The sequence below is a fragment of the Pseudomonas fluorescens genome (assembly GCF_000730425.1).
In the GTDB taxonomy this organism is placed as follows: Bacteria; Pseudomonadota; Gammaproteobacteria; order Pseudomonadales; family Pseudomonadaceae; genus Aquipseudomonas; species Aquipseudomonas fluorescens_X.
On the sequence record NZ_CP008896.1, the window covers coordinates 5,440,986 to 5,495,987 of the forward strand.

The window sequence follows — 55,002 nt, forward strand, 5'->3', positions numbered from 1 at the left end:
AGGGCACCGCAGACCGACGCGCCGATGGCCGTTTCCGGAGCGGCCAGGCCGCGCATGTCGCCTTGGCCGAACTTGCCGCTGCTGCCCGCGATACGTTTCTCGGTCATGTAGGCCACGGCCGATGCCATGGTCGCGCCGGCACCTGGCAAGACACCGATGATGAAGCCCGATATGCCGCAACGGATGTTCACGGTCAACACCGACAAGGCTTCCTTGACGTTGAACATCATGCGCCCGGTGGCTTTCACCGCTTCCTGGCCACGGTGGGTTTTTTCCAGGAGCAGCAGGATTTCACTGATGGAGAACAGGCCCAGGACCAGGACCACGAACTGGATGCCGTCGGTCAGGTGGATGTTGTCGCCAGTAAAGCGGTACACGCCACTGTTGGCATCGATGCCCACCGCTGACAGAAACAGGCCAATCAATGCGGCGACAAAGGTTTTCAGTGGTTTATCACCGGCCATACCGCCCAGACAGACAATCGCAAACACCATCAGGACGAAGTATTCCGCGGGGCCGAAGGCAATCGCCCATTTGGCCAGCATCGGTGCAAACAGCACCATGCCGCAGGTGGCGATAAACGCGCCGATGAACGAGCTCCAGGCCGACAGTGACAATGCCACGCCAGCCAGGCCTTTACGGGCCATCGGATAACCGTCGAGGGTGGTCATCACGGTGGAGGCTTCGCCCGGGATGTTCAGCAGGATCGAGCTGATCCGCCCGCCATATTCGCAGCCCAGGTACACGGCGGCGAGCAGGATCAGCGCCGACTCCGGCGGCAGTCCCAGGGCGAAGGCGATGGGGATCAACAGCGCCACGCCGTTGATCGGGCCCAGGCCCGGCAACAGGCCGACCACGGTGCCGATCAGGGTGCCGCACAGTGCGGTCACCAGGTTATAGGGACTCAGCGCGACGCCGAAACCCTGGCCCAAATAGCCAAAAGTATCCATATCAGTTCTCCAGAACGTCGAGCAGACCGAGGGGCAACGGTACGTCCATGGTTTTATCGAACAGCAGATAAAGACCGACGCTCATCAAGGTGATGATCACCGCGCTAGGCAACCAGCGGCCGCCATACAGCCGTGCCATCGGAATGCCGATCAGCATGCTGCTGAGAATGAAACCCAGGGATTCGAAAGTGCCGGCAAACACCAGCAGCAAGGCTACGCAGAGACCGATCTTGATCAGGGTAGGGCGGTCCAGCGCCGGTTCATCGTCCGTATGCTTGGTAGGCTGCGGGCGAATCAGCATGTAGACCAGCGCCAGGCCCATTAGCCCGAGCAACAGCAGCGGGAAAGCCCGAGGCCCTACAGGCTCGTAGGAAAATGCCGCGTGATACGGCCAAGCCATCAGCGCCAGGCCGATACAGGCCAGCAACAGCACGGCTGCGAAAATGCGTTGTAAGAGCATTGCAAACTCCTGGGCCACGCCTGTTGCAAGCAAAGGCGTGGCCGCGCGACAGAGGGGCAGTTACTGGATCAGGCCGAACTCTTTGGCCAGCACTTTGTAGTCAGCCACCTGTTTCTTCACGTAGGTGTCCAGCTCCTGGCCAGTCATGGCGAACGGGAACAGTTCGCGCTGGTCACGCAGCTTGGCGAAGTCCTCGGAGGCCAGCAGCTTGTCGAAGGCGGCTTTCCACCAGGCGTAGTCTTCATCGCTGACCTTTGGCCCGAGGTAGAAGCCGCGCACCACTGGCCAGACGATGTCGTAGCCTTGCTCTCTGGCGGTCGGAATACCTTTCATTTCCGGCTCGTCCAGGCGGTTTTCGGCGAACACGGCCAACAGGCGCATGTCGCCGCTCTGGATGTGTGGCATGGAGTCGGAGATGTCGGTACTGCCTACCTGAATATGACCCCCCAGCAGGGCCGTGGCGATTTCGCCGCCACCTTCGAGCGCCACGTAACGCAGGTCACGGGGGTTGATCCCGGCGGCCTTGGCGATCAGTGCGGTTTGCATCCAGTCCTGGCTGCCGACGGTGCCACCGGAACCAATCACCACTTTGCTCGGATCTTTCTTCAGTGCCTGGACCAGATCATCGAGGGTTTTGTAGGGCGAGTCGGTTTTCACGGCAATGGCCCCGTAGCTGGTGCCGACTGCGGCCAACCAGCGCACGTTGGTCTCATCAAAACGCCCGAACTTGCCCTGGGCCAGGTTCAACAGCGAACCACTGGACCAGGCCACCAGCGTACCGGCATCGGCTGGGCGCTGGGCCACGACTGCGTTATAGGCCACCGCACCCACGCCGCCTGGCATATAGGTCACGCGCATCGGTTTGCTCAGCAGTTTCTCGTTGACCAGTGCGCTTTGCACCAGCTTGCAGGTCAGGTCAAAACCGCCGCCGGGCGAGGCTGGGGCGATGCATTCCGGGCGCTTGGGTTCGTCGGCAGCCAACAGTTGGCCGGCAAACAGCATGCAGCCGGCGGCCAGGGCAAATTTACGCAGGGGTGAGGACATGGGGAACTCCGTCATTGTTGTTATTGGGGATATGACTTTCAGGGTTACCACAGCGCGACGCTGTAACTGACCAGCACGCGCACTTCATCTGCGTCCCGGGCCGAGTAGTTGGAGCGGTAGGTGGCGTTACGCACGCGCACGGCCACGTCCTTGAACGTGCCGCTCTGCACCACGTACTTGATTTCGGTGTTGCGTTCCCATTCTTTGCCCGTGTCGCCGTTCTTGAGCTGGATATTGTCACCGGACAGGTAGCGGCTCATGAAGCTCAGGCCGGGAATCCCCAGCTTGGCAAAGTCGTAGTCGTAGCGGGCCTGCCAGGAGCGTTCTTCGGCACCGGCAAAGTCGTTGATCTGCACAAAGTTGACCAGGTAGGGGTCGCTGCCATCCACATACGGGAATGCGCTGTCGCCAGACATGTGCTGGTAGCCGGCGCTCAGTTTATGGCCATTGAGGGCGTAGCTGAAAATGCCGTTGAGGGATTTGTTATCAATTTTGCCGCCGCGCGCGCTGCCGGTGTCATCACTGATGGCCAGGCGCAGGTCGGTGGCAAAGGTGCCGGGCCCCATCGGGCGCGAGGCAACCAGGCCGAGGAAGTGTTGGCGGTATACGTCGTCGAGTTGGGCGAAGTGGTAGCTGCCGGTGACCTTCTCGGCGAACTTATAGTCAACGCCGCCGAAGTTGAAGTGCTTGCCGGTGGCCCCGCTGAGGAAGCGACTGTTCTTGTTGTTGAGGGCGATGTCCTCGTAGTTGCTGTCGTCGCGATCCTTGGCCTTGTCCAGGCGCCCGCCGGTGAACGTCAGGTTCTTGAATTCCTTGGAGGTCAGCAGGCCGCCGTTGAAGGTCTGCGGCAGGATACGCCCGTCGTTGGGCTTGAGGATGGGCAATTCAGGGATCAGCGCACCGATTTTCAACTCGGTGGCAGAGATTTTCACTTTGCCGGTCAGGCCCAGCTTGGAGTATTCGTCAGCGGCGCGGCCGTCATCGTGGGTCGGCAACAGGCCGCTGCCGGTGCGGTCGGGGCTGGAGTCGAGCTTGACCCCGAGCATGCCCAGCGCATCCACGCCAAAGCCGACGGTGCCGTCGGTGTAGCCTGATTGCAGGTTGAGCATGAAGCCCTGGGCCCACTCATCGCGCTTGGATTGCTGCGCGCTGGTGCCGTCGCGAAAGTCGCGGTTGAAGTACATGTTGCGGGTTTCCAGGGTCGCGCTACTGTCTTCGAAGAAGGCAGCCTGGCTGAGCGGCGAAAAGCCGGCAAGGGCAGCGGCACTGGCGAGGGCGGTCTGGGTCAGGCGAGAAAAACGAACAGGCGGGCAGGCCTGGGGCTGTGTCGACAGCATCGTGATGCACTCCGTTATTGTTCTTATGGGGCGAAAACGCTTCGAGGCGTTTTTCGGGCGCTATGGGTCAAATAGCTCGGAAGGTGTAACCGTCCGTTTCTGGATGCTAATGGGCGAACCTTTCACTAACCTTTCAACGCCCTTTCAATGTTTTCGGGCTTCACAGCACAGGTGGCGGCTGTAAACTGCGCCGCGGGTTGGTAAACACAGGGCGGCATCGGCTTCCCATTAACGAGGTAAAAATCCATGCGTGTCCTGCTCGTCGAAGACCATCTGCAACTGGCCGAGAGTGTTGCCCAGGCGCTCAAGAGCACGGGGTTGACGGTGGATGTCTTGCACGATGGCGTGGCGGCGGACCTGGCCTTGAGCAGCGAGGAGTACGCGGTGGCGATCCTTGATGTGGGGTTGCCGCGTATGGATGGTTTCGAGGTGCTGGCGCGCTTGCGGGCCCGTGGGAAAAACCTGCCGGTGTTGATGCTCACCGCCCGCAGCGATGTAAAGGACCGGGTCCATGGCCTTAACCTGGGCGCCGATGACTATCTGGCCAAACCCTTTGAACTGACTGAGCTGGAGGCCAGGGTCAAGGCCCTGTTGCGCCGCAGCGTACTGGGTGGTGAACGGCAGCAGACCTGTGGCGTGCTGGTGTATGACGTGGAAACCCGGCGTTTCACTCTCGGCAATGAGTTGCTGACACTGACTTCCCGCGAACAGGCAGTGCTCGAAGCGCTGATCGCCCGCCCTGGCCGGGTCATGAGCAAGGAGCAGTTGGCGTCCCAGGTGTTTGGCTTGGATGAAGAGGCCAGCCCCGATGCCATCGAAATTTATGTGCACCGCTTGCGCAAGAAGCTCGATGGCCAGCCGGTCGCCATTGTCACCTTCCGCGGCCTTGGCTACCTGCTGGAAGCCCGCGATGCGTAAGCACAGCAGCCTGCGCTGGCGCCTGCTGTGGAACCTGGCGTTGTTGCTGGTGGTGCTGATGCTGGCCAGCGGCTTGAGCGCCTATTGGAACGGTCGCGAGGCAGCAGACACCGCCTACGACCGCACCTTGCTGGCCTCGGCGCGGACCATCGCCGCCGGCCTGTCCCAGCGCGATGGCACTCTCAGCGCCGATGTGCCCTATGTGGCATTGGATACCTTCGCCTATGACAGTGCCGGGCGGATCTACTACCAGGTCAATGACATTCACCAGAAGCTGATCTCCGGCTACGAACACCTGCCGGGCCCGCCGCCCGGCACGCCGCGCACTGACGATTACCCGGCCCTGGCGCGTTTTTATAATGCCAATTACCAGGGCCAGAATGTGCGGGTGGTGAGCCTGCTCAAGGCGGTGTCGGAGCCGAACATGAATGGCATGGCAGAAATCCGCGTCGCAGAAACCGACGAAGCCCGCGTCAGCATGGCTCGCAGCCTGATGGCCGACACCCTGCTGCGCCTGGGAATGCTGGCGATTGGTGCTTTGCTGCTGGTGTGGTTTGCGGTGAGCGCGGCGCTGCGCCCACTGGAGCGTTTGCGCACCGCGGTGGAAGAGCGCCAGCCGGATGATCTGCGGCCGCTGCCGCTGGTTGAAGTGCAGCACGAATTCGGGCCGCTGGTACGGGCGTTAAACCACTTTACCGAACGCTTGCGTGGGCAGTTCGAGCGCCAGGCCCAGTTTATTGCCGACGCTTCCCACGAACTGCGCACCCCGCTGGCCGCACTCAAGGCTCGACTGGAGTTGGGCCTGCGCGCCGAAGAGCCGGCGATCTGGCGCAGTACCCTGGAAACGGCGGCGCAAGGCACGGATCGCTTGACGCACCTGGCCAATCAATTGCTGTCCCTGGCGCGCATCGAAAACGGCGCACGAGCGATTGCCGAAGGTGGCGCGCAGTTGCTGGACCTTAGTCAGTTGGCCCGCGAGTTGGGCATGGCCATGGCGCCTTTGGCGCATGCGCGGGGCGTGGCGCTGGCATTGGAGGCGGATGAGCCGGTGTGGTTGCGGGGCGAACCGACGTTGCTGAACGAGCTGTTGAGCAACCTGGTGGATAACGCCCTGGCACACACGCCGTCGGGCGGCAATGTGATCCTGCGGGTCACGGCGCCGGCGGTGTTGGAAGTGGAAGATGATGGCCCGGGCATTCCCCAGGACGAGCGGGACCGGGTGTTCGAGCGCTTCTATCGGCGCAACCAGCAGGGTGCGGGTTCAGGCCTTGGCTTGGCGATTGTCGGCGAAATCTGCCGCGCACACCTGGCCCAGATCAGCCTGCACGACGGCGAGTTGAGAGGGCTCAAGGTGCGGGTGAGCTTTATCGCCGGCTAAATGTGGGCGCTGGCTTGCCAGCGATGGCGGCCTGGCTGGCCTTGCGTCGGTAGCTGAGCTTGCTATCGCCCGCAAGCGGGCTCCTACAAGAGGCGTTAATAGAACATCGAGCGTGCTTCGTCCAGCTCGGTGCGCACTGCTTCATTGAGCTCGTCGAGACGCAGCTTTTTGAACGCCGGCAAGTTCGACAGCGCAGCGTTGGCCAGCGGATGGCGGGTGTTCTTGTGGCAGTACAACACGGCTATTTGCACCAGGTCGACGTAGTCCAGGCTGGCCGAATGGCGCTCAAGATTCTGGTAATGCGCCGGTACATTCACCAGCATTTCCGGGAAGTCCCAGCCCCGCAGCAGTTTGTCCCCCAGCAACGGGTGGATGCTATCGATCACGTGGTTGAGGCTGACCGGATCGGAGAGCAGTTCATAGTGATCCTCGGCATAGGTCAGGATTGGCAGCACGCCGATCTGATGGACCAGCCCGCCGAGCGCCGCCTGGTCGGGTTTGAGCTGACTGTGGTTGCGGCACAAGACATAGCAGACACCCGCGACTTCAAGGCTGCGGCGCCAGACTTCGCGCATTTTTTGTTCGACGACATCGGAGCGGGCGTGGAATATCTGCTCCATCACCAGGCCAATCGCCAGGTTGCTGCTGTAGTTGGTGCCCAGGCGGGTGATGGCGGTGTGCAGGTCAGTCACTTCCTGGGATGCCCGCAACAGCGGGCTGTTGACGACCTTGATCAGCCGCGCCGTCAGGGCGGTGTCGCGACTGATGACTTTGCTCAAATGGCTGATACTGACTTCTGGGTCTTCGGCGGCCTGACGAATTTTCAGGGCCACTTCCGGTAACGTGGGCAGAACCAGGTCATCGTTGTCGATGGCCATCACCAACGCCTGTTGGACTTTCTCCGCCAGTTTGTTCATTCATGCTCTCTAGGGTGCTGCACAAGGGTGTGGCGATTAACGCTGGATCTCGCGATCACGATCCAGTTGGTAGGGCAGCTCCAGCAACTTGAGGCCTGGGCCTTCCAGCGTACCTAGATGTATATCGCCACTGTCGGCAGCTTCGGCTTGCAGTACCGCCAGAAGTTCAATCCCCTCGTCGGCCCGGGCGGCAATTACCACCTCACCGATGGCACTGTTGTGGCTGGGGGCAAACAGGGGGGTGCCAGGCTCGGGCAACTCAGTGCCCTCCAGGCTCAGGCGGTATAGGCGCCGCTTGAGTTTGCCCAGGTATTGCATGCGGGCGACGATTTCCTGGCCGGTGTAGCAGCCTTTCTTGAAGCTCACACCGCCGACCGCTTGCAGGTTGAGCATCTGCGGGATGAATAGCTCGCGAGTCTGGGCCATGACCTGGCCGATGCCAGCGCGGACCTGCCCGAGCAGCCAGTCATTGAGGTCGCCTTCAGCGAGTGTCGCAGTCAGTTGACTGCGCAGGCTGTCGGCTTGCGCGGCGGGCGCCCAGAGTTCGGCGCGGCCGGGGGAGACGCGAATGGCGATCAGTTCTTCATGGCGTGCCACGCTGTCGGTCTCGGCCGGCAGATCCAGGCCCAGGCTGGCGATTGCCTGATCGGCGCCAGCCAGGCCGAAGCGGGCCCAGGCGGGGCTTTCGTCAGTCAACTTGGACTTGGAAAACACGGCGTATTTCTTCAGGTCCGCCAGCTGTGGCTCCAGCAGTTCGCTGGCCATGGCCAGCAGCACGCCGTCACCTTGTAGCACGATGCGAAAGCTCGACTGCATGCGCCCCTTTTGGGTACAGCGCGCGCCGAGGCTGGCGTGGGTGTCGTTGAGGTAGTTGAGATTGCAGGTCAGTTGCCCCTGAAGGAACTTGGCCGCGTCAGCGCCGCGAACGGCCAGGATGCCTTCGTGGGACAGGGGGCAGAAGAAAGCAGAGTCAGCCATGGGTCATCGCAGTTGGAAAGTCGTGGGTGCATCATAGAGGGGCGCCCGGCAAATGGGTAGTTTCATAAGCCCGACCAAAGCCGACTGTTCCAAGGGGCGCGGGCCTGTATACTTGCGCCCTATTTGAGGAGCGCTCCATGGTCGAAGATGTAGAAATCAATCGCCTGTACTGGCACAGCCGTCGCGGCATGCTGGAGTTGGATGTGTTGCTGGTGCCGTTCACCAAGGAGGTGTACGCGACACTCAATAAGGTGGATCGCGACCTCTACGTCAGGCTGCTGACCTGCGAAGACCAGGACATGTTCGGCTGGTTCATGGAGCGTGCCGAGTCACAGGACCCAGAGCTGCAGCGCATGGTCCGGATGATCCTGGATCGTGTCCAGCCCAAGTAACAGCTTCGAATGCCGCTGGCAGGCCTGCGGGCTGTTGCTGGCGGCGTATCTCCTCGCCCTGGTGCTCGCCCTCGGGGCGCTATGCCTGCTGGCTGTACCTTTTTCGATGGCTGCACTCGCTATCCTGGTGTGCCTGGCCCATGCCCTGTGGACGCTGCCGCGCCATATTCGCTTGACTCACCCTTCGTCGGTTCGTGGCTTGCGGCGCAATGCCGATGGCTGGCAATTGTGGAGTGTGGCTCGGGGCTGGCACGCCGTACAGTTGCGTCCCGACAGCCTGGCATTGCCATTGATCGTAGTGCTGCGCTACCGGTTGCCGGGGGAGTGGTGGGTGCGATCAGTGTGCGTGCCGCGTGATTCGCAGGCTGCCGATATGCATCGGCGCCTGCGGGTGCGCTTGAAGTTCAGCCGCCGTAGGTGGCTGGCACCAATATAGTGTCGAGAGCCTCTGGCAGCATTTGCGGGTAGTCGAGGGTGTAATGCAAACCCCGGCTTTCCTTGCGTTCCATGGCCGAGCGGATCATCAACTCGGCAACCTGGGCCAGGTTGCGCAGCTCGATCAGATCGCGGCTAACCTTGTAGTTGCTGTAGAACTCATCGATTTCGTCGAGCAGCAATCGAACCCGGTGCTGTGCTCGCGCCAAGCGCTTGTTGGTACGCACGATCCCCACGTAGTCCCACATGAAGCGCCGTAGCTCGTCCCAGTTGTGGGCGATGATCACGTCTTCGTCCGAGTCGGTGACCTGGCTGGCATCCCAGCGGGGCAGGGCAGCGGGCACCGGGGTGCGCGGCAGTTGTTCCAGGATGTCGGCGGCGGCAGAGCGGGCGTAGACGAAACATTCGAGCAGCGAGTTGCTGGCCATGCGGTTGGCGCCGTGCAGGCCGGTGAAGCTGGTCTCGCCGATGGCATACAGGCCAGGTACGTCAGTGCGGCCATGCTGGTCGACCATCACCCCGCCACAGGTGTAATGCGCCGCCGGGACCACCGGGATCGGCCCTTTGGTGATATCGATATTGAAGGCCAGGCAGCGTTCGTAGACCGTCGGGAAGTGGGTCTTGATGAAGTCGGCGGGCTTGTGGCTGATGTCGAGGTAGACGCAATCGATGCCCAGGCGCTTCATTTCATGGTCGATGGCGCGGGCGACGATATCCCGTGGTGCCAGCTCGGCGCGCGGGTCGAAGCGCTGCATGAAGCGCTCGCCATTGGGCAGTTTCAGGTGCGCGCCTTCGCCCCGCAGCGCTTCAGTGATCAGGAAACTCTTGGCCTGGGGGTGATACAGGCAGGTGGGGTGGAACTGGTTGAACTCCAGGTTCGCCACCCGGCAACCCGAACGCCAGGCCATGGCGATCCCATCCCCGCAGGCGCCATCGGGGTTGCTGGTGTAGAGGTAGACTTTAGCGGCACCACCTGAGGCCAGGATGGTGAAGCGTGCGCCGTAGGTATCGACTTCGCCGCTGGTGCGGTTGAGGACATAAGCCCCCAGGCAACGCTCGCCGGCCAGGCCCAGGCGTTTTTCGGTGATCAGGTCGACGGCGACCCGTTGTTCCAGCAATTCGATATTTGGCCGTTGCCGGGCCTGTGCAAGCAGGGTCTTGAAGATTGCGGCGCCAGTCGCGTCGGCGGCATGAATGATACGTCGGTGGCTATGGCCGCCTTCGCGGGTCAGGTGGAACTCGAAGCCACCGTCATCACTGCCGGCATGTTCATCGCGGGTGAATGGCACGCCCTGGTCGATCAGCCACTGGATGGCTTCGCGGCTGTGTTCGACGGTGAAGCGCACCGCTTCTTCATTGCACAGGCCGCCGCCGGCGTTGAGGGTGTCTTCAACGTGGGATTGCACCGTGTCAGTGTCATCCAGTACGGCGGCAACTCCACCCTGGGCCCAGAACGTCGACCCGTTGGCCAGGTCGCCCTTGCTCAGTACGGCTATGCGCAGATGGCTCGGCAGGGTCAGTGCAAGGCTCAAGCCTGCGGCGCCGCTACCAATCACCAGGACATCGTGTTGAAACTGTTGGCTCATTTATGGGATTCCGCAACAAGCGATCCGAAGGAGTGGCGCAAACAGGACGCCTGGATCGGCGAATCAAAGGGGGCACACGGCCCACTAGTATATAGAGGGGGCTATCGGCACAATAGTCGGGCATTCGTGGCATTGTGAGACTACGGTGAACGAACTGCACGGCTTTGATGAGGCGCTCCGGTATCGAGATGGGAACTTTTGCATCACCCCCGACTCCATAACAGGATGCCCGAAAGCTGGGAAAGCGTTGGTTTTACTGATTGGCCTGGAGCATGGGAGCGTCAGAAAACCGGCGACAAGATTATTCACGCAGCCGGCTATGCCCGCGCTGCGTTTTTCGTGTGTGCCAAAACAGAGCCCACCGGAAACTTGCTTGAAGGGGGAGAACTTTTGCGAAAAGTCCTAGTCTATGTTTGCAAGCCTGATCGTTTAGTTATGCAAGCCTCCTTCAAGTACAACGAGGAGTGTTCATGCTAACCCAGGAAGAGGATCAGCAGCTGGTCGAGCGCGTTCAGCGCGGTGACAAGCGCGCATTTGATCTGCTAGTGCTGAAATACCAGCACAAAATTCTCGGGTTGATCGTGCGGTTTGTGCACGACACCCATGAAGCGCAGGACGTTGCACAGGAAGCCTTTATCAAGGCTTACCGTGCTCTCGGTAATTTTCGCGGTGACAGTGCGTTCTACACGTGGCTGTACCGGATCGCCATCAACACGGCGAAGAACTATCTGGTGTCTCGCGGGCGCCGCCCGCCAGATAGTGATGTGAGTTCGGAAGATGCAGAATTTTACGATGGTGATCACGGCCTCAAGGATCTCGAGTCGCCGGAGCGTGCATTGCTGCGCGACGAGATCGAAGGCACTGTTCACCGCACTATTCAGCAACTGCCAGAAGATTTGCGTACGGCGTTAACTTTACGTGAATTCGATGGTCTGAGTTACGAGGACATTGCCAGTGTCATGCAATGTCCGGTGGGGACCGTACGCTCCCGGATTTTCCGGGCTCGGGAAGCCATCGATAAAGCCCTGCAACCGTTGTTGCAGGAAAACTAAAGACAGCGGCGACAGCCAAGAGAGGAACCGCCATGAGTCGTGATGCCCTGCAGGAATCGCTGTCCGCAGTGATGGATAACGAAGCGGATGAACTGGAACTTCGTCGAGTGCTCAACGCATTTGATGACGCCGAAACCCGTGATACCTGGTCTCGTTACCAAGTCGCTCGGGCGGTGATGCACAAGGATCTACTAATCCCTCGTCTGGATATTGCTGCGGCCGTTTCTGCTGCGCTGGCCGATGAAGCCGTTCCGGCAAAAGCTGCGCGTGGCCCATGGCGCAGCCTGGGACGCCTGGCAGTGGCTGCCTCGGTGACTGTGGCGGTGTTGGCTGGTGTTCGCCTGTACAACCAGGACGAGATCGCCGGTGCTGAACTGGCTCAGCAGACCCAACAGCCGGTCATGGCCGGTCCGCAGGTCAAGGGCCCAGCCGTTCTGGCTGGCTATAAGGAAGGCTCCGACGCAACCGGTCCGATGGCCAATGGTGTGCTTCAAGGGCAATCTGGCTGGCAGGACCAGCGTCTGCCAGGTTATCTGCGCCAGCACGCTCAGGAGTCGGCGGTAAAAGGCACTGAAACTGCATTGCCTTACGCTCGTGCTGCAAACCTGGAAAACCGCTAAACCGCTAAGGAGCCTTATGCGTGCCATACCGCTCCTTACGCTTTTGCTCAGTGGCTGGTTTGTAGTTCCTGCCCAAGCCGATGAAGGCCAGGATTGGCTGAAACGTCTAGGGCGGGCAGAGCAGCAGAGCTACCAAGGCACGTTTATCTACGAGCGTAACGGTAGTTTTTCTACCCATGAAATCTGGCATAGGGTCCAGAATGGTCAGGTTCATGAGCGCTTGCTACAGCTCGATGGATCGGCCCAGGAATTTGTCCGTATCGATGGGCGCATCCAATGTGCCACCGGCAGCTTCGCGACCGGCGTCGATAACTCCCCAGGCGCTTCCGCCCCCAAATTCGACCCACAAAAACTCAATGCTTTTTACGAGATTGCCGTCAGCGGAAAATCGCTTGTGGCCGGTCGTAGTGCGGTGATTGTATCGTTGACCCCGCGAGACCAGTATCGCTACGGATTTGAGTTGCACCTGGACCGTGAAACCGCACTGCCGCTCAAGTCGCTGCTGATTAACGATAAGGGGCAATTGCTGGAGCGGTTCCAGTTCACTCAACTGAAGACCACAATCCCTGATGAGCGTGATCTGCAGCCGGGCAGCGACTGCAAGCCATTGGCACCGTCCAGCAACAAGACTTCAGAGGTGGCGGACCCGGTCCAGCCTTGGTACCCGCAATGGTTGCCGCCAGGGTTCGAGTTGACCCGCAGTGACGCGCGCAAGGATCCCAAGACCCGGGTGGTTGTAAACAGTTTGATGTATGAGGACGGGCTCGCACGCTTTTCACTGTTCCTTGAGCCTGTAACGGGCGAGGTTGCGCCCGAAAGCCGTGTTCAGCTTGGGCCTACGGTTGCGGTGTCGCGCCGCATGAGCACGCCTCAAGGCGATATTGTCGTGACGGTTGTCGGTGAGATTCCGATGGGCACCGCTGAGCGGATAGCCCTCTCTGTTCGCAGCGGTCCGGCGCCCGAAAAACCGTGAGTCGTTAATCCTATGCTCATCCAGATCGTTCACAGTGCTGCAGGAGACAGGCGATGACTGCCTTGTTCTTTTGTCGAGAACATGAAATGCCTGGAGAGTATTTTCACTTGCAAAATCTCCCTATGTTTTTTATAGGTCAGAACTCCTCGGCTCTGGCCTTGTGTTGTTTACGGAATATTGACGCCGGGAATAGTAGTCTTCGGCGTTTATTGAACCCTGTCGCCCAACCCTGCTCGTCGTAACGGGAGCTGTATGTCGATACCACGTTTGAAATCTTACCTATCCATAGTCGCCACGGTGCTGGTGCTGGGTCAGGCCGTTTCCGCGCAAGCGGCGGAGTTGCCTGACTTCACCCAACTGGTGGAGCAGGCTTCTCCTGCCGTGGTGAACATCAGTACCACCCAGAAGCTGCCGGATCGTAAAGTCTCGAACCAGCAGATGCCTGACCTTGAAGGCCTGCCGCCAATGCTGCGGGAGTTCTTCGAGCGTGGCATGCCCCAGCCACGTTCGCCCCGTGGCGGTGGCGGTCAGCGTGAAGCCCAATCCCTGGGCTCGGGCTTTATCATTTCGCCTGACGGCTACATCCTGACCAATAATCATGTGATCGCCGACGCCGACGAAATCCTCGTGCGCCTGGCTGATCGCAGTGAGCTCAAGGCCAAGCTGGTCGGCACCGATCCACGCTCTGACGTGGCCTTGCTGAAGATCGAAGGCAAGGATCTGCCCGTGTTGAAACTGGGCAAATCCCAGGACCTGAAGGCTGGGCAATGGGTGGTGGCTATCGGCTCGCCGTTTGGCTTCGACCATACCGTGACCCAAGGTATCGTCAGCGCCATCGGCCGCAGCCTGCCGAACGAGAACTACGTGCCGTTCATCCAGACCGACGTGCCGATCAACCCGGGTAACTCGGGCGGTCCGCTGTTCAACCTGGCGGGTGAGGTGGTGGGGATCAACTCGCAGATCTACACCCGTTCCGGTGGTTTCATGGGTGTCTCCTTCGCTATCCCGATTGATGTGGCCATGGATGTTTCCAACCAGTTGAAAGCAGGTGGCAAGGTCAGCCGTGGCTGGTTGGGCGTGGTGATTCAGGAAGTGAACAAAGACCTGGCCGAATCTTTTGGTCTCGACAAGCCAGCCGGTGCCCTGGTCGCGCAGATTCAGGATGACGGCCCGGCTGCCAAAGGCGGCCTGCAGGTTGGCGATGTGATCCTGAGCATGAACGGCCAGCCGATTGTCATGTCGGCCGATCTGCCGCACTTGGTCGGTGCGCTCAAGGCTGGCAGCAAGGCCAAGCTGGAAGTGATCCGCGAGGGCAAGCGCCAGAATGTCGAGTTGACCGTGGGTGCCATCCCAGAGGAAGGCCAGGAGCTGGGCGCGCTGGGTGGCAAGTCCGGTGCCGAGCGCAGCAGTAATCGCCTGGGCATCGCCGTGGTCGAGTTGACTGACGAGCAGAAGAAGAGCTTCGACCTCAAGAGCGGTGTGGTAATCAAGGAAGTCCAGGACGGTCCAGCTGCCCTGATCGGCCTGCAGCCGGGTGACGTGATTACCCACTTGAACAACCAGGCCATCAACTCCACCAAGGAATTCACCGACATCGCCAAGGCGCTGCCGAAGAATCGCTCGGTGTCGATGCGAGTCCTGCGTCAAGGGCGTGCCAGCTTCATCACCTTCAAGCTGGCTGAGTAAAACGTTAGCTGCGGGTCAATAAAAACCCCGCTCTCGATAATCGAGGGCGGGGTTTTTTGTGGGCGGCGGATTTAGCTCATCATGCCTTTGACGATGCGTTCCTGTTCGATCAACTCACGCTGGCGGGCATCGATGCGTGAAGACAGCGGGAAATTGCTGCCGGCCCGGCGCTTGGCAAAGTCCAATTGCTGGATGGCCTGCTGGAAGTCGCCGACCAGCGCGAAGTATTCTGCGCGGGCTTGATGCAGGCCGATAATATTGCCGGACAGACCGCGGGTCTCGGCCACCTGATACCACACATCCGGATCGTCGGAGCGCGACTTGAGCAAGCCTTCCAGGGCTTTTTCTGCGTCAGCGGTGCGGTTCTGCTTGAGTAGCAGGTCCACGCGCACCTGGTTCAACGGGTAGTTGCCGGGGTACTGGGTCAGCATGCGGTCGGTGCGTTGCTGTGCGTCGGGCATGCGGTTGTTGGTGATATCCAGTTCGATCTGCGCCAGGTTGTAGGTGATGTCGTTGGGGGCCTTGACCAGCAGCGGCTTGAGGGTTTCCCGCGCCTCATTGAGCTGGGTACCCTTGATCTGGGCGATGGCCAGGCCATAGCGTGCTACATCGCTTTTTGGGTTCTCATCCAACTGGGCACGGAAGCGCTTGGCGGCCAACCCGGGCGTGTCTTCGTAAAACAACTGGACCCGGGCGCGTATCAGTTGATAGCGAAGGCTGTCTTCTGTACCGCCAGTCTTGGCCTGTTCGGCGCGGTTGCGGGTGTCGGCGATCCGCGATTCGGTGACCGGGTGTGTCAGCAAGAACTCCGGTGGCTTGGCATCGAAGCGGTACTGGCGCATCAGGCGCTCGAACATGGTCGGCATGGAGCGCGGATCGTAGCCGGCCTTGACCATATTGAGGATGCCGATGCGGTCGGCCTCTTGCTCGTTTTGTCGGGAAAAGCGCCGCTGTTCCTGGATTGCAGCGGCCTGGCTGCCGGCAATCGCGGCAATCCCGGCATCCCCGGCGCCGGCGGCGGCGGCAATAATCCCGCCGAGCAGGGCGGCCATCATCGGGATCTGCATCCGTTGCTGGGCTTCCACACCACGGGCGAAGTGACGCTGGGACAAGTGCGCCAATTCGTGGGCCATGACCGAGGCATATTCGCCTTCGGTCTGAGCGTTGAGGAACAGGCCGCCGTTGACCCCGACAATCCCGCCCGGCGCGGCAAACGCGTTGAGTTGCGGGCTGTTGATCAGGATGAACTCCAGGCGCCGGTCATTGACCTGGCTGGTCTCTACCAGCTTGTAAACGCTGGTTTCGACGTAATCCTTGAGCTGCGGGTCGTTGAGGACCGACACCTGGCCGCGCAGGAATGCCAGCCAGGCCCGGCCCAGTTGATGTTCCTGCTGTGGCGAGACAATGGCAGAACTGGCGTCGCCAAGTGACGGCAGATCGTCAGCGAAGCCTGGAGAGGCAAGCAGGCAAGCCAGCGTCAGCAGGGTAGGGCGCAATAAAGTCATGCACAAAGCCTTTCGACAAAGACCTTACTGTAGCCGGACACTGAGCCTGGGACCAGATATTCTAAGCGCCCCCTGATGCCGCCTGGAGCAAAACCATGACCGATGCTGTAAACCACGACGCCGAGCTCGATGCCAGCGGCCTGAACTGCCCGTTGCCACTGCTCAAGGCCAAGATGGAACTCAATCGGCTGGCCAGCGGTGCGGTGCTCAAGGTGATCGCTACGGATGCGGGTTCCCAGCGGGACTTTCGCACGTTTGCCAGGTTGGCGGGGCACGTGCTGTTGCACGAGGAGGCCGATAACGGCGTCTATCGCTACTGGTTGCGTAAGGCCTGAGCTGCGAGGAGTACCCCCATCGCGGGCAAGCCCGCTCCCACATTGACCGGGTTGTCTTGCCGGGCACCGATCTGATGTAGGAGCTGGCTTGCCAGCGATAGCTATCTAACGGCCACCAGCCTCATCAAGCCTTGTCCAGCGCCTGCGCCGCAGCCAATACCGCATCCACATGCCCCGGCACCTTCACACCGCGCCATTCCTGGCGCAGCACACCCTTCTTGTCGATCAGGAAGGTGCTGCGATCCACCCCCATATATTCCTTGCCGTACAGTTTCTTCAGCTTGATCACATCAAACAGCTGGCAAACCGCTTCATCCTTGTCGCTGATCAGCTCGAAGGGGAAGGCCTGCTTGGCCTTGAAGTTCTCGTGGGACTTCACGCTGTCCCGGGACACCCCGAATACCTCGGTGTTCGCAGCCTGGAACGCGGCATGTTGATCGCGAAAACCCTGGCCTTCGGTGGTGCAGCCGGGCGTGCTGTCTTTAGGGTAGAAGTAGATCACCACTTGCTTGCCCTTGAGTCCCGCGAGGCTGAACGTCTGCCCGCTGGTCGCCTGGGCTTGGAAATCGGCGACCGGTTTGTCGATGACTACCGCCATGAAGAACTTCCTTACATTGGATTCTGTGGGCGCCACGGTTCGATCAGTGCATCCAGGTTCAGTGCATCGGCGAAATCCAGGAACTGGTCACGCAGCCAACTGATCTGCACACCGGCCGGCAAGGTCACGGTAAAGGTGGCGTTAAGCATCGTGCCACCAGTCTGCGGGGCCTGGTAGGTATCGCAGGTCAGGTTTTCCAGCTCGACGTTATGGTCGATAAAGAACTGGCACAGTTCATTGACGATGTCCGAACGGTAGGCCGAGCTGACGTAGGCCACATACGGCAATGCCTGGGGGCGGTTTTCCAGCGCCGCACTGCGCACCACGTTGACAGTGAAGTCGTGCTTCTTGGCCAGGGTCGGCAAGCCGGCCTCCAGGCGCGCCAGGGCATCCCAGCTCCCGGAAATCTGCAGGACCAGCGCACTGCACTCGCCATGGCGAGTCAGGCGTGAGGTCACGACGGCGCAGCGGTTCTCATGGCTGGCACGGCACAGGACGTTAGTCAGCTCCATGGGGTTGGCGCCAAGGGCACTGATAACAAGGAATTGTTCGCGGACTGTGGGGGTGGACATGCAGCATTCCTAAAGCGATGAGCGGTCGATACGAACGTGCGGTACCGATCAAAGGATCAAGGGTAGCGAAAAGTGCCGCCAAGGGCTAGGACGTGGCGTTTTCATTGCATATTCAATGGCCGTTGGCCGTGCTTTGGCCCAATGATGGCATTGCTCGCAACTAAGTTGATCCAGAACGCATCCTCGGAGGGTACTTCGCTTGTGCAAGCATCTTGGCGCCAGTACCATTACGGCTCTCTTTTTCCGGCAGGAGCGGTTGCATGATTGCGGGCAGTATGGTGGCACTGGTCACACCCATGGATGCACAAGGTAATCTCGACTGGGACAGCCTGGGCAAACTGGTGGACTTTCACCTGCAAGAAGGCACCAACGCCATTGTGGCCGTAGGCACCACGGGTGAGTCGGCCACGCTTGATGTGGAAGAGCACATCGAGGTGATCGAGTTTGTGGTCAAGCGCGTTGCAGGGCGTATCGCGGTGATCGCCGGGACGGGCGCCAACTCGACGCGCGAAGCGATCGAGCTGACCAAGAACGCCAAGAAAGCCGGCGCCGATGCCTGCCTGCTGGTGACGCCGTATTACAACAAGCCGACCCAGGAAGGCTTGTACCAGCACTTCAAGGCCATCGCCGAAGCCGTCGACATCCCGCAGATCCTCTACAACGTGCCGGGTCGCACGGCATGCGACATGCAGGCCGCGACTGTGATCCGCCTGTCTACCGTGCCGAATATCATCGGTATCAAGGAAGCCACGGGCGACCTGCAGCGCGCCAAGGACATCCTGGCCGGCGTGAGCAGCGACTTCCTGTTGTACTCCGGCGACGACGCCACGGCCGTGGAACTGATCCTGCTGGGTGGCAAAGGCAATATCTCGGTAACCGCCAATGTGGCCCCGCGCGCCATGAGCGAGCTGTGTGCCGCAGCCATCGCCGGTGATGCCGTCAAGGCCCGGGCGATCCATGAGCAACTGATGCCGCTCAACAAGACCTTGTTTATCGAATCCAATCCTATTCCCGTGAAATGGGCGCTGCATGAAATGGGCCTGATGCCGGACGGTATCCGTCTGCCGCTCACCCAACTCAGCCCAGCCTGTCACGAACCGCTGCGACAGGCCCTGCGCCAGTCCGGCGTCCTGGTTTAATTGAGGAAGCACTACGCATGAAGCGATTGGCCGGACTTTCCGCACTTGCCTTGATTATCTCCAGCACCAGTGGCTGCGGTTGGATCTGGGGCCCGGAAGGCTACTTCCGTGACCGCGGCAGCGATTACCTGGAAGCACAACAAACCGCACCGATGCAATTACCGCCGGACGTCAACGTCGCCAAGCGCCTTGACCCACTGCTGCCGATCCCGCGCAACGTGGCCGACGATACGGTCAAGGGCGAGTACGAGGTGCCCCGTCCACAGCCGATTTCGGCCACGGCCGATGCCAGCGACTACAGCCTGCAGAAAAGCGGCGACTCGCGCTGGATCATGGCCCAGCGCCCGCCTGCCGAAGTCTGGCCGGTGGCGGTGCAGTTCTTCCAGGACAATGGCTTTCGTATCGACGAGCAGCGTCCGCAGACCGGTGAATTCACCACGGCATGGCAGCAGCCGAGCGAGCTGTCGGCCAACATGGCCAAGCGCTTGCAGGCTGGTGGTGTCGCCGCTGATGGCGAAAGCCGCATCCGCGTGCGCATCGAGCCAGGCGTGCAACGCAATACCAGCGAAGTCTACGTAGTCAGCGCCGAGCGTCCTGCCGGCAGCACCTCCAACGTCGAATTCACCAATCGCTCGGTCAATAGCGGTGTTGATGCTGCGCTGGTCGACGAGATGCTTGCCAGCATGAGCCGCATCTCCGAGAAGGGCGGTTCCGTGTCCCTGCTCGCCGCGCGTGATTACGACACCCCTAGCCGTGTCAGCCTCACCGAAGATGGCAGCGGCAACGTCGTACTCAACCTGGGTGAAGACCTGGATCGTGCCTGGGCCAGCGTTGGCCGTGCCTTGGAGCAGGGGCCATGGCGTGTCGAGGACATCAACCGCAGCCTGGGCCTGTATTACATCAACGTGGCTGAAAAGGCCGAGAAGAAAGACGACGAGCGTGGTTTCTTCAGCAAGTTGTTCGGCAGCGAGCCGACCAAGGAAGAGATCGAGACCCGCGCCGAGCGTTATCAAGTGCGCTTGAGCAAGGTTGGCGACAACGTGCAAGTCACCGTCGAGAAAAACATCAATACTGTGGCGCCAGCAGAAACGGCGCGCAAAGTGTTGGGTGTGATTCAGGACAACCTGGGCTGATCCGATGCGTTTTGCTGTTCTCGGCAGCGGTAGCCAAGGGAACGGCACGCTTGTAGCCCATGACGACACGTACGTCCTGGTAGATTGTGGTTTCTCCTTGCGGGAAACCGAGCGCCGCCTGCTGCGCCTGGGGGTTCATCCAGCGCAGTTGAGCGCGATCCTAGTGACCCACGAGCATGCCGACCACGTGCATGGCGTGGGTTTGCTGTCTCGGCGCTACAATCTTCCGGTGTATTTGAGTCGCGGCACCTTGCGCGGGATGCGCAAACCCGTTGAGCCGGCAGGTTTCCTGGCCGATGGCGAGCAACTGCAGATCGGCGCCTTGAGCATCGATGTGATTGCCGTTGCCCACGATGCCCATGAGCCTACGCAATATGTATTCAGTGACGGCGAGCGCCGCTTCGGCCTGCTTACCGACCTGGGTTCCTACTGTGCCAAGGTGCTGGAAGGCTATCGGGACCTCGATGCGCTGATGATCGAGTCCAACCATTGCCGTGACCTGTTGGCGCGTGGTCATTACCCGTACTTTCTCAAACAGCGGGTCGGCGGTGAACTGGGACATTTGAACAACCACCAGGCGGCATACCTGGTGTACGAGTTGGGCTGGCAAGACCTGCAACACCTGGTCCTGGCCCACCTGAGCAGCAAGAACAACCTGCCGCAGCTTGCCCGGCAATGTTTTGTCGACACCCTTGGGTGCGACCCGGACTGGCTGCAACTGGCCGATCAAGATTCAGGGCTCGACTGGCGACATATCGCCTAGCCCATCTACTTACCAAGCGGAGCCCATCATGGAAAAACGTGAAGAACTCTACCGCGGCAAAGCCAAGTCGGTTTACAAGACCGACGACGCCAACCGCTTGATCCTGCTGTTTCGCAACGACACCTCGGCGTTCGACGGCAAGCGCATCGAACAGCTCGACCGCAAGGGCATGGTGAACAACAAGTTCAACGCCTTCATCATGCAGAAACTCGAAGCGGCCGGTATCCCGACCCAATTCGACAAGCTGCTGGGCGACAACGAATGCCTGGTAAAAAAACTCGACATGATTCCGGTGGAGTGCGTGGTGCGTAACTACGCCGCCGGCAGCCTGGTCAAGCGCCTGGGCGTGGAAGAGGGCCTCAAGCTCAACCCTTACACGTTCGAATTGTTTCTCAAGGACGACGCCAAGGGCGACCCGTTCATCAACGAATCTCACGTCGTGGCATTCGGTTGGGGCACTGCTGAGCAACTGGCGCGCATGAAGGAACTGTCGCTCAAGGTCAACGACGTCCTGAGTAAACTGTTCGACGACGCCGGCCTGCTGCTGGTGGACTTCAAACTGGAATTCGGTGTGTTCCACGACGGCTCCATCGTCCTGGGCGACGAGTTCAGCCCGGATGGTTGCCGGCTGTGGGACAAGGACACGCGCAAGAAGATGGACAAAGACCGCTTCCGCCAGGGCCTCGGTGACGTTATCGAAGCCTACGAAGAGGTCGCCAACCGCCTCGGCGTACCGCTGTAATCGACGCAAGCATCTGATAGCACGGAAAAAAATCCACTGAGAGCTTTGCTTCCCAGTAACAGGCTGTTATGATGCGCGCCGTTGGAGAGATGCCAGAGTGGCCGAATGGGACGGATTCGAAATCCGTTGTACCTTCACCGGTACCTAGGGTTCGAATCCCTATCTCTCCGCCATATCAGTACAAAAAGGCCCCGTTTACGGGGCCTTTTTGCATTCCGCGGTTTTATTCTCTTACTCCAATCTCTCGGCGGTGTTCATGCTGCCGCTTCCTGGGGCGCCGGGTCATGGCCAGCCGTGCGGCTGGGGAGAGGTCTTCTGCCTCGTCGATGCTGACCCGCGTGCCATAAGGCCCATCTCAATCTGCCCGTAGACGATCCAGTAGTTGACTTGACGCATCTTCTGGTCGCCCGGGCGCCCAGCAATTCGCGCAACTGAACTACGTTACCCTGGCGTTTGCGAACTCAGCGCCGCGGCATAGTCTGGAAAGTCATCCAGGCGAAGAAGCTTAACACCGCGCTCAGCCACTTCGGCGGGTACGTTTAGACCATAGTTATCAGCAGCAGAAACATTGCGAATTCCAAAGCGCTCCATGTCTTTGATCGACACGGTCCATTCCTGCGCGGCTTTGAGCTGTTGCCCCATGACGGTGATGCGATCATCTATGCCGATTTTCTTGAAAAGCGCGTTTTGCCTCACTTTGGCGTCTTCGACATAGCGAATCGCGTCGCCTCGCCAGCTCTCGAACAAGGCCATTTTGTCTGGCCCAGACAACGCCGCGCCGTCCTCGAATTTGATGTCTTCAAGGGTAGGACCTGCCATCAGGCTTTCCTGAATGGCTGATCCGTGCCAGATCACGACAGCGCCAGGGTTGATCTGTTTACGTTTGCCTGCCGGGAAAACGTAGTTGGCGCAAGAAGAGGCGCAGAGCCGTTTGACGATCACATCAAGTTCAGCGGCCAGGACGATCTCGGCGAGATCCATTCCGACGTTGACATCACCGCCACCGGAATCGATTACCAGCTTGGCGACGCTCCCGTTCGACGCTTTTACTTGGTCTGCCAGTTTGGCGACTGCATCGGCATTCAGGTCGCCGGTGTAATGAACGGAGTCACCGATAACGTCTACCGTCACCGGCAAGGCCTCAGCCAGTGCGGCTGGTGCTGTGGTGAGCAGGGATATTGCGAGCAGTGTTTTTCTCATTTTTTATAACTCACTGTGAGAGTTGACCGCAGAAAAACTACCACTTACTCGGCGCTGGTTGATGCACCCCTGGCGAGGGAGTTACTTCAAAATGCTTCTTCAGGGACGCCGGTTTTGTGCCGGACGACAGCCCACAACACGGCATTGGCCGCACCTATCACCCCAACCACGCTGCGATATTTTCAGGCACGGACGGTTCGCTTTGCAGTGAACGGGCGCCCGACCCGCGAGGTGTATGGGGCAGCAGCGTGCGCGATATGGCTTCTGGCATGCCCTAAGGCCGCCACGTTTGGCTGTCATGCCTTGGAAGTTTTGAGGGGGAGTTTTGCCTGGCGAAATTCACCTAGAAGGAGTGCGCTTATATTTATTTAAATAAATCAATAAAAAACAATGGCTTATTTATTTTTTGATTTTGTTTTCCCGTTGCCTATTTACTTAAAATTTGCCTAATGCTTATATTTTGTCGTTAATTCAAAATATAGTTCCGCACAGCGAAATATATTGAATTGTAAAAGCTGTAGCGTTCCTTCGTCATTGGCGAGGGGCGAGGGGCTTCACACATAACAACAAAAATAGGGCTGCATCATGGAGTGCCATTCCCGCGTCATTGCTACGTGTCTGCTGGTTTCCATTGGGCAGATAGGCCTGTGCGCCTCGGCGCAGGCGGACTTTTTCGTAGACAGCAAGGCCAGCGTCGAACTGCGCAACTTTTACATCAATCGCGACTACAGCCAGGCCAGCACCACCCAGTCCAAGCAGGAAGAATGGGCCCAGGGCTTTTTGCTGCGCTACGCATCTGGCTTTACTGCCGGCCCTGTGGGGTTTGGGCTGGATGCCATCGGCTTGGTTGGCTTGAAGCTCGACTCCAGCCTGGACCGTGCCGGTTCCGGTTTGTTGCCTCGCCGGCGAGATGGCCATGCGGTCGATGAAAGTGGCTCTCTTGGCCTGACTGCCAAGGTGCGGGCGTCCAAGAGCCTGCTTCGGATCGGGACCTTGCATCCGCGCCTGCCGGTGGTGCAGTTCAACGACACCCGCTTGCTGCCGCAGACGTTCGAGGGCGTGCATTTGAACGCCCAGGAGTTCGCCAACGTGACCCTTGATGCCGGGCAGATCCGCCAAGTGACCCAGCGCGACTCCACGAACCGTGAAGACCTGGCGCCCTCAGTGGCCAATGCCAAGGGCATTCGGGTCAGCAAGGGCGCCACCAGCGATGAGTTCAACTTTGCCGGTGTCGGTTACAAGTGGAGTAACCAGTTAAGTGGCAGCTACTTCTACGGCGAACTCGACCGGTTTTACCGCCAGCACAATTTCAGCCTGTTGCATGTGCTGCCGCTTGGGGAAGGGCAGTCGCTCAAGAGTGACCTGCGTTATGCCAGGTCCTACAACGAAGGCCAGAGCAATATCGATAACACTGCAGTGTCGGCGATGTTCACGTACAGCGTGGGCGGTCACGCCTTTGGCCTGGCCTACCAGAAGATGAGTGGCGACACTGGCTACGCCTATATCCATGGCGCCGATGCCTTCCTGCCCAACTTTATCTCCAACAATGACTTTGCCAACCGGGATGAAAAGTCCTGGCAGGCGCGTTACGACTTCAACTTCGCCGCTGTCGGTATTCCGGGCCTGAGCTTCATGACCCGCTATGTCTACGGCAGTGAGATCGAGTTGGGAGCCGGCAAGCCGACGGGCTCGGAATGGGAGCGCGATACGGACATTGCCTACGTGTTCCAGGAAGGGGCGTTGAAAAACCTGGGGGTGAAATGGCGTAACTCTTCTTTGCGCATGAACCACTTTGGCAGTGATCTGGACGATAACCGCCTGATCGTCAGTTACACCCTGCCACTGCTGTAGTCGAGTCGGTAACAGCCCGCCGGGCGGGTCTATAACAACAATGAGGTCGTAGCGGCTATGAAGAACGCACTTTACCCATCACGTGTACGCGCCTGGTTTACCGTCAGCATACTGATGCTGGCCTATGTCCTGTCCTTCGTTGACCGGCAGATTCTCAACCTTCTGGTGGGGCCGATCCGTCACGACATGGATATCAGCGACACGCAGATGAGCCTGTTGATGGGGCTGTCGTTCGCGATTTTCTACACGCTCTGTGGCATCCCGCTGGGGCGCATTGCCGACAGCAAGAGCCGACGTAACCTGTTGATGTGCGGGATCCTGGTGTGGAGCGGTATGACGGCTGCCTGCGGCATGGTCAAAGGCTACTGGCAGTTTCTTTTTTGCCGGATCGGCGTGGCGGCTGGCGAGGCCTCGCTGGCGCCTTGTGCGTATTCGATGATCTCCGACAGCTTCACCCCCGAGCGTCGCGGTACGGCCTTCAGCGTGTATTCGACGGCGATTTACCTGGGCTCGGGCGTTGCCCTGTTGCTGGGCGGAGTCGCAGTGCACTTTGCTACCAGTCAGGGCGATATGACATTGCCGCTGATTGGCACGGTGCGCCCGTGGCAAATGGTGTTCCTGATTCTCGGCGCTGTTGGCGTGGTCTTTTCCCTGTGCTTGCTGTTGTTGCGCGAGCCGGTGCGTCATGGCGTGGGGGCGGGGTTGGAACTGCCGTTTTCGGAGTTCGTCGATTACCTGCGTAAAAACCGGCGCACCATGCTTTGCCATAACCTGGGCTTTGCTTGCCTGACGTTTACGGCCTACGGCAGCAGTGCCTGGATCCCGACATTTTTTGTGCGTTCGTTCGACATGAGCGTACCTGAGGTCGGGGTGATCTACGGCAGCATGCTGGCGATCTGTGGCTCCCTTGGCTTGCTGGTGGGCGGCCGGTTGTGCGACTGGCTGATCAAGCGTGGTCACCGTGACGCGCCCTTGCGTATCGCAATCCTGGCCGCCGTGCTGACCCTGCCGTCGAACCTGGGCTATCTGGTCGATGATAAGAACCTTGCTCTGGTGATGATGGCTTTGCACGTCTTCACTGTGAGCATGCCATTCGGCGTCGGTCCCTTGGCCGTGCAAGAAGTCGTGCCCAGCCCGATGCGTGGCCAGGCATCGGCTCTTTATCAGTTTGCAGTGACGTTGATCGGCCTGGGGATCGGCCCGACCGCCGTGGCCTTGGGCACCGATTATGTCTTTGGCAGTGACTCGGCGCTGCGCTATTCGCTGGCGGTGGTGACGGGGGTTTCGCTGGTGCTGGCCGTGGTGATTCTGATGAGCGGCCTGCGTTCGTATCGCGAAAGCCTGGAGCGTCTCAAAAGCTGGGCGCCCAAGGATCCTACGGTGGCGATACCTGGCCGGCAGGTGCCTGCGGCTGACGCTTGAGCCCTCTATTTTTCTGGCCTGATCAAGCTGACACCCCTTGGGTGTCAGCTTTTTTTTCGTCGGCAATCGCTCCACAAATCGTTTGCCAAAACATGATGCTTTGATAATATTTAGTAGCATGTTCCGCAATGCGGAATATGGTTTCAATAAAAACAAAATACCGAGGTTCAGATGAATTCCAGCGTGAGCTACGAGCGCCAAGGCGAGATTGCACTGATCACCCTGAACAACCCGCCGGTCAACGCCCTCGGCCAGGCCCAGCGTGAAGGCCTGCTGCAAGCCTTGCGCCAGGCACAGGTCGACACGCAGGCCAAGGTGCTGGTGTTGCTGTGCGCGGGTCGCACCTTTATTGCCGGGGCTGATATCAAGGAGTTCGGCAAGCCGCCTCTGGCGCCGAGCCTGCCGGAAGTGGTCAACGCTTATGAACACAGCGACAAACCCTGTGTGGCGGTGATTCACGGCACGGCCCTGGGCGGTGGCCTGGAAATGGCCCTGGGTTGCCATTATCGGATCGCCCGCCGCGATGCCAGGGTCGGCCTGCCGGAGGTCAAACTCGGGCTGCTGCCGGGAGCCGGTGGTACTCAACGCTTGCCCCGCCTGGCAGGCGTGGCCAAGGCCCTGGAGATGATTGTCTCAGGCCAGCCCATCAGCGCCACTCAAGCCCGGGAACAGCACATTGTCGATGAACTGTTCGATGGCGATCCCCGCACCGCCGCCATCGCCTTTGCCCAGCGGATGCTGGACAACGGCCTGGCTGTGCGGCGCACCGGTGAGCAAACTGCCGCCCTCAAGGGCGTGGACAATGCAGCGTTGATTGCCGCCAAGCGCGCCGAGGTCGCCAAGCGTTTGCCAGGGTTCTTTTCCCCACCGCGCTGCGTCACGGCGGTCGAGGCGGCAACCCTGCTGCCACTGGCCGAAGGCTTGCAGCGCGAGCGCGCGCTGTTCCAGGAATGCCTGGCGTCTGAGCAACGCGCGGCGCTGGTGCATGGTTTTTTTGCCGAGCGCCAGTGCGCCCTGATCGACGACCTGCCCAGGGACACGCCCGTACGCACCGTTGAGCGCGTCGGGGTGATCGGTGGCGGCACCATGGGCGTGGGCATTGCCTTGAGTTTTGTCAGCGCCGGCATTGCTGTGCTGCTGCTGGAAGTCGACGAGCCAGCCTTGCAGCGGGCACTGCAACGTGCCCGCCAGACCTGCGAAGCCAGCGTGGCTCGTGGCAGCTTGAGCCCAGTGGTGATGGAGCAACGCCTGGCGCTGCTGCACGGCGGGGTGGACTACAGCGAACTGGCCAGCGCCGACCTGGTCATCGAGGCAGTGTTTGAAAGCCTGGAGGTCAAGCGCCAGGTGTTTGAGCGCCTGGACCACGTCTGCAAACCCGGCGCGATCCTCGCCAGCAATACGTCGTCGCTGGACCTGGACGTCATCGCCGGCTTCACTTCACGGGCCCAGGATGTGGTGGGCCTGCACTTTTTCAGCCCGGCCAATGTCATGCGCCTGCTTGAAGTCGTGCGCGGGCGGCACACCGCTTTCGACGTGTTGGCCACCGTCATGCAACTGAGCAAAAAGCTGAACAAGATTGCCGTGGTGGTGGGCGTCTGTGACGGTTTCGTCGGTAACCGGATGATCTTCCAATATGGCCGCGAGGCCGAGTTCCTGCTGGAGGAAGGGGCCACCCCGGAGCAAGTGGACGCGGCCTTGCGTACCTTCGGTATGGCCATGGGGCCCAATGCCATGCGCGACCTGTCGGGGCTGGATATCGGCTGGAGCATCCGCCAGCGTCAGCGCACCACGCTGCCAGCGAACTACCCGCTGCCGGGCGTGCTCGACAAGCTGTACGCCGCCGGCATGCTCGGCCAGAAGACCGGCAAGGGCTTCTATTGCTATGCCGCCGGTTCCCGCCGTCCCGAGCCGAACCCTGAACTGCTGCCGTTGCTCGAAGCCGTCTCCCGCGACAAAGGTATCGAGCGCCGCGCCCTGAGCGATGAATACATCGTCGAGCGCTGCCTGTTCGCCTTGATCAACGAGGGCGCAAAAATCCTTCAGGAAGGCATTGCCCGGCGTAGCAGTGACATCGATGTGATCTACCTCAACGGCTACGGTTTTGCCGCCTGGCGAGGCGGCCCGATGTTTTATGCCGACAGCCTGGGCCTGGACAAGGTGCTGGCCCGTATTCGCGAGTTCCACCAACGCTTCGGCGCCTGGTGGGAACCCGCGCCGCTGCTGGAAAAACTGGCGGCAGAAGGGCGGCGCTTCGCTGACTGGAAACTGGATGCATAACGGCCTGCTTCACGGTCTATCAATGGCTTGGAGAAACAACATGGATATTCATTTTACCGCTGAAGAACTGGCGTTTCGTGATGAAGTCAGGGCCTTCTTGAAGCACAAACTGCCCCAGGACCTGGCCGACAAGGTACGCCTGGGCAAGCCCTTGTCCAAGGATGACCACCTGCGTTGGCAGGCCATCCAGAATGCTCAGGGTTGGTACGCCACCCATTGGCCGGTGGCCTTTGGCGGTACTGGCTGGGGCGCCGTGCAAAAGCATATCTATGAAGAGGAATGCGCGCTGGTGGGCGCTCCGCGCAGTATTCCGTTTGGGGTCAACATGGTGGCACCGGTGCTGATCAAGTTCGGCACGCCACAGCAACAAGACTACTACTTGCCACGCATCCTCAACGGTGCGCACTGGTGGTGCCAGGGCTACTCCGAGCCCGGTGCCGGCTCTGACCTGGCCTCGTTGAAAACCCGTGCGGTGCGCGAGGGCGACTCTTACATCGTCAATGGCCAGAAGACCTGGACCACCCTGGGCCAGCACGCCAACATGATTTTCTGCCTGGTGCGCACTGACCCGCAGGCGCAGAAGCAACGGGGTATTTCCTTCCTGTTGATCGATATGGCCAGCCCGGGTATCAGCGTGCGGCCGATCATCACCCTGGACGGCGAACACGAGGTCAACGAGGTGTTCTTCGACAACGTCAAGGTGCCGGTCGAGAACCTGGTAGGCGAAGAAAACCAAGGCTGGACGTGCGCCAAATACCTGCTCACCTACGAGCGTACCGGCCTTGCGGGAATCGGCGCATCGAAGGCGGCGCTGGCCCATCTCAAGCGCATTGCCCGCAAACAGATGAGCGAAGGCCGACCGATCTTCGACGACCCACTGTTCAGGGCCCAGGTCGCGGAGTTGGAAATGCAATTGATGGCCACCGAAATGAGCACCCTGCGCACCCTGGCTGCGGCCAAGGACGGCGGGGTGCCCGGTGCGGAAAGTTCGATCCTCAAGGTCAAGGGCACCGAAGTCCGTCAGGCCATCAGCCACTTGCTGCGCAAAGTGATCGGGCCTTACGCGCTGCCCTATCTGGAAGAAGAACTGGGCCTGGATCATCCGGGCGATCCCCTGCTCGCCGACTACAGCGTGGCGTTGGCCAGCCAGTATTTCAACCTGCGCAAGCTGTCGATTTTCGGCGGCTCCAACGAAATTCAGAAAAACATCGTCGCCAAGATGATTCTCGAACTGTAAGGGGCTCTGATCATGGACTTCAAACTGACCGAAGAGCAGCAGATGCTGCAAGATACCGCCACCCGCCTGGTGCGCGACGCCTACAGCTTCGAGGCACGTGAGCAGTACGCCCGGAGCGAGGAGGGCTTCAGCCGTGCGTTCTGGCAGCAGCTCGGTGAACTGGGGCTGACGGCGGTGCCATTCCCCGAGGCCCTGGGCGGTTTTGGTGGGGGTGGCGTCGATACGATGCTGCTGATGACCGAGTTCGGCCGCGGCTTGTGCCTGGAACCTTACGTGGAGTCGGTGATTTATGCCGGTGGCTTGCTGATGCAGCTCGCCAGCCCGGCCCAGCAGCAAGAGCTGCTGGCGCCAGTGGCCAGCGGGCAATTGCTGCTTGCCACAGCCTTTGAGGAGCAACACAGCCACTACCATTTGAACGATGTGCAGACCCGTGCCGAACACAGCGCCGAGGGCTGGACACTGACCGGGCGCAAAGCGGTGGTGATGGGGGGGCATCAGGCCGGCTTGATTCTGGTCAGCGCGCGGATCAGCGGTGAGAGTCGCGATGAGCACGGCATCGGCCTGTTCCTGATCGATCCGCAGGCCGCTGGCGTCGAGCGTCGTACCTACCCTACGGTTGATGGTCGCAAAGCCTGCGACCTTTACCTGGACAAGGTAAAGGTCTCTGCCGATCACGTCGTGGGTGAGCCGGGCCAGGCATTGGCAGCCATGCGTTATCAGCAAGGGCGGGCCATTGCCGCACAGTGCGCGGATGCCCTGGGCAGCATGCAGGAAGCGTGTCGCCTGACCCTGGAATACCTGAAGACCCGGCAACAGTTCGGGGTGGCGATTGGTCAGTTCCAGGTGCTGCAGCACCGCATGGTGGACATGCGCACCGACCTGGAACAGGCCACCAGCATGGCCATCCTGGCCGCGTGCTGCTGCGATGAAGGCGATAGCCTGGAACGCACCAGGACCTTGGCCGCGGCCAAGTTCATCGTCACCCGCGCCGCGCGCAGCATCGCCGAGCAGGCGATCCAGCTGCACGGCGGTATCGGCATGACCTGGGAATACACCCTGGCGCATCACGCCAAGCGCCTGGTGATGCTCAGCCATCAGTTCGGAGATGACGACCATCACCTCAAGGCCTATGCCGCCTTGCTCGATGCCGCATGAACCGCCCATTTTTCATTCTGAGGGAGCAATCATGAAAGTCCTCGTCGCAGTCAAACGAGTGGTCGACTACAACGTGAAAGTTCGCGTCAAGGCGGACAATTGCGGCGTCGATCTGGCTAACGTCAAAATGTCGATGAACCCCTTCTGCGAAATCGCCGTGGAAGAAGCCGTACGCCTGAAAGAGCTCTCTATAAAAGAAGGGCGTGTCGCGACTGAAATCGTCGTGGTTTCCGTAGGACCATCCACGGCTCAAGAGCAGCTGCGCACCGCCCTGGCCCTAGGCGCCGACCGTGCCATCCTGGTCGAATCCGCTGAAGACCTGACCTCCCTGGCCGTTGCCAAGCTGCTCAAAGCCGTTGTCGACAAGGAGCAGCCGCAGCTGGTGATCCTCGGCAAACAGGCCATCGACAGCGACAACAACCAGACTGGCCAGATGCTGGCTGCCCTGACCGGTTACGGCCAGGGCACTTTCGCCTCGAAAGTCGAAGTCAGTGGCGACAGCGTTGCCGTGACCCGTGAAATCGATGGCGGCGCGCAGACTGTTTCCTTGAAACTGCCGGCCATTGTCACCACTGACCTGCGTTTGAACGAGCCGCGTTATGCGTCCCTGCCAAACATCATGAAAGCCAAGAAGAAGCCGCTTGAGTCGGTGACTCCAGAGGCTTTGGGCGTTTCCACCGCCTCCACCAACAAGACCGTCAAAGTTGAAGCACCGGCTGCACGCAGCGCGGGCATCAAGGTCAAGTCGGTGGCCGAACTGGTCGAGAAACTGAAAAACGAAGCGAAGGTAATCTAAACATGACTATCTTGGTAATCGCTGAACACGACAACAAGGTGCTGGCCCCGGCCACCCTGAACACCGTGGCCGCTGCCGCCAAAATCGGTGGTGAGATTCACGTGCTGGTAGCCGGCCAGGGCGCTGGCGCCGTGGCTGAAGCCGCTGCGAAAATCGCGGGCGTGAGCAAGGTACTGCTGGCCGACAACGCCGCTTACGCTCACCAGTTGCCGGAAAACGTCGCTCCTTTGGTTGCAGAACTGGGCGCCGCCTACAGCCACATCCTGGCGGCCGCGACCTCCAACGGCAAAAACATCCTGCCGCGCGTTGCTGCGCAGTTGGACGTTGACCAGATCTCCGAGATCGTTTCGGTCGAAAGCGCCGACACCTTCAAGCGCCCGATCTACGCCGGTAACGCCATTGCCACTGTGCAATCGACGGCTGGCGTCAAAGTCATCACCGTGCGTGCCACCGGCTTCGACCCGGTAGCAGCCGAAGGTGGTTCGGCTGTCGTTGAAGCAGTTGCTGCTGCTCACGATGCTGGCACCTCCAGCTTTGTGGGCGAAGAGCTGGCCAAGTCGGACCGTCCTGAACTGACCGCTGCCAAGATCGTCGTTTCCGGCGGTCGTGGCATGCAGAACGGTGACAACTTCAAGCACCTGTATGCCCTGGCCGACAAGCTGGGTGCTGCGGTGGGCGCGTCGCGCGCGGCGGTCGACGCAGGTTTCGTCCCCAACGACATGCAGGTCGGCCAGACCGGCAAGATCGTGGCGCCACAGCTGTACATCGCGGTCGGTATCTCCGGCGCGATCCAGCACTTGGCGGGTATGAAAGACTCCAAGGTGATCGTTGCGATCAACAAGGACGAAGAAGCGCCGATCTTCCAGGTGGCTGATTACGGCCTGGTTGCGGACTTGTTCGAGGCTGTGCCGGAGTTGAGCGCCAGCCTGTAATGGGAGAGGCAGGAGCCGGCTTGCCGGCGAAGAACCCAAACACAACACGGGGGCCAGCAAGCTCCCCGCGTTATCGCTGACGATTTTCGCTGGCAAGCCAGCGCCTGCAGTCAGGCGCCCAGGCTTTCGATATCCCTGGCCAACATCACCAACTGGTGAGCCAGGGAGCTTTGCAGGGTGTCAGTGGGCAGTTGGAATTTCGGCGCGCCACAGGTCAGTGCCATGATGCTGCCGTCGGCCAGGCGCAGCGGAACGCCAGCGGCGTTGACGTTGCGGTCCCATTCGCCGAGGGACAGGCAAAAACCGAACTCTTCATACTCGCGGAACGACTCGTTCAACGAGATCTCCAGGGCCGGCCATTCGTCACCGGCTTTCTTGGCTATTTCGCCGATCAGATGGGCCCGCTCGTTTTCCGGCGTCGCGGCCAGGTAGGCGCGACCTGCGGCAGTGGTGCTCAACGGCAGGCGCACGCCGGCTTCCATCCGCAGGCTGGCCACATCGGGTGGGCGACAGCTTTCCACGTAGATCATCGACAGGCGATCGCGGCAGGTGAGGCCAACGGTGGTGTTGGTGCGCCGTGCGAACTCGTCCATCAGCGGCTTGCCGAGCTGGCGCACCCGCAGGTTGTTGACGTAGGCATAACCCAGGGCCAGCACTCCGGAATCGAGCTGGTACTTTTCCACGTCCTGGTTGTAGCTCAGGTAGCCCAGCTGCGTCAGGGTGTAGGTCAGGCGCGAAACCGTGGGCTTGGGCAGGCCGGTAATCCGGGCGATGTCCTGGTTGCCGCGGGTGACGTTGCCGTGGGTGAACGCGCGCAACACTTCAAGGCCCCGACTCAGGGCTTCGACGAATTTCCGGTCCTTGGGGTCGTTCTCGGGCGTTTCGATTTCTTCAGTCATGGAGGCTCGTTTGGGCAGCGGACAGGCAGTGGAAGAGGTTAGCCGATAATGCCGGGCAGTGTGGGCAGTAACTGTCGTGATTTCAATGCGGCGGCCCATATAGTCGCGCGAAATGGCAGCAGAGCGGAATCCTGTTCCGCTAGTGCAGCCATTGCACGACCCAGGACAGGGCCAGCAATAGCGGAATGGCGATCAGGGCGAAACGGCCATTCCAGGTGAGGACAATCGTCCAGGGCGAGGTGCCAGCGGTGCGCGCCAGGATCAGCACGGCGGGCCCGAAGGGTGAGAGCAGCATCGCCAGGGAAAAGGCGCAGACCAGACTGACGGCGGGCCCCAATGGGTTGATTCCGGCCACCTGCAATTGGGCCAGCAGGCCGGCACACATGCTCAGGGTAATAATCGGCGCGATGCCAACCAGGGCGAGCCCGACCACACCCAGCAGCGCCACGCATTGCAGCCAGAACACCTGCGAGGCGCCGCCCAGCAGCGGCACCAGTTGCTCCAGGGGCACCAGTTGATTGAACAGCGCGCCGAACAGCGCGGAGCAGCCAAAGATAAAGACCTCGTTGCGCATGCCCGCCAGGTGCTCGGCCAATTCATCGTAGGCCTTGCGCGGGCTTTCCAGGAACAGCCAGGCACTGACCAGCAGCGGCACCACCATCAGCGAGGCCTGGGTGATGTTCAACCCACTGAAGCTGGCCAACGCCACGATCGCAGCGATGCCCACGGCCGTGCCGAGCGCAAGAGGGGTGAGAGAGGCGACAGGGACCTCGGGAGATTTGTCCACCAGCGTCTGCAAGTGGCGGTTTTCGCTGCGTGCGCCAATGAACATCAGCAACACGGTGGCGATCACTCCATAAGGCAGCAGGTCGGTCCACGCCAGGCTTGGCACCTCACGAGTGATGATCGCCACGACAATGCTGGTTGGCGCGACCAGGGGCACCAGGGCAAAACCGCGAATGGCGGCGGTCAGTACACCTCGCTGGCCATCACGCCGGCCGAGGTGATCGGGGGCAAAAGGTTGCAGGTAGCTGTGCAAGGTCGAGCACATCAGGTTGAGCATGCCGAAACTGAGAATTGACCCCAGCCCCAGCGCCGCCAGCACGTAGCGCGGGTAGAGCAGCACGCGTGGCCCGCGCAACAGAACACGGTGCACCTCCCCAAGCGTCGGCAAGCGCTTGACCAGGCACCCCATCAGCCCCAACCCGGCAATGAACGCTGCGTAATACGCGGCGGCGCTGCTCATGCGCTGGGCGGCGGGCAGATCCAGGGGGGCCTTGACCAGCCAGAGAGCGAACAACCCCAGCGTCGCCAGGCCCAGGCGCCTGGGGTAGGGCATGAGTGACTGCCAGTGACGGATAAAGAACAAACCGAACAGCAGCGCCGCGATCAGGCTGAACGCACTGGTACGCGTGCCCAGGGCGATCAGCTCACACAGCAGGGCCAGTGGCAGCAGGCGTGTCAGCTTCACGCGGGCAGGCGGCGCAGGCGGCTGCGTTTGAACACGCCTTCGGCGCTGGCCAGCAGGTTGTCTTCGGCATCGAGTACGTCACAGGCGGCCATGTAGATTTTCGGCCCGCCGCCGCGCACCCGGGCGACTGCCCGTACCCGGCTGCCTGCGGGGGCAGGTGCCATGTAATTGATGTTCAGTGACAGGGTCAGGGACAGGCGCCACAGGTCCGGGTCGATGTTCCAGGTTCCGCACATGCCCAGTGCCGAGTCGGCCATGGCTGCGATCACACCGCCGTGCAGGTTGCCGGCCTGGTTCAGGTGCTCGGGGTTGATCTGCAACGCGATGATGGTCTGCGCCTGGCCGTACTCAACCAGCTCAAGGCCCAGGTACGCGGCGAATCCACTGAACAGGCCTGTCAGGTCGGCGGGGGGTGAGACGGTCATGGTGTGTTCTCTTCTTGTTATGGGTGACGTGTTTTTCAACGGCGGCACTTGCTATGCACGGTATGTTCCGCAAAGAGCCGTTTTTAGATTGAAGTTGAGCCTGACAATAATTAGTATTCTAGTCAATATGGAATTAGGTTCTGCACAGCGAAACATTAATTCGGAGAAGTCATGTTTTCACGTATCGGTGTGATTGGCAGCGGCGCCATGGGCCGTGGCATTGTTCAAGTGTTTGCGACGTCGGGCTGCGAAGTGTTGCTGTATGACGTGCGTCCCGAGGCCGTCGAGCAGGCGCTGAGCTTTAACCGGGAACTGTTGGAACGCCAGGTGGCCAAGGGCAAACTCAGCCCCGCCCAACTGGAGCAGACCCTGGCGCGCATGCAGCCCGCCGCCAGCCTGCAGGCGTTGGCCGGCTGCGATCTGTTGATCGAAGCGATCGTGGAGAACCTGGAAGCCAAGCAAGGGTTGTTCCGTGAGTTGGAGGCCATCGTTGCGCCGAGCGCGGTATTGGCCACCAACACGTCGTCGCTGTCCGTCACACGGATCGCCAGCGGTTGCCAACACCCTGAGCGGGTTGCCGGCTTTCACTTCTTCAACCCGGTGCCGCTGATGAAGATCGTCGAGGTGGTGCGCGGCGAGCGTACCCAGGTGCAGGTGGTCGAGCGCCTGTGTGCGCTGGCCGAGGCGGCTGGCCACTTTGCCGCGCAAACCCCGGACACGCCGGGCTTTCTGGTCAACCATGCCGGGCGTGCCTATGGCACTGAAGCCTTGCGTATCCTGGGCGAGAACATTGCCGGTTTCGAGCAGATCGACCGCATTCTGCGCGACGGCCCGGGGTTTCGCATGGGGCCGTTCGAGTTGTTTGACCTGACGGGCCTGGATATTTCCCACGGGGTGATGGAGTCGATCTACGCGCAGTTTTATGGTGACCCGCGTTATACCCCGTCTTACCTGGCCGCCCAACGCGTGGCCGCCGGTTTGCTGGGGCGCAAGAGTGACGGGCAGGGTTTCTACCGCTACGTCGACGGCCAGCCGCTGCGTTCGCCGCAGCCGGCGCGCGCGGTGGTATCGGTTGAACGTTCCTTCTGGCTCGACAGCCAGGATCGGCAGGTGCGCGCTGAAGTGGCAGCCTTGCTCGCGGCGGGCGGGGCGACGCTTGAAGAGGCCGCTCAACCACCGGCCAACGCGATCTGCCTGATTACCCCGTTGGGCGAAGACGCCAGCAGTGTGATCGCGCGCCAGGGTTTACCCGCTGAGCGCACCCTTGCGCTGGATACCTTCTGTGATTTTTCCAAGCGCCTGGTGCTGATGCGCCAACCGGCGCTTGACCCAGGGCTGGAAGCCCAGGCGGTGCAGGCCCTGGGCAGCAGCGGGGTGCCCATTGAAGTGATCAATGACTCGCCCGGTTTCATCATTCAGCGGGTTGTGGCAAGCGTGGCCAACCTGGGGGCGGAAATCGTCCAGCGTGGCATCGCCACCCCGGCCACCCTCGACCGCGCGGTGAGGCTGGCGCTGGGTTATCCGCACGGCCCACTGGCCTTCGCCGAGTTCTATGGCGCAGACAAAATCCTTGCGGTGCTGCGTGGCCTTCAAGGGTGCTATGAGGAGCCGCGCTATCGTCCCAGCCCCTGGCTGCGCCGCCGGGTTCAGTTGGGGCTGAGCCTGCAAACTCCCGATCAACCCTCTGCCGTGCTGGAGCAATGACCATGTCTGCTTATATCTATGATGGCCTGCGTACCCCCTTTGGCCGCAGCGCCGGGGGCTTGGCCAGCGTGCGCCCGGATGACTTGCTGGGCGAGGTTATCCGTGCCCTGGTGGCGCGCAGCCCGTTCGCCGGTGCGGACTATGAAGACGTCGTGGCAGGCTGCGCCTGCCAGGCCGGTGAAGATGCGCGCAACGTGGCCCGCAATGCGGCATTGCTCGCGGGGCTGCCACTGACCACGGGTGGCCTGACCGTCAACCGCCTGTGCGGTTCGGGGCTGGCGGCGGTGCTGGATGTCAATCGGATGATTCGTTGCGATGAAGGTCAGTTGTTCATCGCCGGTGGCACCGAGAGCATGAGTCGTGCGCCGTTTGTGGTCGGCAAGAGTGAGGCTGCATTCTCCCGAGCCTTCCAGGTGTTCGACAGCAGCATCGGTGCACGCTTTCCCAACCCACGTATCGAGGCCGGGTTTGGCGCCGACAGCATGCCGCAGACCGCCGATAACATTGCGTCTGATCTGGGTATCAGCCGTGCCGACAGTGATGCGTTCGCGGCACGCAGCCAGGCGTTGTATGCCAAGGCGTTGGCCGAAGGTTTCTATGTTGGGGAGCTGATGTCGGTCCCGGTGCCGCAAGGGCGCAAGTTGCCGCCCAAGGACATGGCGGCTGATGAGCACCCACGCCCGTCCACCGATGAGCCAGCGCTGGCCCGATTAGGCGCACTGTTTGAGGGGGGCGTGGTCACCGCGGGTAATGCCTCGGGCATCAACGATGGCGCGGCGGCACTGATCATGGGCAACCGTGCAATCGGTGAGCGTCATGACGTCAAGCCACGGGCACGGATTGTGGCCGGTGCGGTTGCAGGCGTTGCACCTCGGGTGATGGGCTTGGGGCCGGTTCCCGCGATCCGCAAGGTATTGGCGCGTGCCGGGCTGAGCCTGGCGCAGATGGACGTGATTGAAATCAATGAGGCCTTTGCCACCCAGGTATTGGGGTGCGCCAAAGAGTTGGGCCTGGCCTTTGACGACCCCCGCTTGAATGCCCAGGGCGGTGCGATTGCCATTGGCCATCCGCTGGGTGCTTCGGGGGCCCGCCTGGTCCTGACGGCCTTGCGTAGCCTGGAGCGCCAGCAAGGGCGCTACGCCTTGGTGAGCCTGTGTATCGGGATTGGCCAGGGCATCGCCTGTGTGATCGAGCGCCTCGACTGAAGCCCCACGCCCCCGGTAGGAGCCGGCTTGCCAGCTCCTACCGGGGGTCAGACGACCTCGAACAGGCCGGCAGCCCCTTGCCCGCCGCCGATGCACATGGTCACCACCACATAGCGGGCGCCGCGCCGCTTGCCTTCGATCAGGGCATGACCGGTCAGGCGTGAGCCGGTGACGCCATAAGGATGGCCGATGGCGATGGAGCCGCCATTGACGTTCATTTTTTCCAGGGGAATGCCCAGTTTTTCGCGGCAGTAGATCACCTGCGAGGCGAAGGCTTCATTGAGCTCCCACACGTCGATATCGTCGATCGTCAGGCCGTTGCGCTTGAGCAGGCGCGGGATGGCGTAGACCGGGCCGATACCCATCTCGTCCGGCTCGCAACCGGCCACCGCAAACCCACGGAAAATCCCCAGCGGCTCCAGATTGTTGCGTTCGGCATACAGGCTGTCCATGACCAGGCACACCGACGCCCCGTCGGACAACTGGCTGGCATTGCCCGCTGTGACGAATTGCCCGGCACCGCGCACCGGCTCCAGCAAGGCCAGGTTTTGCAGGGTGGTAGACGGGCGGTTGCACTCGTCCCGAGTGAGGGTGACGGCCTGCTCGCTGACCTCGCCACTGTGTTTATCCTTGACCAGCATTTGTGTGGTGAAAGGGACAATTTCAGCGTCGAACAGACCTGCCGCCTGGGCAGCGGCGGTGCGCTGCTGGCTGAGTAGGGCGTATTCGTCCTGGGCTTCGCGGCTGATGTTGTAGCGGCGGGCAACGATGTCGGCGGTTTCAATCATCGACAGGTACAGCTCGGGTTTGTGTTCCTGCAACCACGGGTTCTGGCTGCGATAGGTATTGAGCTTGTCGTTTTGCAGCAGGCTGATGGATTCCACGCCGCCGGCGATCATCGCCGGGACTTTCTCCGACACGATACGCTGTGCCGCGAGGGCAATGGCTTGCAGCCCCGAGCTGCAAAAGCGGTTGATCGACAACCCTGCCGTTGCAGTGGACAGCCCGCCACGGATGGCTGCCAGGCGCGCCATGTTCTTGCCCTGGGCGCCCTCATGAAACGTTGCACCGAGGATCACATCTTCAATCAAGCCCGGATCAATCCCGGCACGGGCCACGGCTTCCTGGATCACATGCCCGGCCAGGTCGATGCTATGGGTGTTGTTCAGGGCGCCCCGGTAGGATTTGCCCAGGGCGGTACGCGCGGTGGAGACAATAACGGCGTCAGACATCAATCAGCTTCCTGTGCCAGAAATAGTGGGGGCGTGGGCGGCCCATTCTTCATCCTGCAATTGACGCCACAGCAGTTTGCCGGCACCTGACTGCGGCAGATGCTCGCGAAACTCGAGGGTGGCCGGGACTTTGTAGGCCGACATATTGGCCTTGCACCATTCGATGATGTCGCTGGCGGTGGTGTCCTGCCGCCCGGGATGCAGGGTCACCAGGGCTTTGACCGCTTCACCGCGGCGCGCGTCGGGTGAAGAGATGACGCAGCATTGTTTGATCGCTGGATGGCGGTACATCAGGCTTTCGACCTCCGAAGGCCAGACCTTGTAGCCGGAGGCGTTGATCATGCGTTTGATGCGGTCGACCATGAAGAAATAGCCATCTTCGTCGTAGTAACCCAGATCGCCGGTGCGTAGGAAGCGTTTGCCTTCCAGTTCGATAAAGGCTTTTTCGGTGTCCTGGGGGAGCCGCCAGTAGCCTTTGAAAATCTGCGGGCCCCGGCAGATGATTTCTCCCACCTCGTGGGGCGCCAACTCCAGCCCGGTCGTACTGTCGATGACGCGTGAGTCCACGTCGAACGCCGGAATCCCCAGGCATTGGGATTTGCTGCGCGCCTTGGGGTTCATATGGGTCGCGGCCATGGTTTCGGTCATGCCATAACCTTCGATGTAGTCCAGGCCCAATAACTGCTTGAGCTTGTCCTTGACCGGGCCGGGCATCGCCGCGCCGCCGCCGCCAATGTAGTTCAGGCTCGACAGGTCATAGCGACCAAGCCCGTCCTGGGTCAGGAAGTCCACGGCCATGGTGACGATATTGGACCAGTTGCTGACGCGATAACGCTGCATCAACTGCGCGGCGACTTCGCGGTTCCAGCGGGTCATGACCACCACACAGGCCCCACTGAAAATCGGCCCGTTCATGGACGACTGCATGCCGGCGACATGGAACAGTGGCAACGTGGTCAGCACCACGTCTTCGCAATTGCGGTTGGTCCAGGCCTGGCGGTGCACCGTCGTTGCCATTACCGATGCGTGTGTATGCAGGCACCCCTTGGGCACCCCGGTCGTGCCTGAGCTGTAAGGCATCACGCAGTGGTCGTCGGCGCCACTCAGGTGTGGGCCAGGACGTTGCCCGCAATCGAGTGCGGCCTGCCAGCACGTCACGCCAGGCAGCGCTGGCGTTTCAACCGGGGCAAGCAGCTCGGGCGGCAGGGGCAGGTCGGTGGGGGTGCGCAGGTACTCGGAGTAAGCCGTCGTCAACACGTGGCGCAGCTTGAAGCGCCCGAGCAGCGGAGTGACAAACGGTGCGAGATCCTGGGCGCAGACGACGATCTCGCCATCCGTATCGTGCAGGTAGTGTTCCAGTTCGCTGGCGCGGCTCATGGGGTTGAGCGGCACCACCATGGCATCGGCGCGCAGGGCGGCGTAGTAGGTGATGATGAATTGCGGCGAGTTCTGCATGAACAGCAGAACCCGGTCGCCACGCTTGATCCCCTGGGATTGGAAATACCCGGCCAGGCGTTCTACCTCATCGAGCAACTGGGCGTAGGTGATGAGGGTGTCGTAGTAGATGATCGCAGTCTTTTGCGGATAACGCCGGGCAGCGATCTCCAGGTTACAGAACAGACTGGTAGCCGGCAGTGTCAGGTGGTGGGGGGCACCCTCCGGCCAATGGGGCAGGTGACGGTTGAACATTCTAAAACCCTATTGTTATGAGTCTGGGTTAATCGATATGCGGGCGGTGTGGCGGTGCCATCTCGCTGGAGATTTGCACGCAATGCGGCTTGGTGTCAAATATACGGAATATGGTTTCGCTATGCGGAACTAATGATTGATTGTTCGTAGGCTGTCGAAGTCTGCAGGTCGTTTGTCGAAGAACGCTGCGATGCCCAAAGCGGCTTCGTCGTCCCCCATGGACTCCACCATATGGGTGGCCTCCAACGCCAACTGCTGCTCCAGGGTCGTGCTGCTGGCCTGACGGCACAAGGTCTTGATTCGCCCCATTGCACGCTGCGGGCCTGCGGCAACCCGGGTTGCCAGGGTGATGGCTGCCGAGAGCGCCTCATCGGGTTCGGTCAACGCATTCACTGCGCCCAAGGCATGCAGGCGCTCACCGCTGATACGTTCACCGGTCAGGCACAGCTGTGTCAGGACCTGGCGCGAGACAAACTCGGCGAGGAACGCCGTGGCGCCACCATCCGGCGTGAGGCCGACCTTGACGTAGGCCACCGAAAACGACGCGTTGCGTGCAGCCACCAGCATGTCGCACGCCAACGCAATGGACAGGCCTGCGCCGGCGGCGGCGCCTTCGACGGCGGCAATCACCGGCTTGCTGCAGTGTTGGATCGCGCGGATCAGGTCATGCAGCCCTTCAAGGTTGACCCGCCGCGCTGCCGGCGTCATGGCCCGGCGCAAGGCCAGCCGATGCAGGTCGCCGCCGGCGCAGAAATGCCCGCCGACACCGGTCAACACCACGGCGCCAATCGTCGGATCCACTTCGGCCTGGGCCAGGGCCTGGCGCAGTGCGTCATAAAACTCGGGCGTGAGGGCATTACGGGCGGCGGGGTTGTTGTTGGACAGCACCAGGACAGCGCCTTCACGGTGTACAAGAATCGGCTCACGCATGGTTTCACCTGTTGTGCTCAGTAGCGGGTTATCCCAAGGATTATCGGAAGGCAAAGCTTTGTTGACAATCACAGCCATGATTGACAGGCTGTTCAAAATTCTTTGACAGTGACCGCCCATGGACCTCAAGTCGCTGACCTTGCTGGTCGAAATCATCGATGCAGGCAACCTCAGTGAAGCCGCCCGGCGACTCAAAGTCAGCCGGGCCAACATCAGCTACCACCTCAGTCGCCTGGAACAGTCGATCGGTCTGCAACTGGTGCGGCGCACCACGCGCCGCATTGAGCCTACCGAGATCGGCCTGCGCCTGTATGAGCACGGGCGCGCCATTCGCAATGAACTGCTGGCGGCGCAGGAGTCGATCTCATCCCTGGGGCAGAGCCTGCAAGGCAGGGTCCGGTTGAGTGTGCCCAGCGGTTATGGCCAATGGGTGATGGCCGACTGGCTGCTCGACTTCAAGCGGCTGTATCCGGGGATCGTGCTGGATGTGATGTTTGAAAATCGCGTTGAAGACCTGATGCGCGATGAGGTGGATATCGCAGTACGGGTCATGTCCGAACCACCGCAAAACCTGGTGGCGCGGGACATGGGCGTGTTGCGCTACGTGGCGTGCGTTTCTGCGGCCTATGCCCGGGAGCATGGCGTGCCTGAACAACTCAGCGACTTGCGCACCGCGCCGCTGATTACAGCGGCGGTGGTTGGCCGACAATTGCGGGTTGCTGCTTACCTGGACGAGGAGCGCCATGAGGTCTTGCTGGAGCCCACCCTGATTTCAGAGAACTTCCTGTTCTTGCGCCAGGCCGTGTTGGCCGGGCTGGGCGTAGGGCTGGTGCCGGATTACCTGGTGCAGGATGACGTGCGCCAGGGCACGCTGGTCAGTGCACTGGACGCCTGGCGGCTGAGTATCTTCGGCACCAACATGTATATGCTCTACATGCCTGACCACCATCACACCCGCGCGACATCGACCTTCATCGACTTCATGCTCGCCCGGGCCAGAACCACGGAGATAGATTGCGCCCCATGTCCATCCAACACGCACTCCTGACCTCGCTCCTGGAAAAACCCTCGACGGGGTATGAGTTGGCCAATCGGTTCGACCGCTCCATTGGTTACTTCTGGCAAGCCACCCATCAGCAGATCTATCGCGAACTGGGCCGTATGGTCACTGCCGGCTGGGTGGTGGCGCAGGACGGCCCCGAGGCTGACAAACGGCGAAAAAAGATCTACCAGGTGCTGCCTGCCGGGCGTGAAGCGTTGCAGCGTTGGGCCGGCGAGCCGCAGGAGTCGGGGGATCAGAGCCAGGCACTGCTGGTCAAGCTGCGTGCCGAGGCGGTCATCGGGCCGTTGGGCCTGGGGGAGGAAGTGCTGCGCCTGATCAAGCAACACCAGGCCATGCTTGAGACGTACCGGCAGATTGAACAGCGTGATTTTTCAGCCACTTCTCTAACCCGCGCACAGCGCCTGCAATACCAGGTGCTGCGGCGTGGAATCATGATCGAAGAAAGCTGGCTGGCCTGGGCGGACGAGTTGTTGCCGTTGATCGAGGCCTGAGACCCAGGCGCTTTTGGCCAAACGAAGTGGAACCCCTGCGAGGGCTCGATAACTTCCACATTTGAATTGTGGTGTGGCCAAAATTCCGTGCGCAACAGAGATCCCCTGTGGGAGCGGGCTTGCCCGCGATAGGGGCTGTTCAGACACCACCTCTATTGACCGGCGCACCGCTATCGCAGGCAAGCCAGCGCCTACATTTGATCTTCGGTGCCTTGGGCCTTTAATGAGTGATGCCCAGGTCCAGGCGTTTGCGTGAGGCGTGATATTCGCCCTTGAGTCGTTCGATCAGCCGGCCTGCCGGGAGCACCGACTTGACGGCGCCTACGCCTTGGCCCGCGCCCCAGATATCTTTCCAGGCCTTGGCCTTGGCGCCTTCGCCGGTGCCGAAATTCATTTTCGAGGGATCGGACGCCGGCAGTTCATCCGGGTCCAGGCCGCTGTTGGCGATGCTTTGACGCAGGTAGTTGCCATGCACGCCGGTAAACAGGTTGGAGTAGACAATGTCGTCGGCCGAACTGTCGACAATCATTTGTTTGTAGGCGGCCAGGGCATGGGCTTCTTCAGTGGCGATAAACGCCGAGCCGATGTAGGCCAGGTCGGCGCCTGCCGCCTGGGCCGCGAGAATCCCATTGCCGTGTGAAATCGCCCCCGAAAGCAGCAGTGGGCCGTCGAACCATTCACGAATTTCCTGGATAAGCGCAAAGGGTGAAATCTTCCCCGCATGCCCCCCGGCACCGGCAGCCACGGCAATCAGGCCGTCGGCGCCTTTCTCGATGGCTTTTCTGGCGAAGGTATTGTTGATCACGTCGTGCAGCACGATGCCGCCGTAGGCGTGTACCGCATCATTCACATCCACCCGCGCGCCCAGGGAGGTGATGATGATCGGGACTTTGTACTTGGCGCACAGTGCCAGGTCATGTTCGAGCCGATCATTGGACTTGTGCACGATTTGGTTGACCGCAAACGGCGCAGAGGGCTTGTCTGGATGCAGGGCATCGTACGCGGCCAGTTCGGTGGTGATTTGTGTGAGCCACTGCTCCAGTACCGGTGCCGGTCGCGCGTTCAGCGCCGGGAACGAACCCACCACGCCCGCCTTGCATTGGGCGATCACCAACTCAGGGCTGGAAATAATAAACAGCGGCGAACACACCACTGGAATCGAAAGACGGCCTTGCAGGACAGCTGGCAGAGACATGGCGGCTCCAATCGGATCGGGTGTCGGGTACCCGGCGAGGAGAAATTAGCAGGGTGAATTTTAATATGCAACCAGTTGCATATTTGGGGGCGCCGGTCGCTGTCCGCAAGAAATGGGTAGGCTGTTCTAAGCTTGTTCAGCGGGACTTATTCTTATGGATTGGAGGTAGGTATGAGCAATGAACCCAAGCCGAACGATGACGCGCAGCAGAAGCGCGCCCGGCAGCGTCGTGAGGAAGAGAAGCCACAGACCTGGAAGCACCCGGACGACGGTACGGAATTGTCCGAGCTCGATCAGGAACGCCCACTCAAACCCTGACTGCAGGAGCCCGCTTGCTGGCGATGGTGGTCAACGATGACGCTGGGTACCGGGCACCCGTCGGCATTTTATCGGCCACTATCGCAGGCAAGGGGCACGTCAGTTTTGGATCGGCGTACACAACTCCACCAGCGTCCCATCCGGGCAGCGCACATAAGACACCACCTGGCCCCAGGGCTTGCTGCTCGGTGCACAAAGCTCGGTTGCCCCTGCGGCCAGTGCCTTGGCGTGGGCGGCCGGCACGTCATCGGTCACTAACCCCAGCTCCATACCCAGTGGCTGCTTGGAGCTATGCGCGGCAACGTGCCCACCCTTGAAATTCAATTCCCCCAGCTCATGGGCGGCGAAGGACAAGGTGGTGCCACCGGTTTCCAACTCGCCATAGGTGCCTGACTCATGCAGGAAACGACGGTTGAAACCAAAGGCATTTTCAAAAAAATACAGCGACGCGGCGACGTCCGGGACGTAGACGATGGTGTAGGCGAATTTCATGGCTAAGCGCTCCGTGCTTGAAGAAGGTGGCTATTAGGGGGCGCGTTGCTGCTCTCGTCAACCGGCCGATACCAACAAGGCGGTAGGAAACCCCGCTGCCAGCACCAGGTACGCGACGATGGCGGCCAGGCACAGCCCGACAAATACCCGCAGCAGCGTCCTGGCGGTCGGGTGGGCGATGAACCTGATGCTCCAGAGACACAGCCCGGCCATCAGGATGGCCAGGGCAAGAATGACCGGCACGGGGGTGTTCTCGGTTGCCATGGAAGCTGACTTATAGTCCCAAACCGGTAGGTTGGATAGTCGGCGCATAGACGCAGGCCCCGCGGTGTTCCTAAACTGCCGGCTGTCCTGGGCTGTGGTGGTGCGCTTGCCATGAATCGCAATGAATTACGCAAGGCCGATATCAACCTGATGGTGGTGTTTGAAACACTGATGCTGGAGCGCAACGTGACGCGCGCGGCAGAGAAGCTGTTTCTCGGCCAGCCGACGATCAGCTCGGCCCTCAACCGCCTGCGCACGTTGTTCAATGACCCGCTGTTTATCCGCGTCGGCCATCGCATGGAACCCACGGCGCGTGCCGAGGAACTTATCCTGCACCTGTCACCGGCCCTGGACTCGCTGTCGGCGGCGTTGAGCCTTACCCATGATTTCGACCCGTCTGTCAGCACCATGACGTTTCGCATCGGCCTGTCCGATGACGTCGAGTTCGGCCTGCTGCCGCCGCTGCTACGTGCCCTGCGTACCGAAGCGCCCCAGGTGGTGTTTGTGGTGCAGCACGTCGATTACTGGCGCATCCCCGATTTGCTGGCCTCTGGCGATATCACCGTCGGGATCACCCAGACCCGTGGCTTGCCGGCCAACGCCAAGCGCAAGTTGTTGCGCCATATCCGCCCCAGTGTGTTGCGCGCCGATGCCTCGGACCAGCCCCTGACCCTCGATGAATATTGCTCACGGCCCCATGTGCTGGTGTCCCACACCGCCAATGTTGCGGGCTTTGCCGATGAGTGGCTGGCGGAGATCGGCCGCAAGCGGCATGTGGTGTTATCCGTGCCGCAATACAGCTCGTTGCCGGCGCTGCTGGCGGGCACCGATATGATCGCCAGCCTGCCGGACTACACGGCCCAGGCCATGGCGGCGGCGGGCAAGCTGTTTTGTGAGCCGTTCCCGTTCGAGACGCCGACCCTGGACCTGTCCATGGTCTGGCTCAGCCACGTTGACAGTGACCCGGCCGAACGCTGGATGCGCTCGCGGCTGGAAGCGTTCATGGGGGCATGAGCACGGCCAGCCAAGACATTGCCTCTCAGGCCGCGTCCTGCTTGCAGCTGGCCGCTACCCCCGCCACCTGCTCGCGAAACCACGCGTTGGCGCTTTCCTGCTCGCTGGCGTCGTTCCACTGCATCTCCAGCGTAAACCCTGGCAGGCCATTGGGGGCTTCGCAGTGACCAAACTGCGGCTCCACGGCCAGCAACTGTTGCACGCGCCGGGGCAGGGTGACGATGAAGTCGGTACCGGCAATCATCTTCAGCGCCGCGCTGTAGCTGTTGGCCCGGGCGATGACCTGGCGCTTGTGGGCCTGGTGGGCCAGCCAACCGTCGATCATGTTGGTGTCCGAGGTCCAGTGTGTGGGGAACACATGGCGGCGGGCCACAAAGGACTGCAGGCTGAACGCCGGCTCCCGGGGGGCGGCGCGTTTGTCGAAGACACAGACCAGATCGTCTTCCAGCAGCATCTGGGTCCTCAGATCCTTGTGCTCGCGATGAAAGTGCGGGCCGAAGCAGATCACCAGGTCCAGGCGCCCGTCACGCAGCGCCTCGACAGGAATCTCGGTTTCCAGCTTCTGCACGTTGACGATCACCGGCAGGTCGGCATGGTCGAAGTGTTTCAACAGTCTGGGCAGGATCAGTTGCTCGAAGTATTCGGGCGCACAGAGGTTGAAGGTGACGGCTTTTTGCGTGGGGTCGAACGTCTGTGCGCCTGCGTGGCACAGGTTGATGCTTTCGAGGATTTTCTGCACATGCCCGTACATGGTGCTGGCTTTGTAGGTCGGGCGCATGCCGGCACGGGTATTGATAAACAGGTCGTCCTCGAAGCTGGTGCGCAGCTTCTTGAGGCTGTAACTGACGGTGGACTGGCTGACAAACAGGGTTTCGGACACATCGGTGACACTGCTTTGCTCGTACACAGCGATAAACACCATCAGGTCCTGCATATCGAGCTTTCTAAGCAAGTTGCTGTTTAGCATGCGTTCCGTCCGTGACCTGTTGCGCGACTGCAGCGCAAACAAGGCAAAATGTTAACGGAACGTTCGTACCAATAGAAAGGTCTGTCGGACGTTTCTATGTTCATAGTGGGACAGATACTGTTTGGAACACGACGCCCTAGCGGATATGCCGTGCATAGTGGCGCGGGTCGAAGCGCAGGACTATCAGCAACATCACCACCCCCACGGCGATAGCGGCCTATCTGCTCGACCGCTATCGCCGGCAAGCCGGCTCCTGCAGGGTGTGTGCTTAGTAGCCTACGGTGAAGCGCTGGCGGGAATGCTTCGGTGTTTCCACTTCGTCAATCAGGGCAATGGCGTAGTCGGCAAAGCTGATCCAGCTACGGCCTTCGCTGCTCACCAGCAGGTCATCCTGGCCCAGGCGGAATGCGCCGGTACGTTCGGTCTCGACAAACTCCGCCGAGGGCGAAAGGAAGGTCCAGTCCAACTGCTTTTCCTGGCGCAAGGTGTCGAGGAACGCCGCGCCAGCACTGGCCTCGGTCTTGTATTCGGCAGGGAAGCCTTCGCTGTCGATGACCCGCCCACCGCCCGGCAGCAGCAGCGAGCCTGCGCCACCCACCACCAGCAGGCGCTTCACGCCGGCCAGTTTTACCGGCCCGATCACCGCACCAGCAGGCAGGGTGGTGAAGTGCGCGGCGCTGATCACCACGTCACTGCCGCTGATGGCCTGCTGCAGGGCGGCAGCGTCCAGGGCATCGAGCTGTTTGACGGTCAGGCCGGGGCGCGCTGCGATAGCGCCAGTGTTGCGGGCAATGGCGGTGACCGTGTGGCCGCGACGCAGGGCTTCTTCCAGCAGTTGGCTACCGGCACGGCCGGTGGCACCAATGATTGCAATCTTGCTCATGACGTTCTCCAGGGTGGGTAAGGGTTGGATCAATTCACCACTTCATTTCGCCCTTGGCGACTTTGGCGCTCAGCTCCAGGGAGCTTTCATCGGCCAGGTTCGGGTAGCGTTTTTTCATGGCGCCGATCAGGGCGGCGGAATCCTTGGCCTTGGCCGCTTCTACGTCGAAAGCCTTGATGTAGTCGGCCGTGAAGGCGACAGATTTGAGCGAAGGCGTGCCCAGGTAGTGACCGGGTACCACGGTGACCGGTTGGAGTTTCTCGATACGTTGCAGGGTGCCCAGCCAATCGGCATGGGATTGCGCGCCCTGGGTGTCGGCCATCCACAGGTGGATGTTTTGCGAGACCACCACGCCGCCGACCACGGCCTTGATCGAGGGGATCCAGACGAAGCTGCGATCCGGCTGCGGGCCGTCCAGGCCGATGACGTCCAGCGGCTGGCCTTCGAGCGTCAGCTGATGGCCTTCGAGGACTTGGGGAATGATGGTTTTGGCCGGCTTGTCGGCGCCCATTTTCGGACCCCAGTATTCGATTTTTCCGGCAACGGTGGCCTTGATATGGTCGACCACCGGTTGTGGTGCGAGGATCTTGGCGTGTGGGAAGGCACTGGCCAGGGTGTCGAGGCCGAAGTAGTAATCGGGGTCGCCATGGCTGATGTAGATGGTGGTCAGTTGCTTGCCGCTGGCACGGATCTTCTGTACCAGTTGCTCGGCCTGGCTTTTGCCGAACTGTGCGTCCACCAGGATTGCGTCTTTCTCGCCACTGACCAGCACCGAGCTGACGGGGAAGATCGCCGATTCGCCCGGGTTGTACACGTCAAGGGTGAGGTCGGCGGCGGTGGCGTGGGCGGCGAAGCCGAGAACGCTGGTGGCCAATACAAAGCGCTTGAGGGTGGTGAGCATGTTCAGGTCCAGGTCGGAGGTGCCTTGGCAGGCGATGGACAGAGCTTAGTTGCACTGAACACAGCAAAAAATGCGATGCTGGAACATAGTTTGTTTCTGAAACCGGGCAAATCATGGATCGTCTTCAAGCAATGCGGGTGTTTGTCACTGTGGTCGACCTGGGCAGCCAATCAGCGGCCGCCGATCATCTGGATTTGTCGCGCCCGGTGGTGTCGCGCTACCTGGCGGAGCTGGAGGACTGGGTAGGTGCGCGCCTGTTGCACCGCACCACGCGCAAGCTCAGCCTGACCGCTGCGGGCAGCGAAACCCTGCCACGCTGCCGGCAGATGCTGGACTTGTCCTGCGACATGCAGGCCGCCGTCAGCGAGCCGGACGACGCGCCCCGCGGCCTGGTGCGCTTGAGCGCGAGCACGTCGTTTGGCCAGGCGCAATTGGCCGAGGCCGTGGCCGAGTACGTCAGGCGCTACCCGCAAGTCAGCATTGACCTGCAATTGCTCGACCGCACGGTGAACCTGGTGGATGAGCGGATCGACCTGGCGATCCGCGCCAGCAACGACCTGGACCCCAACCTGATTGCGCGTCAACTGACGATTTGTCGCTCAGTGGTGTGCGCCTCGCCTGCCTATATGCAGGAACACCCGCAACCCCAGCGGGTAGAAGAGTTGGCTGGGCACAACTGCCTGACTCACTCCTATTTCGGTAAAAGCCTGTGGCATTTCGAGGAGCACGGCGAACCCGTATCGGTGCCCGTGCACGGCACTATCAGCGCCAATGAAGCCAGCACCTTGCTGCGCGCGACCCTGGCCGGGGCAGGGGTCGCGATGTTGCCGACCTACCAGGCCGGCGACTATATCCGCAGCGGCCAGTTGATCCGCTTGCTGCCCCATGCCGAACCCCGGCAGATGCCCATGTACGCGGTGTATGCCTCGCGCAAGCACATGCCCCAGGCGATGCGCAGCCTCCTGGATTTTCTGGTGTTGAGGTTCCCGCCTGAGGCGCAATGGGATGTCGGGCTGTAGGCCCGATAAGGCGCCTGAATACCGGTCAATACTGGCAACTTGCCTTGGCTGACCTATGCTTGAAACAGCACCTTCTTGATCGGTCCGGAGGTCACCGCCATGACGATCAAAACCAGAAAGTACCTGATGATTTTTGCCCTCTGCGCCTTTGCCACGGCCCTCTATGGCACCGCCGCCTACCGCGCCGAACAGGCCCGCCTGCAACCCGGCATGGCCGCTGCCTGCAACCATGGGCAATGCACCTACTCCGCGACCTTGAGTGCGCTGCGCTGACACGTAGCCCGTGCCGGCGATAGCGTCCAAAAAACACTGCGGGGTGCCAGCTCGTCAGGGTCATCGTTGACGAGCATCGCCGGCAAGCCGGCTCCTACAGGATGTGGGGCAGGTCAAGCCGTCGTCAGTTGTTCACGAAACGCCTTGGGTGAAAACCCCACGCGGCGTCGGAACAGGCGCGAAAAGTTTGTCGGATCAGAAAACCCCAGCACCTCTGACATTTCATTGATGGTCATGCTGGTGTAGGTCAGCAGGCGCTTGGCCTCCAGCAATTGACGGTCATGCATGATCTGCAGGGCCGGCTGCCCGCCCAGCTCACGGCAGGTGCCGTTGAGGTGCGAGACCGAGATCCCCAGCTTGTGCGCCAGGTCTTCGATCTTCGGGTGCTCGCGGTAGTGCTGTTCCACCAACTGGGTGAAGCGCCGGAAATACTCACGGCCCCGTGGTGCCCGCGGATGGCGGCTCTGGATGGCCTGGCGGCTGATCCATACCAGCAGTACGCTGACCAGGGCATGCATCATCATGTCCCGGGCCGGGAAGTCGTCGCTGTACTCGTCTTGCAGCCGGGTAAACAGGCCGTTGAGGTAGTCACTGTCCTGGCCCGCCGGGTAACTGCCCAGGGCGCTCAAACCATCCACCGCCGAGCCCAGTTGGCCTTGCAGGTGCGCCACCAGTGGCGCGGCCAGGGTCACGACAAAGCCTTCGACATCCTCGGCAAACCGAAACCCATGCACGCACAGCGGCGGCAGCACTTGCAGGGTCGATTGCGTCAGCGTCGTGCGCTGGCCCTCGATCTCCAGTTGCGCCTGGCCCTTGTACACATAGAGCAATTGGCACAGGTCCGCATGCCGGTGGGGGTGGATCTCCCACTGGTACTCGCGGCTGCGCCGGGAGATGGTTTCACAGTGCAACAAATCCGGGGTCGGCCACTGTTGGCTTTCCCCATAGAGCTTGAACACTGGAATCGCAGGACTGGCGTTTTTGGTCATGGTTTCAATCCGATACTCTGGACAGTGGTTCGGTAATCGCCCCAATTGGCGAAAAGCGCAGGCTTTGGCTCAGTTTTCACCTTCTAGTGGTGGGCACTCAAGGGAAAAATGCCTGCACCAAAACCACTGACAACGCTTTCACCGATAACGTTCGGAGGAAGCAGGCGGGTCATAAAAATAATGAAAACCCTAAAAACCCAAGTCGCCATCATCGGCGCCGGTCCTTCGGGGCTGCTGCTCGGCCAGTTACTGCACAACGCGGGAATTGAAACCCTGATTGTTGAGCGTCAGGCCCCGGACTATGTCCTTGGACGTATTCGTGCCGGGGTGCTGGAGCAGGGTATGGTCGATCTGTTGCGCCAGGCGGGCGTCAGCCGGCGGATGGACGCCGAGGGTCTGGTGCATGACGGCTTCGAGCTGGCCTTGAATGGGCGTTTGCAACGTATCGACCTGAAGGCGTTGACCGGCGGCCAGACCGTGATGATCTATGGCCAGACCGAAGTCACCCGCGACCTGATGGCCGCCCGCGAGCAGGCCGGTGCGATGACCCTGTATGAAGCACGGGATGTACAACCCCATGACCTCAAGGGTGAACGGCCCTGGCTGACCTTCGAGCATCAGGGCCAACCGGTGCGCCTGGATTGTGACTACATCGCCGGTTGCGATGGTTTCCATGGCGTGGCGCGCCAGTCGATCCCCAGTGATGCGCTCAAGACCTTCGAGCGAGTTTATCCGTTCGGCTGGCTGGGCTTGCTTGCCGACACCCCGCCGGTCCACGAAGAGCTGGTGTACGCCAAGCACCCGCGTGGGTTTGCCCTGTGCAGCATGCGTTCGCCCAGCCGCAGTCGCTATTACCTGCAGGTGCCGGCTGATGAGGGGGTTGAGGCATGGTCCGACCAGCGTTTCTGGGAGGAACTCAAGGCACGCCTGCCTTGCGATCTGGCGGGGCAATTGGTAACCGGGCCGTCGATCGAAAAAAGCATCGCCCCGCTGCGCAGTTTCGTGGTGGAGCCCATGCAGTACGGGCGCCTGTTCCTGCTGGGCGACGCCGCCCACATCGTGCCGCCCACCGGCGCCAAGGGCCTGAACCTGGCGGCCAGTGATGTCAGCACGTTGTTCACGATCCTGAACAAGGTGTACCGGGAAGGGCGTGTGGAGTTGCTGGAGCAATACTCACCGATCTGCCTGCGGCGTATCTGGAAGGCCGAGCGGTTTTCCTGGTGGATGACCTCGATGCTGCACTCGTTTCCCGAGGCGGATGGCTTTAGCCAGCGCATCGCCCAGAGTGAGCTGGAGTATTTTGTCGAGTCGCAGGCTGGGCGCAAAACTATTGCAGAAAATTACGTCGGACTTCCTTATGAGGCTATCGAATAGCCGGCTATCGAGTAACATGACGGGCATTGCCACGGGCCTTTTTTTCCGTGGCCTTGCCTGCAGGTTCTGTCGTGACTCAACCCACACCTTCCGTACGCAGTGTCCTCGCCGCGCTGATGCTGGCGATTTTCCTCGGTGCGCTGGACCAGACCATCGTCGCCGTGTCGATGCCGGCCATTTCCGCGCAATTCAACGACGTCAATCTGCTGGCCTGGGTCATCTCCGGCTACATGGTCGCGATGACCGTGGCGGTGCCGATCTACGGCAAGCTCGGCGACTTGTATGGGCGCCGCCCCATGATGCTGATCGGCATGGGCCTGTTTACCGTGGCCTCACTGTTTTGTGGCATGGCGCAAAGCATGGAGCAACTGGTGCTGGCGCGCATTCTCCAGGGCATTGGGGCCGGCGGGATGATTTCGGTGAGCCAGGCGATTATTGGCGACATCATCGCGCCCCGTGAACGTGGGCGATACCAGGGGTATTTCAGCAGCATGTACGCAGTCGCCAGCGTGGCCGGGCCGGTGCTGGGCGGCTATATGACCGAGTACCTGTCCTGGCGCTGGGTGTTTTTGATCAACCTGCCCTTGGGCGCGGGCGCCTGGTGGGTGGCCCACCGCACCCTGGTCGGGTTGCCGGTGCCGCAGCGCAAGCCGATCATCGACTACCTTGGCACGCTGCTGCTGATCATGGGCCTGACGGCGCTGTTGCTGGGCATCACTGAAATCGGCCAGGGCCATCATTGGCGTGACGATCAGGTGCTGGGCCTGCTGGCCTGTGCCCTGGTGGCGCTGACCGTGTTTGTCTGGCATGAGCGTCGGGCACGGGAGCCGTTGTTGCCCATGCACCTGTTCGCCAACCGCAGCGCGGTGCTGTGCTGGTGCACGATTTTCTTCACCAGCTTCCAGGCCATCTCGCTGATTGTGCTGATGCCCCTGCGCTACCAGAGCGTTACTGGCGCCGGGGCTGACAGCGCCGCCCTGCATCTGCTGCCACTGGCGATCGGCTTGCCCATGGGGGCGTTCTTCGCCGGGCGCATGACTTCGGTGACCGGGCGCTATAAACCGATGATCCTTACCGGGGCGATGCTCATGCCGGTGGCGATCCTGGGCATGGCCTTCAGCGCGCCCCAGTCCCTGATCCTCAGCAGCCTGTTTATGGTGCTCGGCGGCATTGCCTGCGGCATGCAGTTCCCGACCTCCCTGGTGGGCACGCAAAACTCGGTGGCGCAACACGACATCGGCGTCGCCACCAGCACGACCAACCTGTTTCGCTCGCTGGGGGGCGCGGTTGGCGTGGCGTGCATGTCGGCCTTGCTGCTGGCGTTGTTGCAGGATTCGAGTGTTGCCCACCTGGCCAATGGCTCGATGATGGCTGAAGGCAGCTCCGGCAATGTCTTGCTCGATGGCCTCAACGCCGCTGCCGGCCCGGCGCAGGACGCCTTGCGCGCCGAGTTGCTGAGCACCTTCCGGCATTTATTGATGGTCAGTGCGGCGGTGTCGCTGCTGGGGCTGGCGGCAGCGATTGTCATGCCTGACAAGCTGTTGCGTGGGCGCGAAGACAAGGCGCAGTAGTGTAGGCGCCGGCTTGCCGGCGATTGGGTGCCTGACACCCCGCACTGTTTTTGCTGGCGCCATTGCCGGCAAGCCGGCTCCTACAAGGGATGCAGCTTTACGGGCTGTAGTAACCCACCGCCACCAGGAACCGCCCGCTCTTGCGCAGGTAGGCATGCTTGTTTTCTACCTTGCCGGTCACCGGGTTTTTCCAGCGGTACTCGTATTCGCCCTGGTCTTGTTCCTTCATCAATTGCAGGATCGGCTCGCC

The 55,002-nt window shown here is 61.0% G+C and carries 55 protein-coding genes and 1 tRNA gene (2 of these 56 running past the window's edge); 31 read left to right on the top strand and 25 right to left on the bottom strand.

What is annotated here, in order from left to right:
- The 4 genes in view from HZ99_RS24400 to HZ99_RS24415 are tightly spaced (at most 60 nt apart) and all read right to left on the bottom strand, a layout consistent with a single transcriptional unit that may run on beyond the window.
- Positions 1-950 carry the 5' portion of a tripartite tricarboxylate transporter permease gene (locus HZ99_RS24400; protein ID WP_038446635.1) on the bottom strand. It extends 565 nt beyond the left edge of the window, so the window shows 950 of its 1,515 coding nt (coding positions 1-950); its start codon is at positions 948-950; its stop codon lies beyond the left edge, outside the window.
- A 1-nt stretch (position 951) separates the two neighbouring features.
- A complete protein-coding gene (locus HZ99_RS24405; RefSeq protein WP_038446637.1) occupies positions 952-1,410 on the bottom strand; it encodes a tripartite tricarboxylate transporter TctB family protein in 459 nt (152 codons plus the stop codon).
- 60 nt (positions 1,411-1,470) lie between these two features.
- On the bottom strand, positions 1,471-2,454 hold the full coding sequence (locus tag HZ99_RS24410; protein ID WP_038446638.1) for a Bug family tripartite tricarboxylate transporter substrate binding protein: 984 nt from the start codon (positions 2,452-2,454) through the stop codon (positions 1,471-1,473).
- Between the two features lie 44 nt (positions 2,455-2,498).
- A complete protein-coding gene (locus tag HZ99_RS24415; protein ID WP_038446639.1) occupies positions 2,499-3,791 on the bottom strand; it encodes an OprD family porin in 1,293 nt (430 codons plus the stop codon).
- A gap of 246 nt (positions 3,792-4,037) precedes the next feature.
- Between HZ99_RS24415 and HZ99_RS24420 the strand changes: the two genes are divergently transcribed.
- Positions 4,038-4,709 carry a response regulator gene (locus HZ99_RS24420; RefSeq protein ID WP_038446640.1) on the top strand — a complete coding sequence of 224 codons (672 nt, stop codon included), beginning with the start codon at positions 4,038-4,040 and terminating at the stop codon, positions 4,707-4,709.
- Entirely contained in the window at positions 4,702-6,087 is a 1,386-nt protein-coding gene (locus HZ99_RS24425; RefSeq protein ID WP_038446642.1) for a sensor histidine kinase, read from the top strand. Before HZ99_RS24420 ends, HZ99_RS24425 begins: the two co-directional genes overlap by 8 nt.
- A 95-nt stretch (positions 6,088-6,182) precedes the next feature.
- Here the strand turns inward: HZ99_RS24425 and HZ99_RS24430 are convergent, their stop codons facing one another.
- Together HZ99_RS24430 and HZ99_RS24435 are read right to left on the bottom strand one after the other, a co-directional pair.
- A complete protein-coding gene (locus HZ99_RS24430; RefSeq protein WP_038446644.1) occupies positions 6,183-7,004 on the bottom strand; it encodes an HDOD domain-containing protein in 822 nt (273 codons plus the stop codon).
- Between the two features lie 36 nt (positions 7,005-7,040).
- Positions 7,041-7,982, bottom strand: a complete 942-nt coding sequence (locus HZ99_RS24435; protein ID WP_038446646.1) for a YgfZ/GcvT domain-containing protein — start codon at positions 7,980-7,982, stop codon at positions 7,041-7,043.
- A 137-nt stretch (positions 7,983-8,119) separates the two neighbouring features.
- On the opposite strand from HZ99_RS24435, the gene HZ99_RS24440 reads away from it, so the two are divergent.
- On the top strand, positions 8,120-8,374 hold the full coding sequence (locus tag HZ99_RS24440; protein WP_038446647.1) for a succinate dehydrogenase assembly factor 2: 255 nt from the start codon (positions 8,120-8,122) through the stop codon (positions 8,372-8,374).
- Entirely contained in the window at positions 8,358-8,810 is a 453-nt protein-coding gene (locus HZ99_RS24445; RefSeq protein WP_038446649.1) for a hypothetical protein, read from the top strand. The genes HZ99_RS24440 and HZ99_RS24445 overlap by 17 nt, the downstream gene beginning before the upstream one ends.
- On the opposite strand, the gene nadB is transcribed toward HZ99_RS24445, so the two are convergent.
- A complete protein-coding gene (gene nadB / locus HZ99_RS24450; protein WP_038446650.1) occupies positions 8,779-10,395 on the bottom strand; it encodes an L-aspartate oxidase in 1,617 nt (538 codons plus the stop codon). The genes HZ99_RS24445 and nadB overlap by 32 nt on opposite strands.
- A gap of 470 nt (positions 10,396-10,865) precedes the next feature.
- On the opposite strand from nadB, the gene rpoE reads away from it, so the two are divergent.
- The 4 genes from rpoE to HZ99_RS24470 all read left to right on the top strand — a co-directional run bounded on the left by rpoE (position 10,866) and on the right by HZ99_RS24470 (position 14,726).
- Positions 10,866-11,447, top strand: a complete 582-nt coding sequence (gene rpoE, locus HZ99_RS24455; RefSeq protein WP_003172477.1) for an RNA polymerase sigma factor RpoE — start codon at positions 10,866-10,868, stop codon at positions 11,445-11,447.
- Positions 11,448-11,479: 32 nt separating this feature from the next.
- Positions 11,480-12,067, top strand: a complete 588-nt coding sequence (locus tag HZ99_RS24460; protein WP_038446651.1) for a sigma-E factor negative regulatory protein — start codon at positions 11,480-11,482, stop codon at positions 12,065-12,067.
- A 16-nt stretch (positions 12,068-12,083) separates the two neighbouring features.
- Positions 12,084-13,040 carry a MucB/RseB C-terminal domain-containing protein gene (locus tag HZ99_RS24465; protein WP_038446652.1) on the top strand — a complete coding sequence of 319 codons (957 nt, stop codon included), beginning with the start codon at positions 12,084-12,086 and terminating at the stop codon, positions 13,038-13,040.
- A 252-nt stretch (positions 13,041-13,292) separates the two neighbouring features.
- The gene (locus tag HZ99_RS24470; protein WP_038446654.1) at positions 13,293-14,726 is read left to right on the top strand and encodes a DegQ family serine endoprotease; all 1,434 of its coding nucleotides are present in this window, start codon (positions 13,293-13,295) and stop codon (positions 14,724-14,726) included.
- A 71-nt stretch (positions 14,727-14,797) separates the two neighbouring features.
- Here the strand turns inward: HZ99_RS24470 and HZ99_RS24475 are convergent, their stop codons facing one another.
- Positions 14,798-16,231: a M48 family metalloprotease gene (locus HZ99_RS24475; RefSeq protein WP_038446656.1), complete on the bottom strand. Its 1,434-nt coding sequence runs from the start codon at positions 16,229-16,231 to the stop codon at positions 14,798-14,800.
- Between the two features lie 95 nt (positions 16,232-16,326).
- Between HZ99_RS24475 and HZ99_RS24480 the strand changes: the two genes are divergently transcribed.
- Positions 16,327-16,566: a sulfurtransferase TusA family protein gene (locus tag HZ99_RS24480; RefSeq protein WP_038446657.1), complete on the top strand. Its 240-nt coding sequence runs from the start codon at positions 16,327-16,329 to the stop codon at positions 16,564-16,566.
- Positions 16,567-16,690: 124 nt separating this feature from the next.
- Here HZ99_RS24480 and HZ99_RS24485 read toward each other — a convergent pair whose 3' ends face one another.
- A complete protein-coding gene (locus HZ99_RS24485; protein WP_038446659.1) occupies positions 16,691-17,164 on the bottom strand; it encodes a peroxiredoxin in 474 nt (157 codons plus the stop codon).
- 11 nt (positions 17,165-17,175) lie between these two features.
- Positions 17,176-17,736 (bottom strand): glycine cleavage system protein R, encoded by a 561-nt coding sequence (locus HZ99_RS24490; RefSeq protein WP_032857877.1) that lies wholly within the window; start codon positions 17,734-17,736, stop codon positions 17,176-17,178.
- Between the two features lie 260 nt (positions 17,737-17,996).
- Here HZ99_RS24490 and dapA point away from each other — a divergent pair, with 260 nt between their 5' ends.
- The 5 genes from dapA to HZ99_RS24515 all read left to right on the top strand — a co-directional run bounded on the left by dapA (position 17,997) and on the right by HZ99_RS24515 (position 21,686).
- Positions 17,997-18,875, top strand: a complete 879-nt coding sequence (dapA, locus tag HZ99_RS24495; protein WP_038446661.1) for a 4-hydroxy-tetrahydrodipicolinate synthase — start codon at positions 17,997-17,999, stop codon at positions 18,873-18,875.
- 17 nt (positions 18,876-18,892) lie between these two features.
- Entirely contained in the window at positions 18,893-20,008 is a 1,116-nt protein-coding gene (gene bamC / locus HZ99_RS24500) for an outer membrane protein assembly factor BamC (RefSeq protein WP_038446663.1), read from the top strand.
- 4 nt (positions 20,009-20,012) lie between these two features.
- Positions 20,013-20,771, top strand: a complete 759-nt coding sequence (locus HZ99_RS24505) for an MBL fold metallo-hydrolase (protein ID WP_038446664.1) — start codon at positions 20,013-20,015, stop codon at positions 20,769-20,771.
- A gap of 28 nt (positions 20,772-20,799) precedes the next feature.
- Complete coding sequence (purC, locus tag HZ99_RS24510; RefSeq protein ID WP_003211975.1) at positions 20,800-21,513, top strand: phosphoribosylaminoimidazolesuccinocarboxamide synthase; 714 nt, start codon at positions 20,800-20,802, stop codon at positions 21,511-21,513.
- Positions 21,514-21,596: 83 nt separating this feature from the next.
- Positions 21,597-21,686, top strand: a tRNA-Ser gene (locus tag HZ99_RS24515).
- A gap of 268 nt (positions 21,687-21,954) precedes the next feature.
- On the opposite strand, the gene HZ99_RS24520 is transcribed toward HZ99_RS24515, so the two are convergent.
- Positions 21,955-22,713 carry a hypothetical protein gene (locus tag HZ99_RS24520; protein WP_038446666.1) on the bottom strand — a complete coding sequence of 253 codons (759 nt, stop codon included), beginning with the start codon at positions 22,711-22,713 and terminating at the stop codon, positions 21,955-21,957.
- Between the two features lie 585 nt (positions 22,714-23,298).
- Between HZ99_RS24520 and HZ99_RS24525 the strand changes: the two genes are divergently transcribed.
- The 7 genes from HZ99_RS24525 (at position 23,299) to HZ99_RS24555 (ending at position 32,383) form a co-directional block, all read left to right on the top strand.
- A complete protein-coding gene (locus HZ99_RS24525; RefSeq protein WP_038446667.1) occupies positions 23,299-24,564 on the top strand; it encodes an OprD family porin in 1,266 nt (421 codons plus the stop codon).
- Positions 24,565-24,621: 57 nt separating this feature from the next.
- On the top strand, positions 24,622-25,986 hold the full coding sequence (locus HZ99_RS24530; RefSeq protein ID WP_038446668.1) for a spinster family MFS transporter: 1,365 nt from the start codon (positions 24,622-24,624) through the stop codon (positions 25,984-25,986).
- Between the two features lie 171 nt (positions 25,987-26,157).
- Positions 26,158-28,263 carry a 3-hydroxyacyl-CoA dehydrogenase NAD-binding domain-containing protein gene (locus HZ99_RS24535; RefSeq protein ID WP_038446669.1) on the top strand — a complete coding sequence of 702 codons (2,106 nt, stop codon included), beginning with the start codon at positions 26,158-26,160 and terminating at the stop codon, positions 28,261-28,263.
- Between the two features lie 40 nt (positions 28,264-28,303).
- A complete protein-coding gene (locus HZ99_RS24540; protein ID WP_038446670.1) occupies positions 28,304-29,500 on the top strand; it encodes an acyl-CoA dehydrogenase family protein in 1,197 nt (398 codons plus the stop codon).
- A 12-nt stretch (positions 29,501-29,512) separates the two neighbouring features.
- Positions 29,513-30,655: an acyl-CoA dehydrogenase family protein gene (locus HZ99_RS24545; RefSeq protein WP_038446671.1), complete on the top strand. Its 1,143-nt coding sequence runs from the start codon at positions 29,513-29,515 to the stop codon at positions 30,653-30,655.
- Positions 30,656-30,686: 31 nt separating this feature from the next.
- Positions 30,687-31,451, top strand: a complete 765-nt coding sequence (locus HZ99_RS24550) for an electron transfer flavoprotein subunit beta/FixA family protein (RefSeq protein WP_038446673.1) — start codon at positions 30,687-30,689, stop codon at positions 31,449-31,451.
- Between the two features lie 2 nt (positions 31,452-31,453).
- Positions 31,454-32,383 carry an electron transfer flavoprotein subunit alpha/FixB family protein gene (locus HZ99_RS24555; RefSeq protein ID WP_038446674.1) on the top strand — a complete coding sequence of 310 codons (930 nt, stop codon included), beginning with the start codon at positions 31,454-31,456 and terminating at the stop codon, positions 32,381-32,383.
- 110 nt (positions 32,384-32,493) lie between these two features.
- Here the strand turns inward: HZ99_RS24555 and HZ99_RS24560 are convergent, their stop codons facing one another.
- The 3 genes from HZ99_RS24560 to HZ99_RS24570 all read right to left on the bottom strand — a co-directional run bounded on the left by HZ99_RS24560 (position 32,494) and on the right by HZ99_RS24570 (position 35,178).
- Positions 32,494-33,282 carry an IclR family transcriptional regulator gene (locus tag HZ99_RS24560; protein ID WP_038446675.1) on the bottom strand — a complete coding sequence of 263 codons (789 nt, stop codon included), beginning with the start codon at positions 33,280-33,282 and terminating at the stop codon, positions 32,494-32,496.
- A 139-nt stretch (positions 33,283-33,421) separates the two neighbouring features.
- Positions 33,422-34,753 (bottom strand): hypothetical protein, encoded by a 1,332-nt coding sequence (locus HZ99_RS24565; protein ID WP_235205541.1) that lies wholly within the window; start codon positions 34,751-34,753, stop codon positions 33,422-33,424.
- Positions 34,750-35,178 carry a PaaI family thioesterase gene (locus HZ99_RS24570; RefSeq protein ID WP_038446677.1) on the bottom strand — a complete coding sequence of 143 codons (429 nt, stop codon included), beginning with the start codon at positions 35,176-35,178 and terminating at the stop codon, positions 34,750-34,752. The genes HZ99_RS24565 and HZ99_RS24570 overlap by 4 nt, the downstream gene beginning before the upstream one ends.
- A gap of 171 nt (positions 35,179-35,349) precedes the next feature.
- Between HZ99_RS24570 and HZ99_RS24575 the strand changes: the two genes are divergently transcribed.
- Entirely contained in the window at positions 35,350-36,882 is a 1,533-nt protein-coding gene (locus HZ99_RS24575; RefSeq protein ID WP_038446678.1) for a 3-hydroxyacyl-CoA dehydrogenase, read from the top strand.
- Positions 36,883-36,884: 2 nt separating this feature from the next.
- Complete coding sequence (locus tag HZ99_RS24580; RefSeq protein WP_038446680.1) at positions 36,885-38,087, top strand: 3-oxoadipyl-CoA thiolase; 1,203 nt, start codon at positions 36,885-36,887, stop codon at positions 38,085-38,087.
- Between the two features lie 47 nt (positions 38,088-38,134).
- On the opposite strand, the gene HZ99_RS24585 is transcribed toward HZ99_RS24580, so the two are convergent.
- The 3 genes from HZ99_RS24585 to HZ99_RS24595 all read right to left on the bottom strand — a co-directional run bounded on the left by HZ99_RS24585 (position 38,135) and on the right by HZ99_RS24595 (position 41,938).
- Positions 38,135-39,319, bottom strand: a complete 1,185-nt coding sequence (locus HZ99_RS24585) for an acetyl-CoA C-acyltransferase (protein WP_038446681.1) — start codon at positions 39,317-39,319, stop codon at positions 38,135-38,137.
- Between the two features lie 3 nt (positions 39,320-39,322).
- Positions 39,323-41,008 carry a long-chain-fatty-acid--CoA ligase gene (locus HZ99_RS24590; RefSeq protein WP_038446683.1) on the bottom strand — a complete coding sequence of 562 codons (1,686 nt, stop codon included), beginning with the start codon at positions 41,006-41,008 and terminating at the stop codon, positions 39,323-39,325.
- 129 nt (positions 41,009-41,137) lie between these two features.
- The gene (locus tag HZ99_RS24595) at positions 41,138-41,938 is read right to left on the bottom strand and encodes an oxepin-CoA hydrolase, alternative type (RefSeq protein WP_038446684.1); all 801 of its coding nucleotides are present in this window, start codon (positions 41,936-41,938) and stop codon (positions 41,138-41,140) included.
- Between the two features lie 118 nt (positions 41,939-42,056).
- Between HZ99_RS24595 and HZ99_RS24600 the strand changes: the two genes are divergently transcribed.
- Positions 42,057-42,986: a LysR family transcriptional regulator gene (locus tag HZ99_RS24600; protein ID WP_051903240.1), complete on the top strand. Its 930-nt coding sequence runs from the start codon at positions 42,057-42,059 to the stop codon at positions 42,984-42,986.
- Positions 42,962-43,492: a PadR family transcriptional regulator gene (locus tag HZ99_RS24605; RefSeq protein WP_038446685.1), complete on the top strand. Its 531-nt coding sequence runs from the start codon at positions 42,962-42,964 to the stop codon at positions 43,490-43,492. The genes HZ99_RS24600 and HZ99_RS24605 overlap by 25 nt, the downstream gene beginning before the upstream one ends.
- A 220-nt stretch (positions 43,493-43,712) precedes the next feature.
- On the opposite strand, the gene HZ99_RS24610 is transcribed toward HZ99_RS24605, so the two are convergent.
- Entirely contained in the window at positions 43,713-44,687 is a 975-nt protein-coding gene (locus HZ99_RS24610; RefSeq protein WP_038446686.1) for an NAD(P)H-dependent flavin oxidoreductase, read from the bottom strand.
- A 171-nt stretch (positions 44,688-44,858) separates the two neighbouring features.
- Here HZ99_RS24610 and HZ99_RS29060 point away from each other — a divergent pair, with 171 nt between their 5' ends.
- Entirely contained in the window at positions 44,859-45,005 is a 147-nt protein-coding gene (locus HZ99_RS29060) for a hypothetical protein (RefSeq protein ID WP_181883203.1), read from the top strand.
- A 99-nt stretch (positions 45,006-45,104) separates the two neighbouring features.
- Here the strand turns inward: HZ99_RS29060 and HZ99_RS24615 are convergent, their stop codons facing one another.
- Positions 45,105-45,497: a VOC family protein gene (locus tag HZ99_RS24615; protein ID WP_038446687.1), complete on the bottom strand. Its 393-nt coding sequence runs from the start codon at positions 45,495-45,497 to the stop codon at positions 45,105-45,107.
- A gap of 57 nt (positions 45,498-45,554) precedes the next feature.
- Positions 45,555-45,761, bottom strand: a complete 207-nt coding sequence (locus tag HZ99_RS24620; protein WP_235205542.1) for a hypothetical protein — start codon at positions 45,759-45,761, stop codon at positions 45,555-45,557.
- Between the two features lie 111 nt (positions 45,762-45,872).
- Here HZ99_RS24620 and HZ99_RS24625 point away from each other — a divergent pair, with 111 nt between their 5' ends.
- Positions 45,873-46,775 (top strand): LysR family transcriptional regulator, encoded by a 903-nt coding sequence (locus tag HZ99_RS24625; RefSeq protein ID WP_038446688.1) that lies wholly within the window; start codon positions 45,873-45,875, stop codon positions 46,773-46,775.
- A gap of 25 nt (positions 46,776-46,800) precedes the next feature.
- Here the strand turns inward: HZ99_RS24625 and HZ99_RS24630 are convergent, their stop codons facing one another.
- The 3 genes from HZ99_RS24630 to HZ99_RS24640 all read right to left on the bottom strand — a co-directional run bounded on the left by HZ99_RS24630 (position 46,801) and on the right by HZ99_RS24640 (position 49,526).
- Positions 46,801-47,742, bottom strand: coding sequence for a LysR family transcriptional regulator (locus HZ99_RS24630; protein WP_038446690.1), 942 nt, complete (start codon positions 47,740-47,742; stop codon positions 46,801-46,803).
- A gap of 268 nt (positions 47,743-48,010) precedes the next feature.
- The gene (locus HZ99_RS24635; RefSeq protein WP_038446692.1) at positions 48,011-48,625 is read right to left on the bottom strand and encodes an NAD(P)-dependent oxidoreductase; all 615 of its coding nucleotides are present in this window, start codon (positions 48,623-48,625) and stop codon (positions 48,011-48,013) included.
- A 34-nt stretch (positions 48,626-48,659) separates the two neighbouring features.
- Positions 48,660-49,526, bottom strand: a complete 867-nt coding sequence (locus tag HZ99_RS24640) for an MBL fold metallo-hydrolase (RefSeq protein WP_038446694.1) — start codon at positions 49,524-49,526, stop codon at positions 48,660-48,662.
- A gap of 113 nt (positions 49,527-49,639) precedes the next feature.
- Here HZ99_RS24640 and HZ99_RS24645 point away from each other — a divergent pair, with 113 nt between their 5' ends.
- The gene (locus HZ99_RS24645) at positions 49,640-50,545 is read left to right on the top strand and encodes a LysR family transcriptional regulator (RefSeq protein WP_038446696.1); all 906 of its coding nucleotides are present in this window, start codon (positions 49,640-49,642) and stop codon (positions 50,543-50,545) included.
- 99 nt (positions 50,546-50,644) lie between these two features.
- Positions 50,645-50,818: a hypothetical protein gene (locus tag HZ99_RS29065; protein ID WP_167360815.1), complete on the top strand. Its 174-nt coding sequence runs from the start codon at positions 50,645-50,647 to the stop codon at positions 50,816-50,818.
- 113 nt (positions 50,819-50,931) lie between these two features.
- On the opposite strand, the gene HZ99_RS24650 is transcribed toward HZ99_RS29065, so the two are convergent.
- Entirely contained in the window at positions 50,932-51,807 is an 876-nt protein-coding gene (locus tag HZ99_RS24650) for a helix-turn-helix domain-containing protein (RefSeq protein WP_038446698.1), read from the bottom strand.
- 180 nt (positions 51,808-51,987) lie between these two features.
- On the opposite strand from HZ99_RS24650, the gene pobA reads away from it, so the two are divergent.
- Positions 51,988-53,181 (top strand): 4-hydroxybenzoate 3-monooxygenase, encoded by a 1,194-nt coding sequence (gene pobA / locus HZ99_RS24655; RefSeq protein WP_038446700.1) that lies wholly within the window; start codon positions 51,988-51,990, stop codon positions 53,179-53,181.
- 116 nt (positions 53,182-53,297) lie between these two features.
- Entirely contained in the window at positions 53,298-54,752 is a 1,455-nt protein-coding gene (locus HZ99_RS24660; RefSeq protein WP_051903243.1) for an MDR family MFS transporter, read from the top strand.
- A gap of 97 nt (positions 54,753-54,849) precedes the next feature.
- On the opposite strand, the gene HZ99_RS24665 is transcribed toward HZ99_RS24660, so the two are convergent.
- On the bottom strand, positions 54,850-55,002 hold the 3' portion of the coding sequence (locus tag HZ99_RS24665) for a cache domain-containing protein (RefSeq protein ID WP_038446702.1). The gene runs 690 nt beyond the window's last position; only the last 153 of its 843 coding nucleotides appear in the window; the start codon falls outside the window, past its right edge; it ends in the stop codon at positions 54,850-54,852.

Excerpts from the sequence above, each read along its gene's own strand:
- HZ99_RS24405 (WP_038446637.1), bottom strand. The coding sequence starts at position 1,410 with ATGCTCTTACAACGCATTTTCGCAGCCGTGCTGTTGCTGGCCTGTATC.
- HZ99_RS24410 (WP_038446638.1), bottom strand. The coding sequence starts at position 2,454 with ATGTCCTCACCCCTGCGTAAATTTGCCCTGGCCGCCGGCTGCATGCTG.
- HZ99_RS24415 (WP_038446639.1), bottom strand. The coding sequence starts at position 3,791 with ATGCTGTCGACACAGCCCCAGGCCTGCCCGCCTGTTCGTTTTTCTCGC.
- HZ99_RS24420 (WP_038446640.1), top strand. The coding sequence starts at position 4,038 with ATGCGTGTCCTGCTCGTCGAAGACCATCTGCAACTGGCCGAGAGTGTT.
- HZ99_RS24425 (WP_038446642.1), top strand. The coding sequence starts at position 4,702 with ATGCGTAAGCACAGCAGCCTGCGCTGGCGCCTGCTGTGGAACCTGGCG.
- HZ99_RS24430 (WP_038446644.1), bottom strand. The coding sequence starts at position 7,004 with ATGAACAAACTGGCGGAGAAAGTCCAACAGGCGTTGGTGATGGCCATC.
- HZ99_RS24435 (WP_038446646.1), bottom strand. The coding sequence starts at position 7,982 with ATGGCTGACTCTGCTTTCTTCTGCCCCCTGTCCCACGAAGGCATCCTG.
- HZ99_RS24440 (WP_038446647.1), top strand. The coding sequence starts at position 8,120 with ATGGTCGAAGATGTAGAAATCAATCGCCTGTACTGGCACAGCCGTCGC.
- nadB (WP_038446650.1), bottom strand. The coding sequence starts at position 10,395 with ATGAGCCAACAGTTTCAACACGATGTCCTGGTGATTGGTAGCGGCGCC.
- rpoE (WP_003172477.1), top strand. The coding sequence starts at position 10,866 with ATGCTAACCCAGGAAGAGGATCAGCAGCTGGTCGAGCGCGTTCAGCGC.
- HZ99_RS24460 (WP_038446651.1), top strand. The coding sequence starts at position 11,480 with ATGAGTCGTGATGCCCTGCAGGAATCGCTGTCCGCAGTGATGGATAAC.
- HZ99_RS24465 (WP_038446652.1), top strand. The coding sequence starts at position 12,084 with ATGCGTGCCATACCGCTCCTTACGCTTTTGCTCAGTGGCTGGTTTGTA.
- HZ99_RS24470 (WP_038446654.1), top strand. The coding sequence starts at position 13,293 with ATGTCGATACCACGTTTGAAATCTTACCTATCCATAGTCGCCACGGTG.
- HZ99_RS24475 (WP_038446656.1), bottom strand. The coding sequence starts at position 16,231 with ATGACTTTATTGCGCCCTACCCTGCTGACGCTGGCTTGCCTGCTTGCC.
- HZ99_RS24480 (WP_038446657.1), top strand. The coding sequence starts at position 16,327 with ATGACCGATGCTGTAAACCACGACGCCGAGCTCGATGCCAGCGGCCTG.
- HZ99_RS24485 (WP_038446659.1), bottom strand. The coding sequence starts at position 17,164 with ATGGCGGTAGTCATCGACAAACCGGTCGCCGATTTCCAAGCCCAGGCG.
- HZ99_RS24490 (WP_032857877.1), bottom strand. The coding sequence starts at position 17,736 with ATGTCCACCCCCACAGTCCGCGAACAATTCCTTGTTATCAGTGCCCTT.
- dapA (WP_038446661.1), top strand. The coding sequence starts at position 17,997 with ATGATTGCGGGCAGTATGGTGGCACTGGTCACACCCATGGATGCACAA.
- bamC (WP_038446663.1), top strand. The coding sequence starts at position 18,893 with ATGAAGCGATTGGCCGGACTTTCCGCACTTGCCTTGATTATCTCCAGC.
- HZ99_RS24505 (WP_038446664.1), top strand. The coding sequence starts at position 20,013 with ATGCGTTTTGCTGTTCTCGGCAGCGGTAGCCAAGGGAACGGCACGCTT.
- purC (WP_003211975.1), top strand. The coding sequence starts at position 20,800 with ATGGAAAAACGTGAAGAACTCTACCGCGGCAAAGCCAAGTCGGTTTAC.
- HZ99_RS24520 (WP_038446666.1), bottom strand. The coding sequence starts at position 22,713 with ATGAGAAAAACACTGCTCGCAATATCCCTGCTCACCACAGCACCAGCC.
- HZ99_RS24525 (WP_038446667.1), top strand. The coding sequence starts at position 23,299 with ATGGAGTGCCATTCCCGCGTCATTGCTACGTGTCTGCTGGTTTCCATT.
- HZ99_RS24530 (WP_038446668.1), top strand. The coding sequence starts at position 24,622 with ATGAAGAACGCACTTTACCCATCACGTGTACGCGCCTGGTTTACCGTC.
- HZ99_RS24535 (WP_038446669.1), top strand. The coding sequence starts at position 26,158 with ATGAATTCCAGCGTGAGCTACGAGCGCCAAGGCGAGATTGCACTGATC.
- HZ99_RS24540 (WP_038446670.1), top strand. The coding sequence starts at position 28,304 with ATGGATATTCATTTTACCGCTGAAGAACTGGCGTTTCGTGATGAAGTC.
- HZ99_RS24545 (WP_038446671.1), top strand. The coding sequence starts at position 29,513 with ATGGACTTCAAACTGACCGAAGAGCAGCAGATGCTGCAAGATACCGCC.
- HZ99_RS24550 (WP_038446673.1), top strand. The coding sequence starts at position 30,687 with ATGAAAGTCCTCGTCGCAGTCAAACGAGTGGTCGACTACAACGTGAAA.
- HZ99_RS24555 (WP_038446674.1), top strand. The coding sequence starts at position 31,454 with ATGACTATCTTGGTAATCGCTGAACACGACAACAAGGTGCTGGCCCCG.
- HZ99_RS24560 (WP_038446675.1), bottom strand. The coding sequence starts at position 33,282 with ATGACTGAAGAAATCGAAACGCCCGAGAACGACCCCAAGGACCGGAAA.
- HZ99_RS24570 (WP_038446677.1), bottom strand. The coding sequence starts at position 35,178 with ATGACCGTCTCACCCCCCGCCGACCTGACAGGCCTGTTCAGTGGATTC.
- HZ99_RS24575 (WP_038446678.1), top strand. The coding sequence starts at position 35,350 with ATGTTTTCACGTATCGGTGTGATTGGCAGCGGCGCCATGGGCCGTGGC.
- HZ99_RS24580 (WP_038446680.1), top strand. The coding sequence starts at position 36,885 with ATGTCTGCTTATATCTATGATGGCCTGCGTACCCCCTTTGGCCGCAGC.
- HZ99_RS24585 (WP_038446681.1), bottom strand. The coding sequence starts at position 39,319 with ATGTCTGACGCCGTTATTGTCTCCACCGCGCGTACCGCCCTGGGCAAA.
- HZ99_RS24590 (WP_038446683.1), bottom strand. The coding sequence starts at position 41,008 with ATGTTCAACCGTCACCTGCCCCATTGGCCGGAGGGTGCCCCCCACCAC.
- HZ99_RS24595 (WP_038446684.1), bottom strand. The coding sequence starts at position 41,938 with ATGCGTGAGCCGATTCTTGTACACCGTGAAGGCGCTGTCCTGGTGCTG.
- HZ99_RS24600 (WP_051903240.1), top strand. The coding sequence starts at position 42,057 with ATGGACCTCAAGTCGCTGACCTTGCTGGTCGAAATCATCGATGCAGGC.
- HZ99_RS24605 (WP_038446685.1), top strand. The coding sequence starts at position 42,962 with ATGTCCATCCAACACGCACTCCTGACCTCGCTCCTGGAAAAACCCTCG.
- HZ99_RS24610 (WP_038446686.1), bottom strand. The coding sequence starts at position 44,687 with ATGTCTCTGCCAGCTGTCCTGCAAGGCCGTCTTTCGATTCCAGTGGTG.
- HZ99_RS29060 (WP_181883203.1), top strand. The coding sequence starts at position 44,859 with ATGAGCAATGAACCCAAGCCGAACGATGACGCGCAGCAGAAGCGCGCC.
- HZ99_RS24615 (WP_038446687.1), bottom strand. The coding sequence starts at position 45,497 with ATGAAATTCGCCTACACCATCGTCTACGTCCCGGACGTCGCCGCGTCG.
- HZ99_RS24620 (WP_235205542.1), bottom strand. The coding sequence starts at position 45,761 with ATGGCAACCGAGAACACCCCCGTGCCGGTCATTCTTGCCCTGGCCATC.
- HZ99_RS24625 (WP_038446688.1), top strand. The coding sequence starts at position 45,873 with ATGAATCGCAATGAATTACGCAAGGCCGATATCAACCTGATGGTGGTG.
- HZ99_RS24630 (WP_038446690.1), bottom strand. The coding sequence starts at position 47,742 with ATGCTAAACAGCAACTTGCTTAGAAAGCTCGATATGCAGGACCTGATG.
- HZ99_RS24635 (WP_038446692.1), bottom strand. The coding sequence starts at position 48,625 with ATGAGCAAGATTGCAATCATTGGTGCCACCGGCCGTGCCGGTAGCCAA.
- HZ99_RS24640 (WP_038446694.1), bottom strand. The coding sequence starts at position 49,526 with ATGCTCACCACCCTCAAGCGCTTTGTATTGGCCACCAGCGTTCTCGGC.
- HZ99_RS24645 (WP_038446696.1), top strand. The coding sequence starts at position 49,640 with ATGGATCGTCTTCAAGCAATGCGGGTGTTTGTCACTGTGGTCGACCTG.
- HZ99_RS29065 (WP_167360815.1), top strand. The coding sequence starts at position 50,645 with ATGACGATCAAAACCAGAAAGTACCTGATGATTTTTGCCCTCTGCGCC.
- HZ99_RS24650 (WP_038446698.1), bottom strand. The coding sequence starts at position 51,807 with ATGACCAAAAACGCCAGTCCTGCGATTCCAGTGTTCAAGCTCTATGGG.
- pobA (WP_038446700.1), top strand. The coding sequence starts at position 51,988 with ATGAAAACCCTAAAAACCCAAGTCGCCATCATCGGCGCCGGTCCTTCG.
- HZ99_RS24660 (WP_051903243.1), top strand. The coding sequence starts at position 53,298 with ATGCTGGCGATTTTCCTCGGTGCGCTGGACCAGACCATCGTCGCCGTG.